The 57,671-nt window shown below is 65.7% G+C and carries 45 protein-coding genes and 1 pseudogene (1 of these 46 running past the window's edge); 21 read left to right on the top strand and 25 right to left on the bottom strand.

All coding sequences use genetic code 11. The features are described from left to right. The 5 genes from ACW177_RS12350 to ACW177_RS12330 all read right to left on the bottom strand — a co-directional run. Positions 1-112: the 5' portion of a hypothetical protein gene (locus ACW177_RS12350; RefSeq protein ID WP_492025988.1), read on the bottom strand. It extends 65 nt beyond the left edge of the window; only the first 112 of its 177 coding nucleotides appear in the window; the start codon lies at positions 110-112; the stop codon falls past the left edge of the window. Positions 113-155: 43 nt separating this feature from the next. Further along, positions 156-713, bottom strand: coding sequence for a DUF2244 domain-containing protein (locus ACW177_RS12345; RefSeq protein WP_492025987.1), 558 nt, complete (start codon positions 711-713; stop codon positions 156-158). A 133-nt stretch (positions 714-846) separates the two neighbouring features. Continuing rightward, positions 847-1,260, bottom strand: coding sequence for a DUF2946 family protein (locus ACW177_RS12340; protein WP_492025986.1), 414 nt, complete (start codon positions 1,258-1,260; stop codon positions 847-849). A gap of 31 nt (positions 1,261-1,291) precedes the next feature. After that, a complete protein-coding gene (locus ACW177_RS12335; protein WP_492025985.1) occupies positions 1,292-3,373 on the bottom strand; it encodes a TonB-dependent receptor in 2,082 nt (693 codons plus the stop codon). Positions 3,374-3,541: 168 nt separating this feature from the next. After that, a complete protein-coding gene (locus tag ACW177_RS12330; protein WP_492025984.1) occupies positions 3,542-3,970 on the bottom strand; it encodes a hypothetical protein in 429 nt (142 codons plus the stop codon). A 981-nt stretch (positions 3,971-4,951) separates the two neighbouring features. Between ACW177_RS12330 and ACW177_RS12325 the strand changes: the two genes are divergently transcribed. The 7 genes from ACW177_RS12325 (at position 4,952) to ACW177_RS12295 (ending at position 14,122) form a co-directional block, all read left to right on the top strand. Continuing rightward, positions 4,952-6,082, top strand: a complete 1,131-nt coding sequence (locus tag ACW177_RS12325; RefSeq protein WP_492025983.1) for a helix-turn-helix transcriptional regulator — start codon at positions 4,952-4,954, stop codon at positions 6,080-6,082. A gap of 42 nt (positions 6,083-6,124) precedes the next feature. Next, positions 6,125-7,708, top strand: a complete 1,584-nt coding sequence (locus ACW177_RS12320; RefSeq protein ID WP_492025982.1) for a serine hydrolase domain-containing protein — start codon at positions 6,125-6,127, stop codon at positions 7,706-7,708. Between the two features lie 215 nt (positions 7,709-7,923). Continuing rightward, positions 7,924-8,991 (top strand): serine hydrolase domain-containing protein, encoded by a 1,068-nt coding sequence (locus tag ACW177_RS12315; RefSeq protein WP_492025981.1) that lies wholly within the window; start codon positions 7,924-7,926, stop codon positions 8,989-8,991. Between the two features lie 106 nt (positions 8,992-9,097). Continuing rightward, positions 9,098-10,438 (top strand): S41 family peptidase, encoded by a 1,341-nt coding sequence (locus tag ACW177_RS12310; RefSeq protein ID WP_492025980.1) that lies wholly within the window; start codon positions 9,098-9,100, stop codon positions 10,436-10,438. A gap of 151 nt (positions 10,439-10,589) precedes the next feature. After that, complete coding sequence (locus ACW177_RS12305) at positions 10,590-11,750, top strand: serine hydrolase domain-containing protein (RefSeq protein ID WP_492025979.1); 1,161 nt, start codon at positions 10,590-10,592, stop codon at positions 11,748-11,750. A 225-nt stretch (positions 11,751-11,975) separates the two neighbouring features. Next, positions 11,976-12,947, top strand: a complete 972-nt coding sequence (locus ACW177_RS12300) for a serine hydrolase domain-containing protein (protein ID WP_492025978.1) — start codon at positions 11,976-11,978, stop codon at positions 12,945-12,947. A gap of 170 nt (positions 12,948-13,117) precedes the next feature. Then, entirely contained in the window at positions 13,118-14,122 is a 1,005-nt protein-coding gene (locus ACW177_RS12295) for a polysaccharide deacetylase family protein (protein ID WP_492025977.1), read from the top strand. Positions 14,123-14,284: 162 nt separating this feature from the next. Here the strand turns inward: ACW177_RS12295 and ACW177_RS12290 are convergent, their stop codons facing one another. Next, positions 14,285-15,736: a LytTR family DNA-binding domain-containing protein gene (locus ACW177_RS12290; protein WP_492025976.1), complete on the bottom strand. Its 1,452-nt coding sequence runs from the start codon at positions 15,734-15,736 to the stop codon at positions 14,285-14,287. Between the two features lie 130 nt (positions 15,737-15,866). Between ACW177_RS12290 and ACW177_RS12285 the strand changes: the two genes are divergently transcribed. Further along, on the top strand, positions 15,867-16,976 hold the full coding sequence (locus ACW177_RS12285) for a serine hydrolase domain-containing protein (RefSeq protein ID WP_492025975.1): 1,110 nt from the start codon (positions 15,867-15,869) through the stop codon (positions 16,974-16,976). A 602-nt stretch (positions 16,977-17,578) separates the two neighbouring features. Here ACW177_RS12285 and ACW177_RS12280 read toward each other — a convergent pair. From ACW177_RS12280 to ACW177_RS12265, 4 genes are all read right to left on the bottom strand, one after another. Further along, on the bottom strand, positions 17,579-19,615 hold the full coding sequence (locus tag ACW177_RS12280) for an alpha/beta hydrolase family protein (RefSeq protein ID WP_492025974.1): 2,037 nt from the start codon (positions 19,613-19,615) through the stop codon (positions 17,579-17,581). 58 nt (positions 19,616-19,673) lie between these two features. Beyond that, positions 19,674-22,790: a TonB-dependent receptor domain-containing protein gene (locus ACW177_RS12275; protein WP_492025973.1), complete on the bottom strand. Its 3,117-nt coding sequence runs from the start codon at positions 22,788-22,790 to the stop codon at positions 19,674-19,676. Positions 22,791-22,895: 105 nt separating this feature from the next. Continuing rightward, positions 22,896-23,843 carry a FecR family protein gene (locus ACW177_RS12270; protein ID WP_492025972.1) on the bottom strand — a complete coding sequence of 316 codons (948 nt, stop codon included), beginning with the start codon at positions 23,841-23,843 and terminating at the stop codon, positions 22,896-22,898. Continuing rightward, positions 23,837-24,310 (bottom strand): RNA polymerase sigma factor, encoded by a 474-nt coding sequence (locus ACW177_RS12265; protein ID WP_492025971.1) that lies wholly within the window; start codon positions 24,308-24,310, stop codon positions 23,837-23,839. Before ACW177_RS12265 ends, ACW177_RS12270 begins: the two co-directional genes overlap by 7 nt. 532 nt (positions 24,311-24,842) lie before the next feature. Here ACW177_RS12265 and ACW177_RS12260 point away from each other — a divergent pair. The 3 genes from ACW177_RS12260 to ACW177_RS12250 are packed head-to-tail and all read left to right on the top strand — an operon-like array spanning position 24,843 to position 28,841. Beyond that, a complete protein-coding gene (locus tag ACW177_RS12260) occupies positions 24,843-26,651 on the top strand; it encodes an alpha-amylase family glycosyl hydrolase (RefSeq protein WP_492025970.1) in 1,809 nt (602 codons plus the stop codon). Further along, a complete protein-coding gene (locus ACW177_RS12255) occupies positions 26,648-27,628 on the top strand; it encodes an ROK family protein (RefSeq protein WP_492025969.1) in 981 nt (326 codons plus the stop codon). Before ACW177_RS12260 ends, ACW177_RS12255 begins: the two co-directional genes overlap by 4 nt. Further along, on the top strand, positions 27,603-28,841 hold the full coding sequence (locus tag ACW177_RS12250; RefSeq protein ID WP_492025968.1) for an MFS transporter: 1,239 nt from the start codon (positions 27,603-27,605) through the stop codon (positions 28,839-28,841). Before ACW177_RS12255 ends, ACW177_RS12250 begins: the two co-directional genes overlap by 26 nt. 15 nt (positions 28,842-28,856) lie before the next feature. Here the strand turns inward: ACW177_RS12250 and ACW177_RS12245 are convergent, their stop codons facing one another. From ACW177_RS12245 to ACW177_RS12215, 7 genes and pseudogenes are all read right to left on the bottom strand, one after another. Further along, on the bottom strand, positions 28,857-29,630 hold the full coding sequence (locus ACW177_RS12245; protein ID WP_492028118.1) for a substrate-binding domain-containing protein: 774 nt from the start codon (positions 29,628-29,630) through the stop codon (positions 28,857-28,859). Positions 29,631-29,771: 141 nt separating this feature from the next. Next, a pseudogene (locus ACW177_RS12240) lies at positions 29,772-29,876 on the bottom strand (LacI family DNA-binding transcriptional regulator); the annotation flags it as partial. 53 nt (positions 29,877-29,929) lie between these two features. Beyond that, complete coding sequence (locus ACW177_RS12235; protein WP_492025967.1) at positions 29,930-31,015, bottom strand: alpha/beta hydrolase; 1,086 nt, start codon at positions 31,013-31,015, stop codon at positions 29,930-29,932. A gap of 16 nt (positions 31,016-31,031) precedes the next feature. Further along, positions 31,032-33,506 carry a TonB-dependent siderophore receptor gene (locus ACW177_RS12230; protein ID WP_492025966.1) on the bottom strand — a complete coding sequence of 825 codons (2,475 nt, stop codon included), beginning with the start codon at positions 33,504-33,506 and terminating at the stop codon, positions 31,032-31,034. A gap of 524 nt (positions 33,507-34,030) precedes the next feature. Further along, complete coding sequence (locus ACW177_RS12225; protein ID WP_492025965.1) at positions 34,031-36,496, bottom strand: ABC transporter permease; 2,466 nt, start codon at positions 36,494-36,496, stop codon at positions 34,031-34,033. A gap of 10 nt (positions 36,497-36,506) precedes the next feature. Continuing rightward, positions 36,507-37,190, bottom strand: coding sequence for an ABC transporter ATP-binding protein (locus ACW177_RS12220; RefSeq protein WP_492025964.1), 684 nt, complete (start codon positions 37,188-37,190; stop codon positions 36,507-36,509). Positions 37,191-37,217: 27 nt separating this feature from the next. Next, entirely contained in the window at positions 37,218-38,528 is a 1,311-nt protein-coding gene (locus ACW177_RS12215; protein WP_492025963.1) for an efflux RND transporter periplasmic adaptor subunit, read from the bottom strand. 108 nt (positions 38,529-38,636) lie between these two features. Here ACW177_RS12215 and ACW177_RS12210 point away from each other — a divergent pair, with 108 nt between their 5' ends. Beyond that, the gene (locus ACW177_RS12210) at positions 38,637-39,911 is read left to right on the top strand and encodes a sigma-54-dependent transcriptional regulator (RefSeq protein ID WP_492025962.1); all 1,275 of its coding nucleotides are present in this window, start codon (positions 38,637-38,639) and stop codon (positions 39,909-39,911) included. Between the two features lie 118 nt (positions 39,912-40,029). After that, on the top strand, positions 40,030-41,148 hold the full coding sequence (locus ACW177_RS12205) for a sensor histidine kinase (protein ID WP_492025961.1): 1,119 nt from the start codon (positions 40,030-40,032) through the stop codon (positions 41,146-41,148). A 509-nt stretch (positions 41,149-41,657) separates the two neighbouring features. Here the strand turns inward: ACW177_RS12205 and ACW177_RS12200 are convergent. After that, a complete protein-coding gene (locus ACW177_RS12200) occupies positions 41,658-42,035 on the bottom strand; it encodes a MerC domain-containing protein (protein WP_492025960.1) in 378 nt (125 codons plus the stop codon). A 116-nt stretch (positions 42,036-42,151) separates the two neighbouring features. On the opposite strand from ACW177_RS12200, the gene ACW177_RS12195 reads away from it, so the two are divergent. From ACW177_RS12195 to ACW177_RS12175, 5 genes are all read left to right on the top strand, one after another. Next, a complete protein-coding gene (locus ACW177_RS12195) occupies positions 42,152-42,781 on the top strand; it encodes an ABC transporter ATP-binding protein (protein WP_492025959.1) in 630 nt (209 codons plus the stop codon). Next, a complete protein-coding gene (locus ACW177_RS12190) occupies positions 42,778-43,995 on the top strand; it encodes an ABC transporter permease (protein WP_492025958.1) in 1,218 nt (405 codons plus the stop codon). Before ACW177_RS12195 ends, ACW177_RS12190 begins: the two co-directional genes overlap by 4 nt. Before the next feature lie 218 nt (positions 43,996-44,213). Continuing rightward, a complete protein-coding gene (locus ACW177_RS12185) occupies positions 44,214-44,750 on the top strand; it encodes a DUF3299 domain-containing protein (protein ID WP_492025957.1) in 537 nt (178 codons plus the stop codon). 158 nt (positions 44,751-44,908) lie between these two features. Then, the gene (locus ACW177_RS12180) at positions 44,909-47,296 is read left to right on the top strand and encodes a M1 family metallopeptidase (protein ID WP_492025956.1); all 2,388 of its coding nucleotides are present in this window, start codon (positions 44,909-44,911) and stop codon (positions 47,294-47,296) included. Then, on the top strand, positions 47,296-47,784 hold the full coding sequence (locus tag ACW177_RS12175; protein ID WP_492028117.1) for a DUF6702 family protein: 489 nt from the start codon (positions 47,296-47,298) through the stop codon (positions 47,782-47,784). Before ACW177_RS12180 ends, ACW177_RS12175 begins: the two co-directional genes overlap by 1 nt. An 82-nt stretch (positions 47,785-47,866) precedes the next feature. Here ACW177_RS12175 and ACW177_RS12170 read toward each other — a convergent pair whose 3' ends face one another. From ACW177_RS12170 to ACW177_RS12145, 6 genes are read right to left on the bottom strand one after another with little or no spacing between them, the layout of a single operon-like run. Then, positions 47,867-48,499: a methyltransferase family protein gene (locus ACW177_RS12170; protein ID WP_492025955.1), complete on the bottom strand. Its 633-nt coding sequence runs from the start codon at positions 48,497-48,499 to the stop codon at positions 47,867-47,869. Positions 48,500-48,510: 11 nt separating this feature from the next. After that, positions 48,511-49,158, bottom strand: coding sequence for a tetratricopeptide repeat protein (locus tag ACW177_RS12165; RefSeq protein ID WP_492025954.1), 648 nt, complete (start codon positions 49,156-49,158; stop codon positions 48,511-48,513). Positions 49,159-49,179: 21 nt separating this feature from the next. Then, the gene (locus ACW177_RS12160; RefSeq protein WP_492025953.1) at positions 49,180-49,932 is read right to left on the bottom strand and encodes an SDR family NAD(P)-dependent oxidoreductase; all 753 of its coding nucleotides are present in this window, start codon (positions 49,930-49,932) and stop codon (positions 49,180-49,182) included. After that, a complete protein-coding gene (locus tag ACW177_RS12155) occupies positions 49,922-50,599 on the bottom strand; it encodes an iron-containing redox enzyme family protein (protein ID WP_492025952.1) in 678 nt (225 codons plus the stop codon). The genes ACW177_RS12160 and ACW177_RS12155 overlap by 11 nt, the downstream gene beginning before the upstream one ends. Before the next feature lie 8 nt (positions 50,600-50,607). Then, positions 50,608-52,032, bottom strand: a complete 1,425-nt coding sequence (locus ACW177_RS12150) for an AMP-binding protein (RefSeq protein WP_492025951.1) — start codon at positions 52,030-52,032, stop codon at positions 50,608-50,610. Then, positions 52,029-52,715, bottom strand: coding sequence for a thermostable hemolysin (locus ACW177_RS12145; RefSeq protein ID WP_492025950.1), 687 nt, complete (start codon positions 52,713-52,715; stop codon positions 52,029-52,031). Before ACW177_RS12145 ends, ACW177_RS12150 begins: the two co-directional genes overlap by 4 nt. Positions 52,716-52,879: 164 nt before the next feature. Here ACW177_RS12145 and ACW177_RS12140 point away from each other — a divergent pair, with 164 nt between their 5' ends. The 3 genes from ACW177_RS12140 to ACW177_RS12130 all read left to right on the top strand — a co-directional run bounded on the left by ACW177_RS12140 (position 52,880) and on the right by ACW177_RS12130 (position 56,892). Beyond that, on the top strand, positions 52,880-53,401 hold the full coding sequence (locus ACW177_RS12140; protein WP_492025949.1) for an RNA polymerase sigma factor: 522 nt from the start codon (positions 52,880-52,882) through the stop codon (positions 53,399-53,401). Between the two features lie 85 nt (positions 53,402-53,486). Continuing rightward, positions 53,487-54,458 (top strand): FecR family protein, encoded by a 972-nt coding sequence (locus ACW177_RS12135; RefSeq protein WP_492025948.1) that lies wholly within the window; start codon positions 53,487-53,489, stop codon positions 54,456-54,458. Positions 54,459-54,534: 76 nt separating this feature from the next. Continuing rightward, positions 54,535-56,892 (top strand): TonB-dependent receptor, encoded by a 2,358-nt coding sequence (locus ACW177_RS12130; protein ID WP_492025947.1) that lies wholly within the window; start codon positions 54,535-54,537, stop codon positions 56,890-56,892. Here the strand turns inward: ACW177_RS12130 and ACW177_RS12125 are convergent, their stop codons facing one another. Continuing rightward, complete coding sequence (locus ACW177_RS12125) at positions 56,893-57,582, bottom strand: VIT1/CCC1 transporter family protein (RefSeq protein ID WP_492028116.1); 690 nt, start codon at positions 57,580-57,582, stop codon at positions 56,893-56,895. Positions 57,583-57,671 lie beyond the last annotated feature (89 nt).

The following is a 57,671-nucleotide window of genomic DNA, read 5'->3' as shown; positions in this document are numbered from 1 at the left end:
TCACCGTCTTAGGCTGGGCCTGAAGATCGCCCGGCAGGGGGATGGCGAAGGCGAGGGCGGCGGCGGCGAGGATGGAGGCGCCGATCAGGGCGAGGCGGGCGGCGAGGGGCATGGTCTGTCTCTTGTGTGGATAGGTGCGCGCGAACGCGTCACTGTCAGGAATGGCCGGGATCGCCGGCCCAGAGGGCCGGATCGACAGGGGCGGCGAGGGCGGTGCGGCTGGACCAGATCCGGGTGGGCGCGGTGGAGGCCGCGAGACCGCCCCGGCGGGCCAAGGCCAGGGCGGCCTCCAGGGCCTCTCGAAGGTCCTGGCTCTGCGCCGGGCCGAGCCAGCCGCCGATGCGATGGCTGCGCTGTGCGGCGTGGACGACGAACCCCGGCACGGCGCGGCGATCCCTGCAAATGGGGTCGATCTTCAACCAGGCGGTCGGCAACCGATCGACCGTGACCCGGCCGCCGATCCGGGTCGTGACCTCCAGCCTGTCGGCGAAGAGGTGGAGTTCTTCGGATCGTTCGCTCGCCCAGCGGCGATAGGCGCGGCTCGCTAGCGCCAGCGCGCTCAGCTCGACCAGGAACAAGACCGACACGATCGGCTCGCCCTGCACCATGAAGGGCAGACTGAGGGCGACGGCGACGAGTGCGAAGAGGATCAGGATGAGGTTGGTCGACCGCCCGTCGGTCTGATGGGGATGAATGACGGCATGCAGCAGCACTGGAGGCGCGACGTCATGGGGCGCGTCCGCGGCGAGCGGTGCGGCGGTCTCCCATGGACCGCGCGATGATAGATGGAGCACAGGGGCCTCCCTCGAATGACCGGACAAACCGGCGCGCGAGGCGGCCGGCGGCTCAGATCATCAGGATGGGCGGACCTCGAAGAGGCGGCGGCGGACCGCGTGGATTGCGCTGGTCGCGGTGGACGGCGACGGGGATCGCGACGGGGCTGACGATCCAGGGCGTCCGCGAGGGTGCGACGGGGGCGGCGTCGTCAGGCGCGATGGCGGCGACGCCGACGAAGGCGCAGACCGCCTCGGCCTTGCGGTCTTCAGGATGCTCGGGTTTGTCGATGGGCCGGCCGTCAGCATCGACGACGACGGTTTGCAGACCGCCCGACCCGCAAAGGACGAGTTCAACGCCGTCGCCCTGCGCTTCCAGCATATAGCCTGTCGGCAGCAGGGCGCGGAACGTCAGGGCGAACAGCAGGGCGCACAACGCGATCGCGAAGCCGAGGCCGTCCTCCTGTCTGTCGTTCCGTGCGCGCATGGCTGGATGTCAGGCTTTCGTCATCACCGGATCAGAAGCGGTAGCTCAGGCTGACCGAGGCGTTGCGGCCCTCGCCCGGCAGGATGTAGCGCGACACATGGACGTGGCTGCCGGCGAAATACGCCTCGTCCAGCAGGTTCTCGATGTTGAGCTGGAGTTCGAGCGGTCGGCCGTTAAGGCTGAAGTTGTAGGCTTGGACGGCGTCGACGCGGACGTAGCCGGGCAGGCGTGTCGCGTTCGCGCCGTCGGCGAACCGCTCGCCCTGGGCGTAGAGCCCCAGGCCTGTGCGCCACTGCGGCGTCCAGCGCATCTGGCCGAACAGGCTGCCGCTGTGGTCGGCCACATTGGGAATCTGCTTGCCCGGATAGAGGGCCCCATCCAGGTATCGGGCGTCGGTATAGGCGTAGGCGAGGTTGACGGAGAGGCGGTTGGTCACCTGTCCCGCCGCAGAGACTTCGACGCCCTTGGATCGCGCCTTGCCACCGACAAGGAAGCGGCCTGCGGCCGATGGGTCGCCTGAGATCATATTGTCATGGTCAAGCTGATAGAGGGCCACGTCGGCGCGCAGCCGTCCGCCGTCGTCGAACTTCCAGCCGATCTCATATTGCTCGGAATGCCGGAGCGGCACGGACTCGCCGCTGGCTTGCAGTACGGGCTGGAAGGCGCTGCCGCTGCTGTAGGAGGCGTGGAGCATCTGGCTGTTGGATAAGGCGTAGGTGACGCCCAGGCGCGGCGTGACGCGGGTCTCCGTCACGGGTTTGGCGACTCCGACCACGCCATAGGTCGAGTCCAGGTCCACGAACTGGGCCCCGACGACGAGACCCAGTCGCCCGATCTCCATCCGGTCTTGAAGGCTGAACAGGGTGCTTTGCGTATCCTGTTTAGTCAGTGTCCGCGTCAGAGTTCCGGTCGGGGCGGTGACCCGTCCATAAACCGGGGCAAACACATTGATCGGCGCATTGTTGACGGCCGGAACGCTTAGCGACGGCAGGTCGAGCGTCTCGGTATAGTACTCAGCGCCCGCATAGAGGTTGTGGGTCACGGGGCCGGTCGCGACCTCGGCGGTCCATGACAGTGCGACAGAGTCGATCTTGCGCCGGCCGTTCGGCTCGTAGGCGGTTACGCGGTTGTAGGTCCCTGTCGGCTGCCCCGCCGTGACCGAGAAGATCGAGTTGCGGATCGACACCGTGTGGCTGTCCATATGGGTGTAGTCCATGGCGACCCGGCCAAGCGGCAGCTTGTAATCGCCGTGAAGGCTGTAGACCCGGTTGTCCGTGCTTGAGTCGGCGAAGGGTTCGCTGAGCTGGCGGTCCAGGGGCACGTCCACGACACTGCCGTTGAGCGCGGGCAGGCCGAAGTCAGGGTTGTAGGTCTGGTTGGTCGCCTCGAAGTCGAGGCTTATCCGGTAACGGTCTGCGTCGGATTTCGACAGGCCCAGCTTCAGGCCATCCAGTTTATCCTTCACATGCCGCCACTCGTCCTCGGCGGAACTGACCAGGATTAGGCGCCCGGCGATACCATGCTCGCGCGACAGGACGCGGTTGAGGTCGATCCAGGTCTCGCGAGCGTTGTTCTGGCCGACGCGGGCATAGGCCATGCCGAAGTCGCTGAGTTGGGCCGACTTGGTCACCAGCTCCACCGTACCGCCCGGCTCCGAGCGGGTTGAGGCGGCGGCGCCCGGTCCGCGCAGGACATTGATCTGGTCCACGAACGCCGGGGTGAAGGCATAGTTCGACAGGCGCACCCCGTCGCGCAGGATCCGACTGCTCTGGGTGCCGCTGTCGGCGATCGAGCCGCGCAGGACCACGACCTGCGAATGGCTGCCGACGAAGCTGAGGTCGGCCTGAGCGCCGGGCACATTGCGCAGGGCGTCGAGCAGGGTCGTGCCCCCCTGTTCGAGCAGGGTGGTGGTCTGCACCGTCGAGATCGAGGCCGGCGTTTCGAGGAAGGTCGCGGGCGCGCCGAGCGCAAGGTCCGCGCCGGTCCGTTGTCCGGTGACGACCACCTCGTCGAGCGCCGCGGGGCTATCCGACGTTTGCCGGACGGCCTGGGCGAGGGCGGATGTCGTTGATGCGAGCAGAGCGCTGGCGAGAAGCAGAGTCTTGAACGTCATTGGGTGTCCTTGGACGGGACGTCGAAGCGGACCTGTCCTTTGTGTGTCACTGTGCGGCCTGGGCGCCGGGCATCGGGGGAGCGTTGCGCTCGCTGTCAGCAGCGCGAGCGGCGCCGCTGACAGCGAGCGACGTGAGGCGTGCTTAGAGCAGGGAACGGTCCGCGCCGTTCAGGCGATCGGCGGAGCCGTTGGCGGCGGCCGCACACCTGCGCGCAATGCAGGCGGCGGGGCGACGGAAGCGACCAGAGCCGGTTGCATCGCGATGATGCGCGATGGCGGCGCGGTAAGAGTCCCGGGCGGAGGCGGCGGCAGGGCCGTAAAGTTCGCCACAATGCAAGAGGCGCACTTCAGGCTGTCCATCGGCGTCGGTTTTTCGGGCCGGGGCGCGCCGTCAACGTCATAGACGACGATGATCTGATCGCCGGAGCACAGCATGACCGGCGACCCGGTGGCCGCTGAGGCGGCGACCGCCGTGGGCAACAAAGAACCGAGCATGATGGCGAAGACCGCGGCGAGGAACGCCAGCGATCGTCTCAGCGACCAATGCTCGATTGATAATGACGACACCCTTCCGCCATACTTGCCCTCGTGCGCCAAGGGAAGCCGCTTTGATCGTGACGCCTAGGTGCAAGCGGGCGGCAGGTGGGCTTCTCACTGGGGCGCGCAATCGCGGGGCAGGACAGTCTGGGTTAAGTGCGGCGAGACGAGTTGAATGTCCTCTTTATGACATTGCACGAAGGATTGCTGATGGCGCAGTGACGAAGTTGGGCAATAATTGGAGATGACGGTTTTTCTCAATTTGATCAGCAACATGTCGGTATGGATTTGTCGGTATTAGAAGCGGCTCTAAGATCCTGACCGCTATGCCTTGCAGAGCCCGCTTTGTCGTGGATCTACCGATAGACTGCGACATCACTCGGATTTTATCGGAGCCCAATTCTTCATTGTTTTCATAAGCCTCACTTCGGCGACGGTAATGATAACGGTATGGCTTGGAGGTCAAAGAAAAGGCGCTGATAAATCAGCGCCTTCTGGGTTTTTGAACAATCGAGTGGGAGTGAACAGGCGAGGTCGTGTCGCTATAAACGACATATATTTCAATGATTTGAAAACCTGACCGAATCTTCTCTACTCGATTGTCAATCAGTACAGGAACCAGGCGCAGGGTCCTGATCTTATTGATGTTTCCCAGCATGCAGGGTCGCGTTCATAGTAGCAGCCTGAGCATTTTGACGGTATTTCTGACGGTATATCCTGAACCGCGAAGGTAGCGTGAGCCCAGACTGCTCATGACTTTTGGGCGACGTCGGAAGGTCGGGCCTGACGTGCCAAGTGGCTGTCTGCCAGCCAGCGGACCTGGCTTGGGGTCGACGCCGGCCCCACTGTGATCTGCTCATTCGACCGCGGCCCGGCTTCTATGAGGAGACACGGCGATGGAGCTCAGAACGTCGACTTTGGTGATCCCGGGGCCCCATGATATCCCTCGACGGCGACCTTGGGCGGTACGGTCGAGGACCCGTCGCCGCCTCTGCTCGCCAGGCGGCGCCAGTCCTGGGCGATAGGCTCCGATCGACAACCGTGAGGCTGACTGACGTCGTGGGGTTATGGACGACACTTCTGGCTCTGGGGTCGCTGAACGCGGTCGGGCTGGCCGTACTGATCTGGCGCCAGAGGGGCTCCCAGACCGCCAATCGGCTGCTGGCTATACTCCTCGCCCTGGTCGCCCTGCGTCTGTGGATCTATGTTCTGGGCTTTGGCGGGGCCTACGACGCCTTTCCTTGGCTGACCTTCTTTCCGCTGGACGCCTCCGCGGCCTTCGCGCCGCTCTTCTGGCTTTACGGCCGGGCGATCAGCGGGCGTTTGCCCAGGCGCTGGCGCTGGCACCTGCTGCCGGCCGGCCTGCAGATCGCCTATCAGGGGCTGGCTTTCACCCTGCCGCTCTCGGACAAGTGGACCTGGTACACGACCGGGCATCTCCACATCGTGGCGCCGATCGCCGTCGTGGGCATCACGGCTGCGGCTGCAGTCTATCTGGCGGCGGCGTGGCGCGATCAGGTCGGCTATCGGGCCTGGCTCGACACTCGCTTCGCCAACCGGGAGCGCTGGCGACTGACATGGCTGCGCACGATGATTGTCGCTTTCGGCCTTGTCCTGGCTGCGGTCGCTCTGACCACCGGCTGGAGCCTCTTCGTCGCCCCCCTGAGCTATATGCAGCGCGCGCCGCTGATGCTCGCCTTCTGCGGGCTCGGATACCTGCTGGGATTGCTCGGTTGGCGTTACGGCGGAATGGACTATCCGGTCTGGAATCCGGAGGCTCCCGGTCCTGAACGGGTGGACTACGTTCGGCTCGCCGCCGAATGGACGCAGCGTATCGAGGACGCCGGCTGGTGGCGGGAGGAGGGCCTGACCCTGGGCGAGGTCGCGGCGCGGCTCGCTGTTTCGGAGCGAAGCCTGTCGCGCGCCCTCAACGACGGCGCGGGCCGTAGCTTCAACGCTACCATCAACGCCATGAGGGTCGCGGCGATCCAGCGCGCCCTCAGCCATCCGGACGAGACCCGCGAGCTGCTGACCCTGGCTCTGGATCATGGCTTCGCCTCGAAGGCGAGCTTCAACCGGGCCTTCCGCGAGGCGACCGGACGCACGCCGTCGGCCTGGCGTTTCACGATACGCCAATCGAACGCAAAGGCGGATTCCGAAGCGACGGCCTGACGGCGGCGGCGGCAGAAGCGCTCCACGCCGCCCGGAAACGCCATGCTTCTCGCTCTTGTTCTCGCCCTGTCCGCCGACCCCACAGGCCTCGATCCCCTGTTTGTCGGCGTCGATCGCCCCGATACGCCCGGATGCGCCGTCGATGTGCGCCGACATGGCGAAATCGTCGCTCAGCGCACCTACGGCATGGCGAACCTGGAACAGCCGACGCCCATCACGGTCGACACGGTGTTCGAGGCCGGCTCCGCCTCCAAACAGTTTACCGGCGCGGTGATCGCCATCCTGGCCGCTCAAGGCGCTCTGTCGCTCGACGACGGCATTCGCAAATGGCTGCCCGAGTTGCCGCCGCTCTATGAGCCGGTGACGGTGGATATGCTGCTGCACCACACGAGCGGTATCCGTGACTGGGGGGTGCTTGCGGAACTGACCGCCTGGCCCCGAGGGTCGAGAGCCTACACCATGGCCGACGCTGTCGCCCTGATCGCCCGGCAGGAGGCGCTCAACTTCACGCCCGGGACCGAATATCTCTACAGCAACTCCAACTATCTGCTGGCGGCCCGCATCGCCGAGCGCGCCTCCGGACGCCCGTTCGAGGTTCTGTCGCAGGATCTGCTTTTCACGCCACTGGGCATGACGCAGACCCGCTGGCGCAGCGACTTTCGAACCGTCGTGCCGGGCCGCGCCCAAGCCTATTCCAGACAGGGCGCAGGCTGGGTGCTCGACATGCCGTTCGAGGACGTTGTCGGGCCGGGCGGTCTGCTGACCACGGTCGGCGACCTCCAGCGCTGGAATGCGGTCCTTGACGCGCCGTCGGCGGCCCAGGCGACCTGGGTCAGGACGCTGACCCACCCCGGCCGGCTCACCGACGGAACACCGCTGACCTACGGCGCCGGTCTGGAGCTCGGCCCGGTCGACGGCCTGCCGGCGATCAGCCACGCGGGCTCGACGGCCGGCTACCGTTCATGGCTCGGACGTTTCCCCGGCGACGGCCTGTCGGTGGCTCTGCTCTGCAACGCGGGGACGATCAACACTGAAGACCTCGGACCTCAGGTCGCCGCCGCCTTCCTGCCCCCGCCGACGCCGGACGTGACCGCCACACCACCGGGTGGAGCCGTGGGCGCCGACGTCGCCGGCTTGTACAGCAATGCCGCGACGGACACCGCGACAAGGATCACCGACGCCGACGGGCGGGTTCGTATCGGAGGCACGCTGTTCGGTGCGGACGGCGAGGGGCGACTGATCGCCGACGACGGTCGCCGCGCTCAGGTTCTGCGCGCACCGGACGGCGCGGTGACGGGCCTTGTGGTCGAGCGGCGCGGGAATCCGCCGGTCCGCCTGATCCGCGTCGCCGCCGGGACGCCGGGGCGCGACAGCCTGCAGGCGTTTGTGGGGGACTACCGGAACGACGGCCTGGACGTGACGGATCGAATTCGGTTGGACGGTGATAGGCTCGCCTGGGTGGATGCGCGCGGCGCCGCCCAGCCGTTGGAGTCCGTCTACGCAGACGCGTTCCGCGCTCCAAACTCCGGTTGGATCCTGCGCTTTCGGCGTGACGACCAGGGTCGGATCGCCGGCTTCGACGCGACCCTGGCTCGAGCCCGCGCGGTGCGCTTTGCCCGCCAGTGACCGCCCGCAGAATCGCCAGGAGAGGCAGCCGCCAAATGACGGAAGCCCAGCGTGTCATTCGCCGGAAAGCGCCGACGTTCACCGAAGCGTATCCGCCGTTCACCGAAAGCCCATCGGCCTTGGGTCGAAAGCCTGCTTCGATCCTGGCCATGACCCATTCAGTTCTGACCCGCGGCTCCGTGCCCGCCGTAACCGGCCTCAATTCTGGAGGGCTCATGTTTGATCGTCGAACCGTTCTGGCGGGGGGCGCAGCGGCGATGATCGGGGGACCGGCGCTGGCGGCGACCGAGACGACCCGGATCGACGGCATCGTCGCGGCAGCGGGGTTCAACGGCGTCGTTCTCGTCGGACAGAACGGCCGCGCCGTGTTTCAAAAGCCCTATGGAATGGCTGACGCGGAGGCCGGGCGGGTCGCTTCGGTCCGGGACCGCTATGTCATCGCCTCCGTCTCCAAATGGCTGACAGTCATCGCGATCCTGAAACTGGTGGAGCAGGGGGTGATGAGTCTGGACGCGACGATCAGCGAAAGCCTGCCCGCGTTCCGCAAGGATGTTGGCGGACAGGTGCGGCTTCGGCACCTGCTGGCCAACAGGAGCGGTATTCCGAACCTCTACGGCCCGGCGGTGGAGGCCGATCCTGAACTGAGACGCTCGACCCTGAGCGCCGCCGACGCCGCCATCGCCTTTTGTTCAGGCGACCCGATCTTCCCGCCGGACGAACGCTTCGACTATGCGATCACCAACTGGATTCTGGTGGTCGCCATGGTTGAGGCGGCGACGGGCAGACCCTTCGAACGCGTCCTCGACGACCTGGTCATCACGCCGCTCGGTCTGACAGATACGGCCGTCGCCAGGTTCGATTTTGCCGATAGACCGGATACAGCCAAGGCCTATGGCGCCCTGTCGCCGGCGACGGTGAAAATGTCTCTACGGCCTGCTTTCCTGGCGGCAGCCGGAGGGCTGTGCAGCACCGCGACCGATCTGCTTCGCGCGGCGTCGGGCGTCTTCGAAGGGGAGATTCTGACTTCAGCCTCGCGCGTCGAAATGTTGAAGATCACGACGCCCGAACAGCATTACGCCTTGGGCGGGCGGGTGGCGCGTCTCGCCACCGCCGATGGCGTGCGTGTGGCGCCCTGGGAGACCGGGCGAACCGACGGCTATCGGTCTGTGGTCGCCCATGTGCTGGAGGATCGACGCACGGTCGTTCTGCTCAACAACACCGACCTGTCGCAGGCGGTCATGGACCAGATCGCGCTTCAGATCCTCAATGCTCGTTGGGCTTGATCGATGAGCGGAAGGGTCTCATTGCGTTCAGAGGTCCGCTCCCGCATGAAGCGGGGCAGAGCCTGTCGTGTCCTTGTTGTGAGTGGCTGACATGAGGGACTGGACCATGATGAGCGCGATCCTGGCGGCGGGTCTTGCCATACTTGCCGCGCCTTCCAATGCAGACGTCTCGACCGACGCGGGCGTTTGGCGAAGTCAAGGCTATGGCTATGCCCTTGATGCAACGGGCGAAGGGGTGCGCGTCTATGACGTGACGGCGTCGAGCTGTTTGCTGACCGGCGAGGCTCAAAACCTTGATGAACTCGGGAGTGTCGTTTCGGTCGACGCGGATCATTTCGTCCTTGCGGGCGACACTGCCTCGATCGGCTTTGAACGCATGGCCGACCTTCCGGCGGCCTGCCTCCCCCCTGCGCCTCCGACGCAGGACCCCCTGAGGAATTTCGATGTCCTTTGGGAGACGTTCAACGAGAATTATCCCTTCTTCGCCCTGCGGCAGGTGGATTGGGAGGCGGTGCGTGAGACCTATCGGCCGCAGATCGCCGCCCTGCCGGCTGATGCCGACCTCTGGCCGATCCTGACTGAAATCCTGGGGCGCTTCCAAGACGCCCATATCCGGTTGATCGATGGTGACCGGCGCTTCCAGGTTCGCCGGGCTGCCTCCGGTCCCGGCGCCGCCGCGCTACAGCAGGGTCTGACGGCCTATTTGAGCGAGTCCGACAGCCCGTTGCGGGGCCAGGTCACGCTGAGCGCGCATGACCGTCTTGCTTACGGCCTGACGCCGGAGGGCGTGGGCTACCTCGCCGTGATGACCATGGGCGGCTTCGCGAATGGCCCCGTGGGCTGGCCGGGCAATACGACATCGCAGGACGACGTCGCTGCGGCGCGCCTGACCCTTGACGCAGCCCTGACCCGCCTTTCGGACGCGCCCGGTCTGATCCTGGACCTGCGGTATAATCCCGGCGGTTCTGAATCGATATCGGCCCTGATCGCGGGCTGCTTCGCCGACGAGAAGCGCCTTGCCTACAGCCGCAAGGCGCGTGACGGCGAAGGCTTCGGCCCGGGCTTCGACACCTTCGTCGAGCCGGGCGACTGTCGTCATTTCTCAGGCCCCGTTGTGGTCCTGACCAGCGAGATGACGACCAGCGCCGCCGAGGCCCTGGTGATGCGGCTGAGAGTGCTCCCGCAAGTCACCGTGATGGGCCAGCCAACCCAGGGCGCCCATTCCGACGTTCTGGATCGCACCCTCCCGAACGGATGGCGTCTGGGACTCTCGAATGAAATCTACACCCTTGCGGATGGGCGGGTTTACGAAGGGAAGGGCATCCCGCCGGAGGTTGAAACGGCCGCGCCGGACGTCTCGGCGACACCAGACAGGCGTTACGGGGCCGATATCCAGAGCGCCGTCCGACTGATCCAGGGTGCGCCTGGCACGACGGCTGTCCAGTGATCACCCCGAAACCGGCAGAACCCAAGTCGAGCGCGGGCCGCGGCGATCCCGACGCCTCGGCTTCTGAGGCGGCTGGCCCGCTGGGCCATTTGCGCGACCTCGCCCGGAGCGTCCCGGCCGATCGAATCGACCAACAATCACAAGCGAACACATGATCAGCACACTTCGGTCGGCGACCATCCTCGCAATCGCGGCGTCAGCCTTGGCATATGCGTCTGTTGGTCGAGCGGAAGACTACCGGCCCGTGGTGTGCGCGAAGGCGGCGCCCTATCGCGGGGGGGCTCTCCATTCCGCACTCGATCCGCTCCCAGACGCGGTCGCCGAGCCGTTGGTCGGAACGCTTGACGATGCGACATCACAGCGGCTTCAAACGGCGCTGGACACGGCCTTCCAGGCGACCGGAGCCGAGGCGATGTCGGTCGCCGTCGGCCTTCCTGGACGTGGGGTCTGGGTCGCGCAGCGCGGCAGCGACAAGCCTCTGTTCTACTGGGCCAGCGTGGGCAAACAGGCGACCGCAGTGATCGTGCTGCAACTCGTACAAGAAGGGCGGCTGAGCCTGTCCGATCCGATCTCCAGATGGGTCAGCGGCGTTCCGAACGGCGACGCCATCACGATCGAGATGTTACTCAATCACACGAGCGGTCTGTTCAGCGCCAACGAGGATCTGCGGGTTCATCGGGCCAATCGTGTCCTTGATGCGAGCGCGGAACTTGAAGTCCTTCGGCGCCACGGCGCCATGTTCTGCCCCGGGGAACGGTGGCGATACTCTAACTCCGGCTACAGCCTTCTGGGGCAGGTCATAGAACAGGTCGATGGCCGCCCCCTCGCGGAAGCGCTGCGACGGCGCATCATCGATCCCCTGGGCTTGACGCAGATGCTGGCGCTGCGCGCGGACGCGGAAGTCGGCGAGGTGACGGCGCTCCATTCCGATACCTCCGAACCGGCGCTCGATATCCGCATCCCCGGCGCGGCGGGGCCCCTTGCTGCGTCCGCTCTCGACATGATCCGCCTTGAACAGGCCCTTCTTGACGGCCGCCTTCTGAACGCCTCAAGCCGGGCGCGGAGGGTTCGCGACCTCTATCCGATGTTTCAGCCGAACATGTTCTACGGCCTTGGCGTCATGGCCTTCGATGTGCCTGACCCGCAGGGGCGGAGCGTCTGGATCGGACATAGCGGCGGCGCGCCCGGCGTGAAGGCCGTGAGTGTTTATGTGCCTTCGCTCAACGCCTTCGTCGCCGTGGCCTTGTCGGGTGATGGATCGGCAGAGGCCACCGCCAACCTGCTTTTGAGGGCGATCCCGGATCCCGGCTGACCGGGGCACCGGAATGAATACGGCACACGCCGTCGAGGGAATTCTGGCAGGAGACCATAGTTGATGTCACATCAAATAGACATGAGACGGGCTGTTGAGGCACAGGAGCTGGGAGCGTCGGGGACGCGCCTCGGCGCGTCACGGCGCGGGGTTCTTGGCGGCATCGTCGCGACATCGCTTTTGACGCCCCGGCCGGCGTCCGCCTCCGGCTCGGACCAAACGTTGATGTCCCGGATTTCACTCGATGGTGCGCCGGGAATCGCTGTCGGGGCGGTCCGAAACGGCCGGGTCCTGGCAGCGGCCGGCGTAGGCAGCGCGGACGCCGCGGGGGCCATTCCGAATGCCCGTACAGTCTTTGAAATCGGCTCCCTGACCAAAACCTTCACCGCATCGCTCATCTTTCAGCTTCAGGAGGAAGGCCGGCTTCGGATCGAGGCGTCGATCGGCGCATATGTGCCCGATCTTCCCGAGGCCTGGCGAAGCCTTCAGCTATCCCAGCTGCTCAGCCATACGTCCGGATTGCCGGAGTATCTGAACCAGGACAATTTCCGCACCCTGATGCCGCTCGAGCTGACGCCGCGGCAGATCATCGCCCTGGCTTCGGACCGGCCCATGAGCTTCGGACCGGGCGAGCGGCACGAGTACAACAACACCGGTTTCATCCTGCTCGGCCTTGCGGCCGAGGCCGTGACCGGACGCGCTTACTGGGACCTGTTGCAGCAGCGCTTTTTCCGTCCCGCCGGCATGGCGTCGACGGGGCCGCGGGGTCGGGTGCGGTGCACGACCAACTGTGCGGCGGGGCATTTCTGGACCGAGGGCCGATACGACAATGATCCGCCGCGTAGCGCGGCCGGATCGACCTGGGCCGCCGGCGGCCTGCTTTCTACGACAGCGGACCTTAACCGGTGGTCGGTCGCCCTGGATCGAGGGAGACTTCTGAGCGCCGGTGTACGGCGAAACATGTGGCGCGAGGCCACTCTGACCGACGGCCAGCCTGCGGGGTGGGGTTATGGCTGGGAAGTCGAGACGGTCGGTGGAAAGACCATCGTCGCTCACGGTGGAGGAACAGCAGGCTTCTCGTGCTGGTACCGCCGGGATCTGTCCGAGCCGCTTTCGACCATTGTTCTGACCAACCAGAACGGACGCGCCGATCCCAGGGCGATGACCGAGCAGCTTGTGGCGGCCCTGAAGGCCTGAACCTCGTGAGGCCTGTACGAGATGAATGTCGTCGGTCCTGGCGAAAGCGCCTCTGTCCCATTGGGCTTGGCGGGGTCGTTGCGGCAACGCCGTCAAGTCGATCAGCGATCGCGGTGGAGAGCGTTTCTCGCCGGGTCAGAACATAGAGATTTGAACGTGGGCGACAGATCATGATCCGATTGGCTTTCGTCCTGGCTGTGGGCGCCGGGCTTCTGTCCGGGCCCACTTTTGCAAGGGGGCAGGACCCCGCCCACCAGCGTCGGTCGGTCGCAATCACCTTCGATGATCTGCCTTATGCCGGAGCCATCGGCGATGCGGAGGGCGCGCTGACGGCTGCCGAAGTCTTCCTTCTGAATGCGCGGGTGCGCGGTGTCCTGCAGCGCCACTCCGTGCCGGCGACGGCCTTTGTCGTTGAAGCCACGGCCGAGGCTTTGGGCGATCAGGCGCATCCGATTCTGCGGGACTGGACCAGCGGCGGGTTGTCGCTGGGGAACCACAGCTATTCCCACGCCGACACCAACGGGCTCGATCTCGCAGGCATCGAGCAGGAAGTCCTTCGCGGCGAAAGCTCGATACGGCCGCTCATGGAAGAAGCGGGCAAACCGCTTCGGTTCATGCGCTTCCCGATGAACCATACGGGGGACACCGAGGAGAAGCGGGCCGGGATCGAGGCCGTGCTTCAGCGTCTGGGGTATGTCGCCGCCGCTTCCACGATAGACACCTCCGACTACGTGTTTGAACGTGCCTATGGGGTTGCGCTCTTGCACAAGGACGTCACCTGCGCCGCTGCAATTCGTCAGGCGTACCTGCGACATTCAGCGGTTCAGATCGACTACTACGCCGATCTGAACGTCCAGGTGCTGGGCTATGAGCCCCCGGAGATCGCTCTTCTGCACCTCAACCGCATCAACGCCGATACCCTCGAAGATCTGTTGGGCTTGTACGCATCGAGAGGCTATCGCTTCGTCACGCTGGATGAAGCGCAAAGAGATCCAGTGTACGCCGGAGAAGAGACATTCGTCTCGCGCTACGGTCCGATGTGGGGATATCGCTGGGCCCGAGAGAGAAGGGTCCGCGTCAACGGCGCTGCAGAAGCCGAGCCGCCTGAGTGGCTGACCCGATATGCGGAAGGCGAGGCGGCCGCTTGCGATATTGCGAGGCCAGGCACGCACTGACGGCCCACGCCACCAAAGCGTGCTTCGCGGCCGCGTGTGTCGTTCACCGCTGACCGCCGCTTCTGGCGCGATGCGGGCGTTGCTGTGAACCCGACCGGAGCGAACGCATGAAGTTTGTGTCATCGGGGGATAGTTGCCCTCCAGTGAACGTTGCGCACTGGGCTAGGCTATCCGATCGTCATCAAGCGCCGCCCGATAGGCCCGGCCGACGGGCAGGCGGACGCCGCCCTTGAGTTCCACAGTAGGTCCCGATCTTCTTGATCGGTGGACGGCCGCAATCCAGGCCGGGTTGACGGCGTGGCTCCGGTGAATGCGGACCAAATGCGCCGACGCCAACTGCGTGATCGTGGAGAGGTTGGTCGTGGACAGGATTTCCCGACCATCCGTCAGGGTGACAAGGCTGTAATCGTCGGCTGCGCGGACGTGCAGCAAATCCTCTGCTCGGATAAGACGACGGGACGTCCCATCGGGAATGGACAAGGTCTCGTTCTGCCCGGAGGGAGGCTCTGGCGAGGGCGGGACGGCCACCGCGCGGCTACGAAGCAAAGCATAAGCCGCCAGTCCGCCGAACAGGGTCAGGAACAGCAGATAATAGCCTATGTCGAGGAAGTCGGGGACCCACGACAGGGCCAGGGCGAGGACGGAGACAGCCTGGGCTGCCTGTGCGTTCCTGACGCCGGACAGGGCGCCGAGTGTGACGGCGATCAGAGCAGCAGCGCAGCCGGCGCGGAAGGCCCACAGGGCCTTGGCGTCCCACCAGGGCGGGCCAAGCAGAGCGATTAGAAGGGCGAAGACCAGCGCCGCGGTCAGCCCCCAGCGCAGCCGGCGCTCCGGGACGAAGGCTTGCGCGAGGCGCCCGAGGGCGAAGGCGGCAAGCGCCGTCATACCGGCGACGGCGGCGAGCCGGGCCAGCTGCCACGGATAGCCGTATGTGAGGGCCAGCTTGGACGCTTCGGCCACGGCCTGGACCAGCACCGCGCCGGTCAGAAGGGTCAAGGTCACCGAGCCGGGCGGGTGGCGGGCGAGCCAAAGGCCCGCGGCGCCGAAGAAGGCCAGGGCCAACAGGCTGGTGAGCAGCAGGGTGGGCAGGTAGTGGCGCAGAGTGCCATGCAGCGGATCGCTGTACGGACCGATTGACAGGTCATGGATCGGCCGCCGCACAGGCGCCCAAAGGTGGTGGGCCGACAGCCGGACCTCGACACGGTTCGGGCCGGGCCGGACCCGGTCTTGCGGAATGTCGACAAGGGCGCTGAACCGACCGGCCGTCTCCTGGGCGCGGTCCGCCCCGACCTGCCCGTTGGTCCCGATCAGGGCGTCGTTCCAGCGCACCTCGGCGCTGGCGGTGGCGGCGATATGGAGGGCCAGGGGGGCGGTTCTGTCGTCGGGGCCGGCGACGAAGGTGGTGGTCAGGGTGGTGATCGGGGCGTCCAGCGCCAGGCTTGAAACGTCGACGGGGCGGCAGATGCCCGGAGCCGGGCACAGGCTCCACACCTGGGTCGGCGTTCGGGCGGGCGGGGGCGACAGCATGGCGGCGATCTGAGGACCGCACAGAGCGATCAGGCCCGCGATGGCCAGGGCCACGGCGATCAGGCGGCTGCGTTCACCGACGCCCATTGTCGTTCACCGAAACCCGGTTGGCGCGATCGCGGGTCCGCCCGAGATCAATGGCTGTCGGGAGCGAAGGGGCGACCACATGGCCGGTTCGTGCCGCCGCGGACCGACTTAGGCAAGTGAGGAATAGTCCATGATCGATGCATCGCTTCCCGCGCTGAACCGCCGGATGCTTCTGTGGGGCACCGGCGCCGGGGCCGTGACTGCGGCGGGGCTACTGCCGGGCGCGGCGCGAGCGGATGGGCGTGCGGAGGCCGTCGGCGCCGTGTTGGACGGCATGGTCCGGGACCACGGCTTCCAGGGCGTCGTGGCCCTGGGGCAAGGAGGGCGGATCAGGACAGCGCGCGCCGTCGGAATGGCGCAGATCGCGCAGGAGATTCCCATGCGCACGGACACGCCCTTGGGCATCGCCTCCATCTCCAAACGGCTGACGGCGGTGGCGGTCATGCGGTTGGTCGAGCGGGGAACCCTGTCACTCGACGCACCGATCACGACCTGGCTGACGGACTACAGGGCCGATGTCGGGGCGCGCCTCACAATCCGCCGACTGCTGTCGAACAGCAGCGGGGCGCCCAATCCGTTCCGCGCGGTGGTGGAGGCGGAGCCGTCGCTGCTGCAGCCCCCCTATATCGACACGGCCGAGGCGGTCCGTCGCTTCGCCACGGGAGACCTGGCGTTCGAGCCGGGGGCGCGGTTCGACTATGCGCTTTCGAACTGGGTCCTGATACTGGCGATCCTCGAGGCCGTGACCGGGCGGCCCTATCCGGACGCCATGCGGGGGCTGGTGTTCGACCCACTGCGAATGACGCAGACCACGCTCGTTGCGCCGCCCGACGCCACCTCCTACCGGCCCCTGTCGCCGCCGGTGGAGTGGACCAATCCCCGCCCGCCATTCCTCGCCGCCGCCGGGGGCTATTACAGCACCGCCGCCGACCTGCTGCGATTTGGGAGCCGGATCTACGATACGAATTTCCTGCATCCGGCATTGCGCGACGCCCTGACGACGATCGAGGTCGCGTCGGACGACTATGCGCTGGGCGGTCGGGTACGGACTTTGGCCATCGGCGGCGAGGATGTGCGGGCGGCCTGGGAAACCGGCAACACCAACGGCTACCGCTCGGTGCTGGGTCACCGGCTGGACGGGCGGGGCGCGGTCGTCGTCCTGAACAACAACGGGATATCCCAGCGAACGATGGACGCGTTCGCCGAGGCCCTGCTGCGAGCGGACGCCGGCCTCGCGTGACCAGAGTTTCACCGGCCGCGACAAACGGCAAAGCTATCGTGACGGTTCGTCAATCGTGGCAAAGCTTGGGAAGGGCGAACAGGATAGCGGCCTGACATCGGTGTTGGCTGCGGCATGCGAACTCAGCATTGGCTGCGCCTGTCGATAGACGGCGACATCACTCGAATTTTATCGAGGCCAAATCCTTCTTCATTTTCATAAGCCTCACTCCGGTGGCGGTAACGCTGACGGCATGGTTTGGCGATCCCGGAAAAGGTGCAGGTAAATCAATGCCTTCCGAGTCGTTGAACCATCGAGTGGGAGTGAGGGGTTGGAAAAATAACTGATATAAATCAGTGTATTATTTAGTTTTTGCGTGACGCAAGCCAGATGGTCGATTGGCTGTTCGGTCGTCTAAGTGGTCGAAAACTAACGCTCGAACTTCCCAAGTTTGAGCGGCAAGGGTTTCCAGCAGTTCATCGCTGACGGCGTTTTTGACGGTATACGCCGTAGGCTTTCGATTCCGTCAGGCGGGCTGAAGATCAGCTCCTCAGAAACCGTACCGTCCAATATATCTCCTACCCAGAGTATCCTTGGGAACGGCTGCGCGCTGAAGCGTCGGCTCAGTCGCCTGTCTTGTCCTGCTCTTCGTTCTCGGCGTGCGGGGGAGCGGCCCAGACGTAGTCCTGGTCCAGCACGCGCTTGCTGAACCAGTCCATCTGCACATTCACCTGGAACAGGCGGTGCCGCAGTTCTCGGAAATTGTGGGGTTCGCGTGGCGCCAGATAGAGTTCGGTCTCTACGCCCAGCGCCCTCAGCGCCCGGTTCAGCATCACTGACTGGGTCCAGGGCACGCGCTCATCCTCGGCTCCGGCCAGGATCAGGGTCGGGGTTTTGACCTTGTCCAGCTGGGATAGGGGAGAGTGGTTCGTATACAGATCACGTCGTGCATCCGAGCCGTAAGGCGGCGTCACGAACCACTCGCTGCGCTGCCAACGGGTGTCGGAGGTCAGGTACATCGACGCCCAGTCCACCGCGCCCGCGCCCGAAGCGGCGGCCTTGAAGCGGTCGGTGACGGTGATCAGACGGTTGGTCATGTGGCCGCCGGCGCTCCAACCCATCACACCCAGGCGATCGGGATTGACCATGCCCAGCGCGATCAGATGATCGACGCCCGAGAGCACGTCCTTGTCGGCGTAGCGGAAATAACCGCCGTTCATGCCCTGGAGGAAGGTGTCGCCGTAGCCTGTGCCGCCCCGGTAGTTGACGGTCAGGGTCATCGCGCCTCGGGCAGCCAGCAGCGGGTTGAAACGACTGTAGGCGAAGATGTTGAACACATCCGACGAGCGCGGACCTCCGTGGTTCTGGATGATCAGCGGGTAGCGATGACCCGGTTGGTAATCGAGCGGATAGGTCACCAGCCCTTCCAGCACCTGACCGTCGGGCGCGGTCCACTGGATCGCCTCCTGTTGCGGCAGGCGGAAACGGGTCGCGATGTCGTCATTGAGGTGGGTCACCTGCACCGGCGTCGGAGCGGCGGGGTCGAGCCGGAACACTTCGCCCGGCGAGACGGCCGAAGCCTTGAAATAGACCACGGTCCTGCCGTCGCGCGTCACGCTGACGTCGCCGGCGGCGTGATCGCCGCGGGCCAGCGGACGCACGGCCTCGCTCTCGACATCGATGGCGAACAGCTCACGCCGCACGCCCGTGGTGGCGGTGATGTAGATCTCGCGGCCGTCGGCCGACCATACCGCGTCCTCGATCTCGTAGGGCAGGCCGTGAGCCAGCTCGCGCGGCGCGCCGCCGGACAAGGGGACGACGAACAGGTTCGGATTGACCGTGCCGTAACGACCGTTCTCGGCTGTGGCCAGAAACAGGGCCGAGCCGCCGTCAGGCGACAGGCGCGGGGTGTTTTCCTCGAAATCGTTGTCGGTCAGCCGTCGGGCTGGGCCTTGTCCGGTCTTGATCCACAATTCGGCCTGGGGGCTGTCATCCCGCAGGTCGGAGACGGCGCGGCGATAGAGGATGGTTTCGGTGTCCGCCGACAGGTCATAGGCCGCGACCTCAAAGTCGCCTTCGATCACCGGTGCGACCCGGCCGTCCGCGACCGTGATCCGCCACAAACGGCCGCGCGACTGCGGGCTCTCGAAGGCCAGCATGTCGTCCTTTTCGCGCTTGCGCCGGGCCAACGGCTTGGGGTCGGGAGCGTTGGCCAGAAAGTAGATTGCGGAGCCGTCCGGCGACCAGTGCAGGTCCGATGGACTGGTGGGCAGCTTGCCCAGACGCCTGGGTTCGCCGCCGTCGATCGGAGACAGGTAGATCTGTCGGGCGCTGTCGCCGTCGCGTTTGGCGATGAAGGCGAAGCTTTCCCCGTCGGGGGACCAGGTTGCGCCCGAGGCCGGGCCTTCGATCATTCGTCGCGGGGCCGAGCCGTCGAGACCGATACGCCAGATGTCCTCCTGCACGAGGTTGGCGGTCCAGTCGGCACGACCGACGGCATAGAGAATGAAGCGTCCGTCGGGCGAGACCTTGGGATCAGACAGCTTTTCCAACCCGACCAGATCGGCGGCGGTCATGGCGCGCGGCATGGACCAGGCCTGGCCCGACACCGATGCGAACAGACATCCGGCGGCGACGGCCGCCAGTCGGGATAGGATCATCGAAGGCTCCGGAAGGATGTCTCGCCGACGCCCGAGAGCGCCGGCGAGAGCCGTCATGCTAGAAAGCGACCTGTATGCCCAGAGTATAGGCCCGACCGGTCACGCCGTAGACGGCGCTGTAGTTGTAGTCGTTGCCGGACTCCGTGCCGCTGGGCAGGAACGGGCCCTGAGTGTCGAACAGGTTCTTGATCGTGCCGAAGACGCGCAAGTCCTTGTTCTTCGGGTCCGGATAGAACTTCACCGCCAAGTCATGACGCCAGTAGGCGTCGACGTTCAGATACAGAGGGTCGGTGATGCCGGCTTCGGCGAAGGCCGCCGCCAGATCGTTGTCGTCCACCGCTTCACCGATGTAGGTCGTCGTCCATTTCACGTTCCAACGACGGTCGCGCCAGGTCAGGCTGCCCTTGGCCTCGTGCTCGGACGTGCCGACCTCGCCGAGGTCGTCCGCCAAGGTGGCGCCATCGACGCCCTGATAGCGGCTCTCCAGCTTCAGACGGCGGCTGTAGTTGAGCCGGACGGTGAAGTCGCCCGGCACCTTCCAGGCGTCCAGGTCGAAGCCGTACCGCGCCGCCACATCGACGCCGGAAGCCCGTAGATCGTCGAGGTTCTCTTCGAGGTTCAAGATCTTGGTGATCTGGCCCTCGGCGTCACGGGTGATGACATTGCAGAAGCGGTTGTCGGCGCCGCTGGTCGAGCCGTAGCACTCGGCCATCAGTTGGCTGTTCGACAGCGACGAGATCGCATCCGCCACCTTGATGTCATAGTAGTCGACGCTGAGGTCGAAGCCGCGCAGGAAGGTCGGCTGGAACACCAGACCGACGGTCAGGGTGTCGGCGGTCTCTTCCTTCAGATCGGTATTGCCGCCGTTGGGCGAGTTGACGCTGGTGACTTCCGAGGTGAAGACGCCGTCCGCCGCGATGGCCGCAGCGATGCCCGGATCGGCCCGGCAGTTCTGGGCCACCGTACCGGTCGTGCCGGCCGTGACGCCGCTGCAGATGTCGGTGATCGAGTCGTAGTCGTCGCGCGGCGGCGAATAGAGCTCGGTGGTGTCAGGTGCGCGCTGGGCGCGGCTCCAGACCGTGCGGAAACGAAGGCTTTCGACCGGAGCCCACTGAAGGCCGGCCCGATAGCTGAGAGTCGTGCCGACATTCTCGAGATTGTAGTGAGCGACGCGGAGGGCGCCGTCGATCTCGAGCTTGTAGATGAGGGGCAGGTCCTTCAACAGCGGGGCGGAGAATTCGGCGAAGGCTTCCTTCGCCTCGATCTCCCCGCTGTATTCGGGAATATAGGCGAGGCTGGCCAGGCCGCTTTGCGTCAATGCGTCGGTCGTGGTGCTGGTCTTGTCGCGGCGCAGTTCGAAACCAAACGCCGTCTCGACGGGGCCGGCCGGCAGTTGGAACAGTTCACCGGTCATGTGGCCTTCGACGGTGTCCTGTCGATTGTGCGGCTTGTACCAAAGGTTGGCGCGAATGTAGTTGGCGGCTTCCTCGCTGATCGAGCCGACGCCGAACAGGTTCAGAGGCACGCAGCCGTCGGCCCGCGCCGTAGCGTCCTTGCACTGGACCTCGCGGGTGGCGGCGTTCACTTCAGCGTCCAACGCATAATCGACGTTGGCCATGTTCAGGGCGTTCTCGCGAACCTGGTAGCCCTTGTATTCGCCATAGCCGTAGGTCAGGGCCCAGTCCCAGTCGCCGAACACCTTGCCTTCGGCGCCGAGCCAGCCGCGCAACGTGGTGCGGCGGTTATGGATCTGCAAGTTGCCCACCTCGGTCATCCGGCGACGGAAGCTGATCGATGAGGTCGATGACGAATAGATCTCCGAAGGCACATAGGGGTTGCTGCGGGCGATGTTGCCGATCGTGTATTCGTCGTTGACGCCATAGGTCGACGAATTGCTCAGTGTGGCGGCCGCACGCGTCGAGTCGGTCGTGACCCGGGACGCCTGGAACTGGCCCCAGACCTTGATGTCCGGAGTGACGTCGTAGGTGGCCTTGACGGCGGCGGACAAACGCTCCGCCGGCGTGATCAGGGTGCCGTCCGCGCGGGCTTCGTAGCCGTTGACCGCTGTGACGAAGTTCTTCTTCAGCCCCTCATCGTCATAGTAGAAGCTGCTGCTGCGGAAACGGCCGCCGGGCGTATAGGTCGACAGATCCGGCGACGACGCGGTGTTGGTGTCGGGGTCGTAGACCACCGACTGGGTGGCCCAGTCGCGGTCCGACGCATAGAGGGCTTCCTGCTTCTCGAAGGTCCCGCCGATCATCGCGAACAGTCGATCGTCCAGGAAGCGAGTGCCTCCGGCCAGCGAGAATTCAGTGGTTTCCCCGCCGCCGTCCTCCGTGAAGCCCTTCACGACCCGGGCCTTCACGCCGTCCATCTTGCCGGTGGTGATGATGTTGACCACGCCCGAGACGGCGTCCGAACCATAGACGGCCGACGCGCCGCCGGTGCTGATCTCGACGCGATCGACGAAGAACTCGGGGATCGAGCTGAGGCTCACCGTGTTCATGTTGCCGGCGTTGGAGACGGTGCGGTGCCCGTCGATCAAGGTCAGGGTGCGGTTCTGACCGAGCGAACGCAGGCTGACGGTCGAAAGGCCGTTGTCCTGAACCGCCGACTGGCTGGTCGACAGGTTGACGCCGATATCGACGCCGGGCAGGTCGGTCAGGGCTTCCGCGAGGTCGGTATAACCGCTTTCCAGCAACTCGTCGCGTTCGACTTCCACGACCGGCGACGGGCTGTCGAAGGTGGTCCGACGCAAGCGCGAACCGGTCACCACCACTTCTTCAATCTGAGTAGCAGAGCTTTGATCTACAGTCTCGAACGAGGCTGGCTGGACGGTGGCGGGGGGCGCTGAGCTCGGTGCGCGTACGATCAGCGCGCCCGAACCCTCCTCAACCACCTCAAGGCCCGCGGAACCGGCGAGCCGGCGCGCTGCTTCAAGCGGCGTGTAGCGACCAACGACGGCGGACGCTCGGCGACCCGCCACGTCTCTGGCCGAAAATAGAATGTTGGCGCCGGTCTCCTTGCCGAGTTCGCGCAAGGCGTTGTCCAGCGGCTGGGCCTGCACGTCCACGCTTACGGCCTGTCCCCAGGCGGCGCCGGCGACCAACAGCACGCCCATGGCGGCTGATCCAGCCAACATCCGGCTCAGTCGGCCGTCATTTCTCGTCGTCATGAAATTTTTATCCCCTCTTGGCCCGATACCCCCAGGCTCAACAGGTTTGACGACGGCGGTTGAGTTTTCCTCAGCAAGATTTTTTCTGAGGTTCGTCGAAGGCGCTCAAGCTCCGCGGCGCGGTTCGATCATCAGTACGCCGCCGTTGGTTCGAACCTCGAGGTCGAGCAGAGTCGCGACCGACCGGGCGAAGGCCTCGTTGTCGCCGGCCTTGTAGACGCCGCTGATCCGCAGGGTCTCCAGCGATGGATCCGACAACACGATGCGGCGACGACTATAGCGGTTCATCTCCGCCAAGGCCTCGGGGAGGGGGATGTCGTCGAATACGGCCTGGCCAAAACGCCAAGCCGTAGCCGACTGGACGTCGGCTATCTCGCGCAGTGCGGGTTTCTGCCGGTTCATCACCACTCTTTGACCGGCGACGGCGACGATGTGGCCGAACGACTGGTTCGTGTCCGTCACCAACACCTTCCCCTCGACGGCCACGACAGACACCGCGGAAGACAATACGGAGACGCCGAAGGCGTCGCTGCCTTCGGAGATGATCTCGCGCCCCTCGGCGTTCACCACGAAGGGCTTCGCTGAGGCGGTCGCCGAACGAAAGAAGGCTCGCCCCTTACTCAGGTTCACTCGGCGTTGTCGGGCATCGACTTGCACTGAAAGGCGACTGTCGGCGTCGAGCAGAACCGAGGCGCCGTCATCCAGATGAAGGGTGCGGGTCTCGCCGATGTCGGTGGCGTACACCTTCGGCGTGAGAGCCAGCCAACCCAGACCGACGGCTGAAACACCGGCGCCGGTCAGCATCGCGCGGCGGGCCAGGTGCGTGGGCCGCCGCCGAGCCATCAGGGCGACCTCGGGGTCATTCTTCAATGCGCCCGTCAATTCCCACGTCGCGGTCAGGGCGTCGAAGTTGGCGCGATGCTCTTCCGACCGCTCCAGCCAGGCCTGAAAACCGGCTTCGTCCGCCTTCCCGCGCGGTTCGACATGCAGACGCGCGAGCCAGGCGGCCGCTTCGCGGCGGACGGCTTCCAGATCGCGCGCACGCTTCACCACTTCTCGGTCCATCCTGTCAGGAAAAGGGTGGCCTTGGCCACGTGCTTCTCGACCGCGCTGACCGTGATGTCCAGGCGCTCGGCGATCTCCCGATACTTCAGACCTTCCAGCCGGTGAAGCAAAAAGACTTCTCGGGTGCGCGGGCTGAGCCGGGCCAAACCCTGTTTGAGACGCGCCAGACGCTCGCGCGCGCGCAGAACCTCGTCCTGCAACGGATAGGTGTCGATGAACGCGTTTTCGATGAGATCCAGAGCTTCCTGCGGACGACGAGCGCGCTGGCGGCGTTCGTCGATCGCGAGGTTCACCGCCGCCCGCGCCACGAACGCATCGGGATTGGCCAGGATGTTGTCGCGCCGATACTCCAGCATCCGCACCATGGCGGATTGCACGACATCCTCCGCGCCGACAGGATCGTAGGTGATACGTGCGATGCGGCGCACCAGTCCGCGCCAGCCTTCGTTCTTCAACTCTGCCGCCCCCCAGCATGCCCCGCAGGTATCTTTCCAAGGCTCGGTGCGTCGGTCAACGGCTCGTGATCACGGAACTGAGCAAGTGGCGCATAACTGTCACGTTGAGCAGGGTCGGGCCGCCCAGCCCCATTGTGCGGCAATAGACGGCTGCCTGTTCCTCTATCTCCTCGGCGATCAGCAGGGCCCAGTTCCAGGCCCGGCGCGACGACCACCTGGCCGTGGCTGGCCATCAGCGTCGCATAAGGCCCGCCGAGCGTATCGACGACGGCGTCGGCTAGGGCAGGGTGACGCCGGTGCCCCTCATCCTCCACGGCGAGAAGATCGATAAGTCGGCCGACAGGGTTGGCGCCGCCAGCCTAAGCAGATTTGCGGTGCCTGACCCCTTCTGAGCCGGTCCCCGCGACCTGGAGAACCCGACAGAAAACGGTTTCTTGCGTCATCTGCGAACAGCTGTTGCAATCGATTGCATAAGCCTATCTATTGCGACTAGCAGAGGTTGAGCCCTCGTTTTTGAGATCCGATTGGCGGTATGTCGAACAGCTTGCGTGATGTCGTCGCTATCGACGAAACCAACCCGCAATGGGTGGTGTTTCGGGACCGATTCGAGGGTCTTTACGGGGCTAGCCCGGAGGTGGAAGCGCGCTTGGCGGACCTGTCCCGCATCCTAGGAGATGCCCGACAGGCGAGTGCTATGGAGCCGCAGTATAGAGAGCAGTTTGAATGTCGCGCTTGGACGGCTGCTTCAGGCAATACGGTCTACACATTCTATGTTGATCGCTTCGCCAATGACCTGAAGGGTTTGATCGGCCGTCTCGATTATTTGCAGCAGCTTGGCGTCAGGTGGCTGCACCCGCTGCCGCTTCTGAAGGCGCGTCCGGGAGACAGCGATGGAGGTTTCGCGGTTGCGGATTTTCGAAATGTCGAGCCGAGCTTGGGGTCGATCGAGGACCTCGCTGTTCTTACGGCTGCGCTTCGAGAACGGGGAATGGGCCTGTTGCTTGATGTGGTGTGCAATCATACGGCCCGCGAACATGCGTGGGCGGTGGCTGCCCGCGCCGGCGATCCGGTCTATCGCGACTACTATCGAACCGTAGAAACGCTGGATGAGGTCGCCGTCTGGGAACGCGATTTGATCGATGTTTTTCCAAGCACGGCGCCGGGCAGTTTCACCCATGATCCCGAAATGGGGGGGTGGGTTTGGACCACCTTCTATCCGTTCCAATGGGATCTGAACTACGCCAATCCGGCGGTGTTCATTGAGATGTTGGAGGTCCTGCTGTTCCTGGCGAACAAGGGGGTCGAGGGCTTCCGGCTGGATAGTGCGCCCTTCCTCTGGAAGCGCGAGGGCACCTCGTGTCGCAATCAGCCAGAGGCGTACCGGATCGTCGAGGCCTGGCGCGCGGCGCTTTCGATCGCGACGCCGAACGTGGTGCTGCTGGCCGAGGCGATCGAAAGCATCGAGGATGTTCTGCCCTTCTTCGGAGAGAAATCGCCAGCCTGCGACCTGGCTTATAACAACGGTGTCATGACCGCCCTGTGGGGAGCCTTGGCGGACGAGGACGCAACAATCGCCCGCACCCTGATCGCCGCTGCGTCCATGAAGCCCGTTGGTGGCGCCTGGCTGAATTATGTGCGTTGCCATGACGACCTGATCTGGAATGCACTTTCAGCTTACGCGCCGGAACGGGATCTCAAACGCTGGTCCGACTTCTATTCGGGCAAGGGATTTTCCGCAGGGCGCGCGTTCCAGACAGCGCCGGGCGGCGTGCCCTCGACCAACGGCATGGCCTCTGCACTGGTTGGGTTGGGCCGTGCGGATGTGGGTCAGGATTTGGCGGAGCGTCGGTTGAGTTTGCTCTACGGCGTCGTCCACGGTTTGGATGGCTGGCCCCTCATCTACATGGGGGACGAACTCGCCATGGGGAATGACGAGAGCTTCGATCTGGACCCGGCTCGTCGCGATGAGGGCCGATGGCTTCATCGGCCGGTCATGAACTGGGAGCGGGCAGACGGTCGTGATGCGCTGGATCGTGTCGAAGGACGGACCTTCCAGGCGCTCCAGCGTTTCGGAGAACTGGCCCGATCGCTCGACGCCTTGGATATCAGGGGCGCGGCTCACCCGGTCGCCTTGGCTGAACGCGCGGTCCTGGGCTTCGAACGTAATGAGGGAACCCGGCGGATGATGGTTCTGGCCAATTTGTCGCCGCGCGCCGTGTCGGCTGTTCTGCCGTCGGGCTGGGCTCCGGGCGGCGTTGATCTGGTGACCGACGAGAATGTCGTTGGGCCGTCTGTCACGCTCGATCCGTACGCGGTCGTCTGGCTCGCGGACCGCACATGAGCCGTTTCGCGGCCATAGAACTGGGCGGGACGAAGGTCTTGGTCGCCGTTGGGACAGGGCCGGACGACCTGTCCGTTCCGTTCCGCATCCCCACGACAACGCCGGAAGCGACTGTCGCCGCCGTCGTCGAGGTTTTGCAGGCCGAATATGATGACGGCGCTTTTGATGCGATCGGGGTGGCCAGCTTCGGTCCGGTGCGTCTGGATCGTCACGCAGCGGACTGGGGACGCATTCTGTCGACGCCGAAGCCGGGATGGACGGGCGCCGATCTGGTCGGTCCCCTGGCGCATTTCGGCGTGCCGATCGCGGTCGATACCGACGTCTCTGGCGCGGGCCTGGCTGAAGGTCGATGGGGCGCCGCGCGAGGCTTGGGCGATTATGTCTATGTCACGGTCGGCACGGGTGTCGGTGTCGGCGTGATTAGCGGTGGACGACCGGTGCACGGCCTAATGCACCCCGAAGCGGGCCATATCCCGGTGTCGCGCGATCCGAAAAAGGATCCCTTCGCGGGCGCTTGCCCCTTCCACGGCGACTGTCTCGAAGGCCTCATTTCGGGCCCGGCGCTTGCCGCGCGCCTGGGCCGGCCGGGCGAGAGCATCGCCGCCGACGATTCGGTCTGGGACCTTATCGCCGACTATCTGGCCCAGCTTGCCGCCACCATGACCTACGTCACGTCCCCTCAGCGAATTGTGATCGGCGGCGGCGTCGGCGGCAATGCGGCTCTTCTCGCCCGGGTCCGGCCCGCATTGAAACAACGACTGGGCGGCTATCTGCCGGCGCTGGACGATGAGACGACACTCGCCGCCTATCTGGTCCCACCCGGTCTCGGCGACCGCTCCGGGGTGTTGGGCGCCGTGGCCCTGGCCAGCGATATCTTTGAACAATCGAGACCCCGCAAGACGGCGTCCGCTTTTGCGGCCGACCTGGGGGCCATGGAGGAGGACGAAACCCTTGACCCAGACCGCAACGCGCCCTGAACGCGCCCTCAATACCCGCCTGATCAAAGGCCTGACCTTCATGATGTTCATGATGTTCGCCATGACCACGGATTCGGTCGGCGTCATCATTCCCGAGGTCATCCGCGAGTTCGGCCTCGGCATGACGGCTGGCGGCGCCTTCCACTACGCTAGCATGAGCGGCATCGCCCTGGCGGGTCTGATGCTTGGTTTTCTCGCCGACCGGATGGGGCGAAAGCCGGCGATCATCCTGGGGCTTGGCCTGTTCGCGGGCGCGGCCTTCCTGTTCGCGGTCGGGCGTTCGTTCGAATTCTTCCTCGTGCTCCTCTTCGTCTCGGGCGCAGCCATCGGCGTGTTCAAGACCGCCGCCCTGGCGCTGATCGGGGACATCTCGACATCGACCACGTCGCATACGACCACGATGAACACCGTCGAGGGCTTCTTCGGCGTGGGCGCCATCATAGGCCCGGCCATCGTCGCCGCGCTGCTGGCCGGCGGCGCCTCGTGGAAATGGCTCTATGTCATCGCAGGCGTCCTCTCGATAGGCCTGATCCTGACCGCGCTGATGGTCCGCTATCCGACGGCTGTGAAGACGGCCGCTCCGCCGACGGATCTCAAAGCCACGCTCGCCATGATGCGCGATCCCTACGCGCTCTCCTTCAGCCTGGGGACCATGCTCTACGTCGGGGTCGAGACGGCGATCTACGTTTGGATGCCGACGCTCTTGGAGGGCTACGACGGTCCTGCCGTGTGGGTCGCGGTCTATGCCTTGTCGATCTTCTTCGTTCTGCGCGCAGCGGGCCGTTTCCTTGGGGCGTGGACGATCAACCGGTTTCGCTGGACGACAGTCCTGGTCGTTGCGAGCCTGGCCATCATGATCTGTTTCGCAGGCTCCATCGCGGGCGGTCGAAACGTGGCTGTGTGGTTGCTACCCTTTTCAGGCCTGTTCATGTCGGTGATCTATCCGACGCTGAACTCCAAGGGCATCAGCTGCTTCGCCAAGGTTCAGCATGGGGCGGTGGCAGGCGTGATCCTGTTCTTCACCTGCGTCAGCGCCGTTCTGTCGCCGCTGGCGATGGGCGCCGTCAGCGATCTATTCGGAGCGCCGATCTATGGCTTCGTTCTCGCGACGGTGCTGGCGGCCGTGCTGTTCTGCGCTCTGGCGGTAAATGCGCTGCTGGATCCCGCTAAGACGCGGCTCGCCCGGTTCGACGACAGCCAGTACGGGGGCTGAGGGGCGGAGCGCAGCTCAAGCCGGGGCGGAGTCCCGCACTATAAGGGCGGGCGGCAGGATGACGGATCCCGTCGTCTCTCCCGCCAATCGCCGCATCAGCAGATCGACCATGGCGACGGCGCCGGCTCCGATGTCCTGCCGGATCGTGGTCAGGGCCGGTGCGGCATGGATCGCGATCTCCAGGTCGTCATAACCGATGACCGCCACATCGTCCGGCACCGACAGGCCTCGCTCGGTCAGCGCCCGGATCGCGGCCATGGCGATGATGTCCGTGGCCGCCACGATCCCGTCTACACGAGCCCCGCTGTCCAGAAACTCTCCTATGGTCTCATAGGCCGTCTGGGGCGTCAGATGCACGGCCAACAGATGTTCTGGGGGCACGGCGCCAGACTTGCGATGGGCGGCAAGAAAGCCCTCGTAACGCTCGCCCAGTTCGGGCAGTTCGGGGTTGCCGAAGAAGGCTAGGTGTCGCCGTCCACGATTCAGCAGGTGCAGCGTCGCCAATTCGCCGCCCGCGCGGTTGTCCGTTCCGACTGTACATTGCACCCGGTTCGGAAAGGCTGCCCCCCAGATCACCAGCGGCGCATAGCGACGGGCCACCGCCTCGATCGTTTCGATCTGGTCCGACTGACCGATGATCAGGACGCCGTCGACCCGGCCCGAGTCCGTCATATTGGCCAGCCAGTCTTCGTTCGACGGAATGACCCGCGAGAGCAGGAGATCGTAGCCTCTCGTCGCCAACGCGTCCGCCAGATGCCCCAGAAGCGTGATGAAGAAGGGGTCTGACACCGGCTGACCGATCTCGTGGCCCAATGGCAGGATGACTGCGATCGCGTGGGTTCGGCCGGTCCTCAGATTTCGTCCCACGACATTGGGACGGTAGCCGTGTTCTCGCGCTAGCGCCGCAACGCGCTCGCGCGTTTCCTGACGGATCGCCGGGTTACCGGCCAAGGCTCGCGAAACCGTCGATGTCGACAAGCCCGCCAGCCGGGCCAAGTCGGCCAAGCTTCCGACGGTCTTTGATAATGTCTTCATAGCGCTAAATGATGAGTGGCGTCGTGAGCGTCAAGCGAGCACGACATCATAGATCATTTAGCAAGCACCCTGTCGAAGAAGGCGGCTGCCTCCGCATAAACTTCGCGAGATTCGGGCAGGTCCGGACGGCGCTCATAGTCGCCGTGCGAGATACCTTCGTAGACATTCAATTCTGCCGGGACGCCTGCCTGCCTCATCTTCCTGTGAACCCGAACGGTGTTGGACAGGAACAGGTCGCGGGTTCCGGTCGTCAGTAATGTCGGCGGAAACCCGGCCATGTCACCATTAACGGGTGAGAGTTCAGGATCACTCATATCGTGGCCGTTCGCATAGAGAACCGCCGCCGCCCCTAGTAGCCCGTCATAGGACACCAGAGCATTGTCGACATGGTCATTGCTGAAATAGCTGTCGCCGGTCTTGGTCAGGTCCGACCATGGGGTGCCGGCCCACAGACCGCCCGGCAACGGCAAGGCATCCCGCTTGGCGCGCAGCACCAGTGACAGGGTCATGGCCCCGCCGGTGGACGACCCGAACACCCCGATCCGGTCCGGCCGGTGCTGCGTCGCCAGAACGCGCCAAACCGCCTCAGCATCGTCGATAGCCGCCGGATAGGGGGCGTCGGGAGCCATCCGGTAGTCCACACTGACGACGCGGAACCCTTGCCCGGCTAACAGTATCGCATCGCGAAGGCCAGACATGCCGGGCGCGAAGACGTAAGCCCCGCCGTGGAAATTCAACAGCACCCGGTCCGCGTTGTTTGGCCCGACGGTCGCAGGCTCCACCCAGAAGACGTTTACGCCGCCAATGACATCCCGCCTCACCGTGACATGGTTCTCGGCCAGCAGAGCGGGCAAGGCGTTCTTTTCGACATCGGCGGCGAATGTCGCCACCAGCGCACGCCACTGATCCGGCGTCTGGGGAAACTGATCCCAGGTTGGATTGAAACCTGCGGCGATCAATCCCTGAAGTTCGGGACTGACTGTAGTCGGCACGGGCAGGGGTCTGGCCGGAACCACATAGCGTTGGGCCGAAGCCTGGATCGGGTCTTCGGCCGCTCCGGCGCGGGTATGGGCCATCGCCGGGGCTGTCGCCAGAAGGGCGGCGATGACGCAGATCGCTACTTCTCTGAAACGCATCATAACCGCCCTCATCGTCCTAGAAGTTGTACCTTAGCCCGACGCTGATGTTGCGCCCCGGTATGGTGCGGGCCGTGTTGATGCCGTCGCCCACCGTGCTGGTGTTCTGACCCACCTCGGTGATGGCGATGACGTCGAACAGGTTCTGGACCGAGACCGAAGCCTTCAGGGAAGGCGTCAGGGCATAGGACCCGAACAGGTTGGTGACAACATAGCCGGGCATCACGAGTTGATTGGCGTCAGAAGCGTAAGAATCGGAGCTGCCGACGAAGTTTGCCCCGATTTCGAACGGGCCCGTACTGATCGAGGGCGTCGCCTGGAAAATCCAGTCGGCCTGGCGATAGGGCACGTTTCCGGTCTGGGCCGAGTTTGCGCCGCTACGATCGATCTTGGCGTCCGTATAGGTCACTCCTCCGGTCAGGTGGAAGATGCCGTAGTTGATCCCGCCTTCCAGCTCGACACCATAGGACACGTAGTCGTTGTCGATGAAGGCCTGAACCGGGATAACCAGTTCGTTGGATTCCGACGTCGTGGCGTGGAAGGCCGTGGCGTTCACGAAAAACAGGTCGGTGCGGAACTTGACCCCGCCTTCCTGCTGTTCGACGAAATTCACCGCCACCTGCTCGGCGATCGAGCCATCGTCGCGCACGCCGCCGCCGAACAGGACGCGATCAGCATTGAACCGTGCGCCCCGGCTGACCCGACCGAACAGGGCCAAGTCGGGGGTGAGAGCATAGTTGGCTCCGAGCGACCATGTCAGATATTTTTCCTCGTAATCGACCGGCTTCTGGGCCTGCATATTGACCACGGGCACCGTCTGTTCGGGCACTTGAATCACGCCGTCCTGATTGACGTCGATGACGCTGGTCCCGCTGTTGGCGGCGTAATAACCCGATGCCGAAGAGATGTTGTAGCGCAGACCGCCGTCCAGGCTGAGATTGCCGATCTTCCACGACGCGGAGACGTAAGGTGCGTCAATGTCGTAGTCGACATTGTAATAGCGGATGCAGCAGTTGCCGAAGACGGGCTCGCCATAGGCGATAAGTCCGTTCTGCGTGATGGCCTGACCCGCAGCATTATAGACGTCCAACAGCGCGGATTTGTTGCCGTTGACCTCCTGCAGATAGCTGTTCCAGTGCCAGTCCATCTCAATGGCCTGATACGATTTGAAATAGCCGAATGTGATCGAGCCTGACCCGCGCCGACCCGCGTCATAATCCTTGGACAGGGTCAGGACATTGGTCGCGTTAGTGAAGTCGTCCAGTGTGACGTTGAACAATAGGGTGTTGCTGGCCAGACCATTGCCGTTGAGGGTCGATAGATCGGCGACAGTCTGGCCCGCTTTTGGCCCCGTGGCGTAACGCAGGGTCGCGCCCGGTCCGCCCAATTCGCTCAGAAAAGTAGCGGCCGTGGCGACGCGTGCCGGATAGTTCGCGGTGAAACTGCCGTAATTCTTGGCAACATTGAAGCGATCTTCCAACGTCCAGCCACCGCCCAGGTCGAACGACGCTTCGCCGCCGATTGCGCGCGATTGGGTACGATAGCCATCGGCGACGTCGGTCGTGATCCTTTCTCCGTTGTGATTGATCGCCAGATCGGACCGGAAATAGGGCGATTGCAATGTGCCGCTGAGGACGTCGAAACCCGCAAAGGAACTGTAGGTCGGATCGCTTTCCGTGCCAGAAACCTTGATGGGCCCCGGCACATAGACAGGAGCGCGGTCGTCGAGGAATTTGAAGTTCAGCCTTAGATAGCCGTTGTCCAGTTCACGAGTGACGTTTGCCTTGATCTGTCCGCCGTTCTCGGCCTTGTAGCCGACGTCCTTGACGCCTTCGCCATAGCGATAGAAGCCGCCGACGTGGAAACGCCAGTCGTCGCCGATGGGCGAACCATAATCGAAGTCCAGGCGCGAACGGTCGAAATCCACGCCCTGGGTGAAGCCCAAAGAGCCGCCCTTAACCGTGCCGGTCTTGCTGATGTAGTTGAAGATGGCGCCCGGCGCATTGCTGGTGAAGGTGGAGGCCGATCCACCCCGGACCACTTCCAGTCGACCCACATTGTAGTCGGGACGAACGAAGATATCGGCTGTCGCGAAGGCCACGTCGCCGAAGTTCAGGACCGGAAGGCCGTCCTCCTGAAACTGCACGAATTTGCCGCCGCCGCTGGCGACCGGCAGGCCACGCACGGCGATGTTGGCGTTGCCCTCGCCGCCGGATGCCTCGGCCCGGATGCCCGGAACGTTGCGTAATAGGTCGGCGGCCCCCAGAGGGGCCAGGCGCTCGATCTGCTGAGCGTCAACTGAACTGATCGATATGGACGTCGTGATGCGCCGCTCGGGCTTTGCGGTCCCTGTAACGAAGACTTCATCGACTGTCGAAGGCTCTTGCCCAGCAGCCGGGATCGTCTGCTCCGTCTGCTCCGTCTGGGCCCAGGCCCCTGTGGTCCCGAGAGCCGCCAGTAGCGCTCCCGCACAAACGATCGTCAGGCGTTTCATTGCTTCTTCCCCATATTCCCTCGAGCTTCTGATCGAGCCCGTGATATAGCATTGCTCCAAATGCAATCGATTGCAACAATCGATTGCAGAGGGGTTTTGTTTTTGGTGTTAGTCCCAGGACGTGTTCCTCATAGTTAGAAGACCACGGTGGCGGCGAAGGCTATGTCTGACAGGAAGACGGTCGGGCAGCGGTCGTATCAGTTGGCGGCGCGACGCGTTTTTTAGCCTGCTGAACATGGGCTCGATGCGGCGGATACGGCAGCCTTGACTCAGCGATCAGGCAATTGGGGAATCTACTTTGTCCACAGCGCCTTTGGGGCATCGTCGGCGCTTGCCGTCAGCGGCCGTCGCGGCCTCGGAGATGCCTGACGCCGTCGAAGGCGTATCGGTTTTCCGGGTCGATCTGGAGGGACGTCTCGAAATGCGAGATCGCCGCAGCCTTGTCGCCTTCGGCCGCCGAAATATCGGCAAGGCCGTCATGGCTGTAGGCCGATTGGACCCTCCGGTGGTTTGGCGGATCTTCCCTAGAGACTTCTCAAGGCCTTCGCCGGCTCGGATCGTGCTGTCGCCACGGCGTGGCCCAGCACGGTCAGGACGGCGATCAGGACCGCTCCGGCGACCGGCAGGATGAAGGCCAACGGGGACAGGCCGACGCGATCATCGAACCGCTCGAGCCAACGGCTCATCAGCAGGAAGGCCACCGGACAGGCGATGATCGCCGCTACGCCCACTGGCCTGAGGAACTCGCTGACGAGCAGACCCAGCACCTCGCTCGTGGAGGCGCCCAAGGTCTTGCGAATGCCGATCTCGCGCGTCCGTCGCGCCGTCACGAAGGCGGCCATACCGTAAAGACCGAGTGCGCCGATCAGGATGGCGACCCCCGCCCCGAGGCCGAAGAGGCGGCTGCGCTGGTCCTCGGGCTTGTAATAGGGCTCCAGCATCTGAGCCACGGTCTTGGCCTCGAAGGGGACGGTCGGCGCGGCGAGGCTCCAGGCGCGTTTCATGGCGGCGCGAACGGCGATTGGATCGCCATTGTAGCGCACGACGAGGACGCCTCCGGGAATGTCATCGCTGCGGTAGCGATAGAGAACTGGCGGAATCTGGTCACGCGGCGAACGGAACCGGACATCGCGCACGATCCCGATGACCGTCATGGGCTCGCCGCCGAACCGCACGGTCTGGCCCACAGCCGAGGTCGCGCTGGAGAAGCCGAGGATCGGAAGGGCGCTTTCGCTCAGCATGACGTTATGGCCGATGGCGCCAGTTTGCGGAGAATCTCCCTCTTCGGCTCTGGCGTCATCCAGCCTGTTCTCGGGATTGAACGGCCGGCCGGCGGCCAGGTCCACGCCATAGGTCTTGAAGTAGTCGGGGCCGATTTCCTCAATGACCACCGCCGGTTCCTCGCCGACATGACCTGGCCTAGAGACATTGGTCTGGGACACCGAACCGGTGGCGGGCGAACGGCTGGACACGGCGGTGGAGACCACCCCAGGGATACGCCGGTATTGATCCAGCAGACCGGTGCGGCGACCGTCCAACTCCGATCCCCAGAACCGTTCCAGGACCAGGATGCCCTCACGCCTAAAGCCGAGATCGGCGGTGCGCAGATGGTGGCTCTGGACCAGCATGACGAAGGTGCAGATGCTGAACACCAGGGCGACCGTGAACTGGACGACCACCAGGATGCTGCGAAGCTGCGATCCGGCGCGGCCGCCCCCAGGCGAGCGGGCCGAGGCCAGAACCCCGGCGGGCGCGAACCGCGAGAGGGCCAGGGCGGGCCAGGCTCCTGCGCCGACGCCGACAATCAGGGCCGTGGCGGCAACCATCAGCACCACGCCGTCGACACCGAGATACTGGAGCTTCAGCGTCGTCCCGCCATAGGCGTTGACCACCGGCAGGATAAGTTCGGTCAGGGCCAAGCCGAACAGGGCGGCGGCGGACGCCAGAACGACGGCCTCGACCAGGAACTGCAACGTCAGGACGCGTGACGTCGCCCCTAGCGCCTTGCGTACCGCCACCTCGCGTGCCCTCAGACCCGCCCGCGCGCTGGCCAGGTTGACATAGTTCAGGGCGGCGATGACCAGGGTCATCAGCCCAACGACCCCCAGCACCGCCACATCGGTCGCATTGGCGGATCGTTCCGCATTCGGATCGCGCGCGTCGGCGAAATGGATGTCCGTAAGGGGCGTCAGGCTATATTTGAGGGTCTCGTTGATCGGGGACGGCAGGGCGTCCGGCGGAATGCGCCGTGTTACGAAGTTCGCCAGATCGGCGCCGACCGCCCGGGCCTGGTCCGCCTTGGGGATCCGGAAATAGGCCGAGGTGTTGAAACTGCCCCAGCGGTCGAAGGTGTTGGTGGCCTCGTCGATGTCGAAATCAGCCCGATTGATCAGGAATAGCATATTCAGGTCGAGCGAGCTGTCGGCCGGAAGATCCTTTATCACCGCCGTGACCCGATAGGCCCGTTCCTGGCCCCGCACCAGGCGCACGACCGATCGACCCAGGGCGGGACCCTCGGGGAACAGACGCTTGGCGACCGTCTGGCTCAGCACCACCGAACCGGGGTCGTCCAGGGCGTAGGCCTTGTCGCCCTCAATCAGGGGCAGGTCGAACACCTTGAAGAAGTCGGTGTCGACAAGGGCCATGCTCTCTTCCATGATAGGCCCTCCCGCCTTGATCCTAGCTCCGCTCCCCATCACCCGCGTAGCGGCGGCGATCTGGGGATAGTCCTCCTTGATCAGGCCGACAGCGACGCTTTGGACATTGCCGGAAAAGCTCGGCTCTGCGCCGGGCCAGCGGGTGACCGCGCTGAGTCGATAGATCTGGTCGGCATTGGGCGTCCAGCGATCAAATCCCATTTCGAAGCGCACTGTCAGCAACAGGATCAGGAAGACGGCGATCCCGACCGCCAGTCCGCCGACATTGAGCGCGGTGTAGAGCCGGTGACGGCTCAGCGATCGGTAGAGGGTCTTCAGGTAGTGGCCGATCATGGCGTTCTCCTCAAAACGCGCGACGGACGCCGGCGACGATGCGCCCGTCCAGCATATCGACGATGCGGCCGGCCTCATCGGCTTGGGCCGCAGAATGGGTCACCATGACGATGGTCGCGCCTTCGGCGTTCAACCCCTTAAGAATCTCCATGACCTGGGCGCCGTTCTCGCTGTCGAGGTTGCCGGTCGGTTCGTCAGCCAGGATCAGGTCGGGCTGGCCGACGATCGCACGGGCGATCGCCGCGCGTTGCTGCTGACCCCCAGAGAGCTGGTGTGGATAATGGCCTGCCCTGTGCGCGATGCCGACCCGGTCCATAGCCGAGGCGATCCGGCTTTTGCGCTCCGGAGCCGCCATCTTGCGGCGATAGATGAGGCCCAGTTCGATGTTTTCGGCGACGGTCAGTTCGTCGATGAGGTTGAAGCTCTGGAATATGAAGCCCAGGTGTCGCGCGCGAAGGGCCGCCAGCGCCGCTTCCTCGGCCTGGGCCACATCCTCGCCCTTGAACAGATAGCGCCCGCCGGTCGGTTTATCGATCAGGCCGATGATATTCAGGAGCGTGGACTTGCCGCAGCCCGAGGGGCCCATGACGGCGACGAACTCGCCCTTCTCGACGTTCAGTTCGATGTCGCGCAGCGCGGCGGTCTCAACCTCATCGGATCGATACAGACGCTGGATTCCGGCCAGAGTGATCATGAAACTTCCTTCGTCGAGGAGAAATAGTCAGCGGAGAACGAGGCGCGGTCGCGCGTCGAAGGCGGCGTAGGAGGAGGCGACAATGCGGTCGTGGGCGGCGAGGCCTTGGAGAACCTCAACCTGGGTCGGACTGCGCCGTCCCAGACGGATGGCCCGTTTGGTCGCCCGGCGACCGTCGGTTTCGAGCACATAGACAAAGGCGCCGCCGGACCCTTCAAGCCAGGCGCCCGTCGGGAGAACGAGCGCCGGACGGCTCTCGCCAAGAGTGATGCGCAGATCGAGGGTTTGGCCCCGACGCAGGTTCGGCGGGGTACCCCCCCGGAACACCAGTTCGGCGGTGAACCGGCCGTTAGAGACCTGGGGCAGAACCCGTGAAACCGTCAGCGGCCAGATCCTGCCTTCAAGGGTTGCTGTCGCGCCCTGGCCTGCACTGACGCGCGCGAGATAGAATTCGTCCACCTCGGCGACGAGCTTGTAGGCGTCTTCTGAATCGATCTGGCCGACCACGGTCCCTGCAGTCAGCGGCTGGCCGGGCTGGAGGTCGAATGCGGTCAGGCGACCGGCGACGGGCGCGCGAATGGTTAAGGCGTCCAGACTGGCGCGGACGGCCGAGAGATTGGATTGTAGCTGGCTGGATGAGGCGATGACGCCCTCGAGTTGGCGTTGCGCCAACTGGTTCTCGGACGGCTCGGCTCGCCTAAGGCTCTGTAACCGGTTGCGATGGTAGTCGGCCAGAGCCTGCGACTCCGCCAGACCGGCGTTGGAGACGATGCCCTTGGCGTGCAGGCTTGAGCGGATGCCCAGTTCGCGCTCGGCGTTAAGCAGATTGAAGGCGGTTTCGCTGATCGCCTGTTCCCGATCCAACCGGCTGCGCGAAATCTGGAGCTGTTGGCCCCGAGCGTCGCCGAGTTGACCGGCGATCTGGGCCTCGCTCGCCGTCACCTCCATGCGCAGCCGCGGGTTGGACAGGGTCGCCAGGGGCTGGCCGGCGGTCAGTCGGGCGCCGTCCTCGACCTGAACGTTTTGGACTTGTCCCCCCTCAATCGCGACGATCTGAACTGTGCGCAGAGGCGCTGCGACGGCGCGGACGGGAAGGGCGTCCTCGAAGATCGCCTGTTGCGCGGTCGCGGTGGCGAGGTCGGCCTCGTTCACCACCAGCTCGCCGTTTCCAGGCAGGGTGCGCCAGATCAGCACCGCGATCACGGTCACGAAGGCGGCCGTCGCTACGCCCATGATGACGCGGCTTGACTTGAATCGCTTGCGAGGCAGGCGACGATCCATGGCGCCCGCCGGCGGCGTGGCAAGCGGGAGATCGGAAGACGGGTCGGTCTGGCTCATGCGACGAAGTTTATCGCGGCGCCTGATATCGACCTAAAGCGCCGCCGCGCTTGATCTTTTGGTCGCCGCGATCTTACGTGTGTTCATTTTCGAACACCGAAAGCCTGTATGTCCGCGATCACTACGCCCCCCACCGACGCGCCGGCGGGCCGGGTGCTTTTCATCGACGACGACGACGATGTGTTGACCGCCGGGACGCTCGTTCTCCGGCGTCAGGGCTTGGAGGTCGCGATGATCCGGAGTCCAGAGGCGATCTGGTCCGCGCTGGCCGAAGCGCCCGTCGACGCCATCCTGCTTGACCTGAATTTCCGACCGGGTGCCCGGTCCGGCGAGGAGGGGCTGGAGGCCCTGCGCCGGATCGTGGCGCTGGATCCGGATGCGGTCGTCCTTGTCGTCACAGGCCATAGCGGGGTCGGGATCGCCGTCGCGGCCATGCGCGCCGGAGCCGGCGATTTCATTATGAAGCCATGGAGCAACGCGCGGCTGATTACGGCCGTCACCGATGCCGTAGCCCTGAGACGCCGGCGGCGGGCGCAAGGGCGTGAGCCATCCGGCGCCCTGTCGGAGGCGCTGATCATCGGCGCGTCTCCTGCAGCGGACCGACTGCGCGCTCGCGTCGGCAGGTTGGCCGCGACGGAAAGCTCGGTCCTGATCACCGGCGAGTCCGGCGCCGGAAAGACGCTCGCGGCCCAGGCGATCCACGCCGCCTCGACCCAGCGGGACCGGCCTCTCGTGTCGCTGGACCTCGCGGCGCTCTCGCCGGAGGAACAGATGGCGCGTGTGCAGGCGGTCGCCGAAGGCGTCCTGCTACTCAAATCGGCCGAAGCGCTGGCTCCCCAGGTCTTCGGCCTTCTTGCCGGCGTGATCGAGGCCCCTTCGCCGGTCCGTATCCTCGCCACGACGACCCGGACGGAGGCGCTTTCGCACTGGCCCGATCGCTTGAGGTTCAGTCTTGCAGGGACCCAGCTTCAGGTTCCGGCTCTACGCCTGCGACGCGGCGACATCCTCGAACTGGCCCGACACTTCATTCGGCGAGCCGCTGCAGGGGCCGGCCGTCTGCCCCGGCCGGTTTCACCGGATGCCGAGGCCTGGCTGACCGGCGCCGACTGGCCGGGCAATGTTCGCGAACTCAGGGCGGTTGTCGAACAGGCGGTTTTCCTGGGAGAAGGCGATGTGCTCGACCTCTCAGATCTGAAGCCCTCCGGCGACCCGACGTCGACGCGCTTCGTCGAGCCCGGCGACGATCTCAATCTGGATCGTCAGGAACGCCGGCTGGTCGAGGCGGCGCTGAAGCGTCACGGATTCAACGTCAGCCACGCCGCCCGCGATCTGGGCCTGACCCGGGCCGCCCTTTATCGCCGGATGGAAAAACATGGCCTCTAGACAACGGCTTGACGCGACCGTCGCCTTCCTTGGGGCCTTTGTTCTGGGAATCGGTTTCTGGGCCGCTATTGATCGAAGCCTGTGGGCGACGGCGGCGGCCTTGGGCGTGTTGGCGATTATGGCGGCTCTCCCCGCGCTTGGGCGTCTCGCCCGTATCTGGTCACCGACGGGCGCGGGCGCCGCCTCGGGAGTCGATCTTGATGAGCGACGGTCCGTCGAGGCACGGCGCCGTTGGCTGGCTTATGCGCTTGACCTTGTCCCGACCGCCCTGGTCAGCCGTTCCCCTGACGGTCGCCTGCTAGCGCTCAACCGGGCGTCTCGGGCCCTGTTCGTCACGGATGGCCCGATCCTGGGCGCGCCCGACGAGCTGTTACGCGTGGCCGGCGGCCCGTTGATGGCCGACGCTACGCCGCTGATGCTGGGGCGGCCCCGTCCCCGGGCCTATGCGGCCTCGCTCGCCGACATCGTGCAGGAGGATGGCCCGGCGAGGTTGATCGCCCTCGCCGACATCGAAGAGCAGCTCCGCGCGCGCGAGACCGCGACCCTTCGGGAGACGCTCGACGTCCTTTCTCACGAGATCATGAACTCCCTGACGCCGGTGACGTCCCTGGCCCAGACTGCGCAATTGCTGCTCGCAGACGGCGACAGGGAAGGGGCCGGGGACGCGCTGGCCGTCCTTGAGCGCCGGTCCGCCGGCTTGCTCCGGTTCGTCGAATCCTATCGGGCGCTCGCCAGACTTCCGCTGCCGGTGCTGCGCCCGGTGACGATTGCGCCTTTGATGGCGGACGTCCAACGCCTTTTCGAGAGACACGATGCAGGAGACGGCGTCACGCTGGAACTGTCGCGGATGCCTGACGCGACCGTGCTGGCCGACCCTGACCTCTTGGTGCAGGCCGTAATCAATCTCCTGCTTAACGCAGCGCAGGCTGTCGCCTCGAGCCCCGGCGCCGCCGAAGCGCCGCGCGTTCGCCTGTCGGTCGGCGTCGAAAAGGGCGTGGTTCGGTTCGAGGTGTCGGACAACGGCCCTGGCCTCGGCGGCCTAGATCCGGAGACAATCCTAAAACCCTTCTTCACCAGTCGGCCCAGCGGCGCCGGCATCGGCCTCAGCCTCGTGTCCCAGATCATCGCCGGCCATAATAGCCGCCTAGATTTTGGACCGTCCGACATAGGTGAAACCGGGCTGCAGGTGAGCTTCTCACTGGGGCGCGCAATACCGGGGCAGGACAGTCTGGGGTAAGTGCGGCGAGACAAGTTGAACGTCGTCTTATGACGCTGCGCTAAGGACCGCTCATGGCGTACTGACGACGTTGGGCGATCATTGAGATGATAGTGTTGCCTCAATACGATTGCCAACATGTCGGTATAGGGCCGTCGGTATTTAAAGCGGCGCTGAGATCGCGATGGCTGCGCCTTACAGAACCAGAATTGTCGTGCGTTTGCAGATGGACATCGACATCACTCAGAATTTACCCGAGCCAAATTCGTTAATTTTTCAAAAGCCTAGCCTGGGTGGCGGTCGTGGCTGGCTAAAAAGTGAATTCTGACGAGCCCCTTCGAAGCCTTTCGGAGGGGCTTGGTTTTGTGATGCCGATTATTCGACGGTATCGCACGCCGTTGCCGCGCGGCTTTGGACCCGTACCGTCAAGGTCCGGCTTGTCGGCGGCAAGGCGGTGGAGCCGGTCGTGGGAGCGGTGAACGGCAATATGATCGAGTGCGTCAGCATCGAAATGCGCGCCGCCGGCCTGTCTAGTGCCCGTGGGACTGCCGCCGCCAGTTGATCAGATGGGCCGTCGCGAGCGCCAGCCCTCCGGCGACGGTCAAGGCGGTTTCCCAGTCATGGTCCGGATAGCCGGCGGCGCCCGCGACCAGAAGACCGAGCCCTATGACGGCCAGGCCTATGATCACGGCGGAAAGGGATTTCGCCTTGGGGCGCGTCAGGGTCCACAGCGAGACCGGTGCGGCCACGGCGACGAAGGCCCAATGCACCCATTCCGCCTCAGTCCAGGCGCCCAGCAACGGCAAGAGGCCGGCGGCAAGCGGAAGGACCAGGCAGTGGGCCAGGCACAGGCCTGACAGGCTGATGGCGACGGCGTCGCCGGTGCGGGCAGGGGCATGTGCGGTCAAAACCGGGTTCCTTCGTCTGACAATCCGGATATGTTACTCTATAACGTCTGCTGCAACCCCGTGAGGCGCGTTTTGATCCGATTTTTCTCCGGTGAATTATGAGGGCGGATGACTGCTTGCGCCTGGAGGGGCTGGTCGTCGGCCGGCGGTTGCGCGCGGTCGCGCGGGTTCCCGACTTCGCCCTCGGCGCCGGCGAGGGCGCGCTGCTGCTGGGCCGTTCCGGCGCGGGAAAATCCACGGCCCTGGTCACCCTGGCGGGTCTGATTGCGCCGATATCGGGCGCCGTGATCTTGCGCCAGGAGAGGCTCGCCTCGGGGAGCAAGGCCCCGCCGACGGTCGGACTGATCTTTCAGGACGTCCATCTTCTGTCGGGTCTCTCAGTGCTGGAGAACATCCTGCTCGCGCCCTTCGTCAGAGGATTGCCGCAAGACATCGGGGAAGCGCGTCGCGCGCTGGCCGCCGTGGGCCTCGCCAGTCTCGCGGACCGCCGGGCCGAAACCCTGAGCCGGGGCGAGGCCCAACGTGTGGCGATCGCGCGCGCCCTGTTCATCCGTCCCGCCCTGATCCTGGCCGACGAGCCGACCGCGAGCCTTGACGACGACAACGCCGAGACCGTCGCCGACCTGTTGCAAGATGCGGCCCAGCGGACGGGAGCGGCGCTTGTGATCGCCACCCACGATCAAAGGCTCAAACGGAGGATCGCCAACCACCAGGTCCTGCTCCCGGTCGAGGCGGTGGCGGCATGACCCTCCCTCGACTTGTCTGGGCCTTCATCCGCCGACGTCCGGCCTCCTGGGTGTTTCACGTCCTCCTGCTCGCCGTGGCCGTGGCGATTACGGTTTCGGTCCTGTTGGTGCGCCAGGCTGCGGACGCCCGGCTGACGCGCGACCTCGCCGGCGTCGATCTGGTCGTCGGTGCGTCGGGCAGTCCGTTGCAACTGGTGACCTCGGCGGTGTTTCAGGCTGACGTTCCGACCGGCAATATTCCCTGGGTGGTGGCCGAACAGATCGAGCGGGACCCGCTGGTCCGCCGCGCCGTGCCCCTGTCGATGGGCGACAGTCTCGGCGCCTACCGGATCGTCGGAACGACCCGGGACTATGCGGCCCTCCAGGATCTCAGGCTTGACGACGGCCGGTGGTGGGGCGGGGAAATGGAGGCCGTGCTCGGGGCGACCGTGGCCCGGCGCATGGGGCTGGCGGTCGGGGATTCCTTCGTCGGTGCGCATGGCCTGGAGGGCGGCGATCAGGAACACGCCGACCACCCCTATCGCGTCGTCGGCGTCCTGCGTCCAAGCGGTGCGGTGGCGGACCGCCTCGTGCTGACCGACCTGTCCAGCGTCTGGAGCCTGCATGAGGCGGAGCCCGCCGAGGTCGCTGAGGGCGGGGCCCACGATCATGACCACGCCTCCGGGCCGGAAACGCACCGCGAGGTGACCGCCGTGCTGGTCCAGTATCAGAGCGCCCTCGGGGCTGTGATCCTGCCGCCCCGGCTCAAGCGGCTCGCCGGGGTGCAGACGGCCTCTCCGCCGCGCGAGGCCCAGCGGCTGAACGCCATGATCGGGGACGGCGCGGCCATGATGACGCGGCTTGGCGGCCTGTTGCTGGCCCTGGCTGCAGGGGGATTTGTCCTGGCTCTGACCACTGCGGTGCGCGCCAGACGCCGGGAGCTGGCCCTGCTCAAGGCGCTGGGCGCCTCGTCGGCGCGGCTGGCGGGCGTGGTTCTGCTGGAGGGCGGCGCCCTGGGCCTCGCCGGCGGTCTTGCGGGCCTGGTTCTGGGGCGTGGTCTGGCTTGGGGCGTCGCGCAGTCGAACGCGGCCCCCTTCAGCCTGACTCTGCCGTCGATGGGCGGCCTCGACGCGGTCGTCATTCTGGCCTCGGTCGCGCTGGGGCTGATCGGCTCGACGCCCGGAGTCTGGCTGGCGATCCGGACCGATCCAGTTGACGAACTTCAGGGGCGATGAGGATGCGGATTTCACCACTCGCCCTTTCGCTTGCGGTTTGCGGGCTCTCGGCTTGCGACAGAGCGCCCGCGCCAAACGCCTCGCCAGACGCCGCGGCACCTGCCGCTGTCACCGCCGCAGAGTCTGCGGCGATTGACGCCGCCGCCGGGACTCCGGGCGGAGCGGGTCAGGGACCGGAGGCCGGCTCGATCCGCGCGTCGGGCCAGACGGGCGCCGGGTTGGATGAGGACGCCGAATGGGCGGCGCTGGAGGCGGAAATCGCCGCACTTCCCCCGATCCGGACCGGGCCGATGGCGTCCGTCGGCGCGGAGGCGGGCGGTCCGCCGGTCGATGGAGAATTGGCGTCGGAACGCCGGACGCAACTGGACCTGCCTCGCGCGGACGGGCCCCTCTGGCGGACGTTGCGCCAGACCCGGATTTCCATCGATGAGCGGACCCAACTGTATCGTGCAGCACACCCGGCCAGCGTTCGCGCCATCGCCGGTCAGACCGTAACCGTGCGGGGCTATATGCTTCCGCTGGAGTCCACGGATCGCACCGCCCATTTCCTGATCTCACCCTATACCCCGGTGTGCTTCTTCCATCCCCCGGCCGAACCCAATGAGGTCATCGAGGTCCGGCTCAGCCGCCCCATCGAGGCCGGCTACCACCTCGTCGAAGTGACCGGGACGCTTGAACTGGCGGACAATGGCGAGAAGGGGCTGTTCTTCGTCATCAACGGCGGGCGGGGGCGGATCGTCGAACGGGTGGAATAGGGCCCGGAGCACCACGGATCCAGGCGGCGTTTCGCGCCATGATCACAGCATGATAGGGCCTGCCGCTTGCACGCCATCGGGGGCGACGGCCGTGAAAGACTTGCGAGCGGCTTCCGAGGCGTTATAGCGTAACGGCTGGTGGGGTGGGGTAAGAGACAATGAGATTTGCGCTTTTCGGCCTTGCGGCCGCTTTGCTGGCTTCCGGCGCTCAGGCGCAGGTCAGCGTCGGCGCGGTAGACCAGTCCAAGGGCGGCTTCGAGGACAAGTTCCGCCAGTTCGAGGGCGAAGATTGGCCTACGCCGACCGATTATCGCAATGCGTCGGGCGCGCCCGGCCATCGCTATTGGCAACAGCAGGTCGATTACGACATCGACGTCGTCCTGGATGAAGCCAACCGCACCCTGAACGCGACCCAGGCGGTGACCTACCGGAACAACGCCCCGGATTCTCTCGGCTATCTGTGGCTGCTGCTCGACCAGCAGAACTATCGCCGCGATTCGATGGCCGAGCGGAGCCGGACCTACACCAACTCCGATACGGTCAGTGTCAACGAGGTGCTGCGCGTTCAACGTTTTCAGGAATGGGAGGGGGGCTTCAACGATCTGACGGTCGTCGGACCGGACGGCCAGCCTCTGCCTTTCACCATCGTCGATTCCATGATGCGGGTCGAACTGCCGCGGCCGCTTGCGACCGGCGAGAGCTTCACTTTCGGAATGGGCTATTCCCTGCCTCTGCCGGAGACCAAGGTCGTCGGCGGACGCAGCGGCTATGAGTGTTTCACCGAGCCCGGCGAAGACGGAAACTGCCTGTTCTTGGCCGCGCAGTGGTTCCCCCGCCTGGCGGTCTATTCAGACTATGAAGGCTGGCATAACCAGGCCTTTCTCGGCGCGGGCGAGTTCACCCTCGAGTTCGGCGACTACCAGGTCTCGATCACCGCTCCCGCCGACCACATCGTCGCCTCGACCGGCGTCCTGACCAATCCCGAGATATTGAGCGCCGAGCAACGCACGCGTCTGGAGCGGGCGCGCATCGCCGACGCCCCCGTCTATATCGTCACGCCCGCCGAAGCCGCAGCGGCGGAAGGCCGGCCGGCCCGGTCCGGCGTCCGCACCTGGAACTTCCGCGCCGACAACGTCCGCGATTTCGCCTTCGCCTCCAGCCGCAAATTCATCTGGGATGCGATGGGGGTCAAACAGGACAGCGCCGAACATCCCGTCGTCATGGCCATGTCCTTCTATCCGAAAGAGGGACGACCGCTGTGGGACGCCTATTCGACCCGCGCCATCGCCCACACCATCGACGTCTATAACCAGTTCGCCTTCACCTATCCCTATCCGACGGCCCAGTCGGTCAACGGGCCGGTGGGCGGGATGGAATATCCGATGATCACCTTCAACGGACCGCGTCCGGTAAAGGATGACAAGGGACGGCTGACCTATACCGAACGCGCCAAGAACGGGCTGATCGGCGTGGTCATCCACGAGGTCGGCCACATCTATTTCCCGATGACCGTCAACTCGGACGAGCGTCAATGGACTTGGATGGACGAGGGGCTGAACAGCTTCCTTCAGTTTCAGGCTGAGAAACTCTGGGACGCCGATTTCCCGTCGCGCGGAGAGCCCAAGGACATCGTCGAATATATGGTCAGCCAGGACCAGATGCCGGTCATGACCCAGTCCGACGCCATCAACCAGTTCGGCCCCAACGCCTACGCCAAGCCCGCCACGGCTCTGGTGATCCTGCGCGAGACGGTTTTGGGACGCGAACTGTTTGATCGGGCGTTCCGGGAATACGCCCAGCGCTGGCGCTTCAAACGACCGACGCCCTATGACTTCTTCCGTTCGATGGAGGAGGGCTCGGGCGTCGATCTCGACTGGTTCTGGCGCGGCTGGTTCTATTCGACCGATCACGTCGATGTGGCGTTGGAGGGCGTGACGGCGGCGAAGCTGGAATCGACCGATCCCGAAGTTCGCAATGAGGCGGCGCGCGCGCGGTTCGAAAGCCAGCCCGGTTCGCTGACGGCGCAACGAAACGCCGGCATCGAGACCGTAATCGAGCGCGACCCAGCCACGCGTGACTTCTATAACGAAACCGACCGGTTCACGACCACGGCCCAACAGAGGCGTGATGCAACTTCGGCGGCCGAAAAGGCCAAGCCGGAGCGACGTCGGGCCCAGGCCTTTGAGGACAACATCTACCGCTTCACCTTCAAAAACATCGGCGGCCTGGTCTCGCCGGTGATCGTGAAACTGACCTGGTCGGACGGAACAGACGAAACCATCCGCATCCCCGCCGAGATCTGGCGGCGGAACCCCAATCAGGTCGTCTGGCAGTACGTCTCGTCGAAGACCTTGGCGGGCGCCGAGATCGATCCGCTCTGGGAGACGGCGGACGCCAACCGGGGCAACAACAGCTATCCGCAGCGCATCGACGAGCGTTCGCTGAGCCTTTCGCCTGAACCTCCGCCGGGCGAGAACCGGATGCGCGACAGCGATGTGGAGGTCAGCCCGGACTCCACCGCCGCTCGCGTCGTGAGCGGGTCGTGATGCGCAGGATCCTGCTCATAGGCGCCGCAATCGCTGCGATCGCCTCTCCGGCCGCGGCGCACAAGGGCCATGGCGGGCTGACGGTGATCGAGATCGGTCGCGACGGCGTCGTGACCGTCCAGCACAGGTTCGCCGCGCACGATGTGGAGCCGGCCCTGGAGACTATTGCGCCCCAAGCCCAGCCCTCCCTCGACGACCCGCAAGCCCTTGCCGCGCTGGAAACCCATCTGGGCCAGCGTTTTCGCCTGTTGATCGATGACGAGGTCGTCGCCGTGACCCACGCCGACACGCAACTGGCCGGCGACAATGTGTGGGTCGAATACGCAGGCCACACCGACGACCGCTATGTCCAGGCCGTCACCGTCGACCTCGACTTCTTCCCGGGCGTTCACGAGGAGCAGCAGCAGCAGGTCAATGTGCGGGTGGACGGCGTAACCCGAACTGTTGTGTTCCGACCGGGATCAACCGCCCAGACGGTCCGGTTCTAGCCCCGCGTTCTTTGCGGTCGAAGCGCTCTGGCGCGTGGCCGGCCCGATGCGGCTTTTTCCGCATCGATGAGCGGCGGACGACCTAGAAAAGTCCGATCCGGAACCCGATCAGGCCAATCGATTGCAGGTGTTCGATCCCTTCCATGACGGGAATGGCCGCCAGGAAGGTCAGGCCGTCGCGCAGGGTGCGCATGAAGAAGGCGGGCCGGATCGACAGTTCCTCGGCATCTCGCCAGAGGGCGGGGTTGGGCCAGAAGCGTGGGGTGCGGGCGCGATAGGCGGCGTAGGGCGCGCCGAAATGTTCCGCCAGCCACGCCTCTTCGCGGCCGACGGTGCGCAGGAAGACGAGGAAGGTCGCTACGGCGAATATGGAGCCGATCACCAGACTTCCGGTCTGGGCGCCGACGCCGAAGGCGCCGATGAAGCTGAACACATAGAGCGGATTGCGGGTGATGGAGTAGGGGCCGCGATCAACGATCTCAGCCTTTTTTCGCCCGCCAATATAGAGCGAGCACCAAGCGCGGCCGACGATGGCGATGACGATCAGGGCCAGTCCCAAGGCCTCGACGCCTTCATGCCATTCGCCATCGAAGGCGGCGACGGAGCGCACGCTGGCGGTCAGGAGAAGAAGGGCCGAGAGCGCCAGGCCGACGAACCATTTTCGACGCCGCTGGACGATGTCGAGCGACAGGGCGACAGGGGGATGGGGGACCATTCCGGCGCCGCTCAATGGTGCTGCTGGGCGCGAGCGAGCAAGGCGCGGGCTTCTGCCTTGCGACCGCGGTCGGCGGCGGCGCGGCCGGGACGCGCCGGCGCATCAATGGCTTTCTGCAGATAGCGGGCGGCGCCGTCCCAGTCGTGCTCGCGCACCAGCAGGTCGCCCATGAAGAAGTTGGCGTCGATGTCGTTGGGCGCCATGGCCAGACCGCGTTGGAGATAGTCGCGGGCGCGCTGGCGATTGCCGAATCCGATCGGAGCGCCGGGAACCTGGGCGTAGAGCGAGCCCAGGCTGACATAGACGGCGCCGTTCAGCGCGCGGGGATTGATGCGCTCGGCCTGCTCTAATTGAGACCGGGCGTCCCGCACCAGACCCAAGGCGCCGATGCCGCCTTTCAGGCCGGCCTCCGAGGCGGTGATGATGGCGTCCCACACCAGGGGTTCAGCGCGGTCGGCGCACTGGGCGACGACGGCGTCGGCCTGGGTCTTCAGGCGCGCCATCTCGGCGGCGCGGGTTTCTTTGGGCGTCTCGAAGTTCACATGATCCCAGGATTGCTGAAGGCCGCGCACGCGGTCGTCGCAGGCGTCGGCATGGGCGACGGACGCCGCAGTCAGGGGCGCGGCCATCAGGGCCAGGGCGAGCAGGGGGCGTTTCATGGCGTTTCTCTCCTTAGTTCTTCAGCCGGCGAACAGGGCGCGGGCCTTCAGGTCGTTGGACTTCAGGGCGCCGTCGATCAGGCCGGGCGCCAGGGCGTTCAACCGGACGAACAGGCTTTCGGGGAAGCCGAGGTAGACGTCGCGGCGGTCGGCGCGAACAGCGGCGACGATGCGTGCTGCGATCCGGTCGGGATCGTCCACGGCCATGCCGGTCAGGCGGGCGTATTCATCGACCTTGGCCGAGTTGAACGGCGTCGCCACGGCGCGGGGCGCGACATAGGTGACGCCGACCCCCGTTCCCGTCAGTTCGCGACGCAGCGATTGGCTGAGCGCCCGCATCCCCGCCTTGGCGCTGGAATAGGTGGCGAAGTGGGCGAAGTTGATGGAGCCGAAGATGGAGCCGACATTGGCGATCTGACCGCGTCCTCGTGACTTCATGCCGGGCAGGACGGCCTGGGCCAGACGCGCGGGCGCCACCAGATTGACCATATAGCTGGCCAGCAGGTGCTCGGGCGTCTGCTGCTCCAGCGGACCGAAATGCTGAATACCGGCGATGTTGATCAGGATGTCCCAGGACCGGGCGCCGGCCTGTTCGGCGACGGCCTCGAGGCCCTGCGGGGTCGACAGGTCGCCCACCAGGGTCGGATGACCCGCCACGGGCGCGCGGGCGACGATGACGACACGGCCGCCTTCGCCTGAGATCTGTTGCACCACCCGGCGGCCCAGGGCGCCCGAGCCGCCGGTGATCAGAATGTCTCGATCCTTAAACCGCATCGACCGTCTCCCGCGCCGTAAAGTGGGGGATCGAGGCGAACACGCCCCCGAACAGGCCGAACATGATCTTGGCCATATGGACGATGGCGGCGCGGTCCTGAGGGTCCGAAATCCCGTCGAGCAGTTGCTTCAGGAACAGGATGTGGTCCTGGTCCAGGGCGCCGTGGGAGACGAGGTAGGTGAAGGCCGCGGGCGGCAGGCCCAGGCTTTGCTGAACCGCCTCCGCCCCGACGCTGGCCAGCTGGATGCTGGTCCCCTCCAGCACATAGACCATGCCGAAGAAGGCCATCGGATTGATCCGCTGGATGGTGTCATAGGCATAGGCGACCATCAGCTCGGTCGCGACATTGGGGCCGTCCCGCACCGTCTGATCGGGATCGCCGCCGGCGGCGCGGATGTCGTTCAGGATCCACTGCTCGTGGCCGGTTTCCTCGGCGATATAGTCGTCGAGCGCGGTCTTGAAGACGGCGTGGTCGTCGTCCATCCGCGCGCGGGCCGCCTGCATCAGCGGGACCGTGTGGCTCACGTGGTGATAGGCCTGGGCCAGATAGGCGACATAGGTGTCGCGGCTGATCCGGCCGGCCAGGCCGTCGCGGATCTGGGGAATGGCGGCGAAGGCGGCGCGTTCGGGGGTGGTGGCGGCGACCAGGTCATCGAAAAAGGACATACGAACTCTCAGGCGGCTTCGGAGTGGCAGGGGGCGTAGGCGCGACGCAGGATCTCTCGACGCGGACGACCGTTGGCGGTGACCTGGCCGGCGGCTGGATCGAAAGGCGGGACCAGACGCCAGTCGCCGACGTGGGCGTAGTGCGGCAGACGCGCATTGGCGCGGGTCACGGCGGCCTCGACCTGGACCGGATCGGCGCCGGGCATCGGTACGATCAAGGCCGACAGGGCGGCCTGCGCCTCGCCCATCACCATGGCCTGCAGGATCTGGGGTTCGGCCAGCAGCTCGCTCTCGACCCATTCGGGCGCGACGTTGCGGCCGAAGGCGGTGATCAGGGTGTTGGCCTTGCGGCCCTCGATCCTGAGCCGGCCGTCGGCGTCGAAGCGGCCGATGTCGCCGGTGCCAAGCACCTCGGGCGCGGCCTCTCCCCCGACGTAGCCGAGGAAGGGACGCGGCGAGATCAGGATTTCCCCGTCATCGGCCAGGGCGACCTTCAGATGGGGCAGGGGCCGGCCCACGGCGCCGGGATGGGCGTCGTCGGGGGTGTTCAACGCAACGACCGAGGCGCATTCGCTAAGACCATAGCCTTCGACCACGGGCAGGCCGGTGGTTGCTGCCGCGTTCAATAGGGCGGGCGATACGCGCGCGCCGCCCACCGCGATCATCTCCAGCCGGTGATCCAGCCGCATCGCGCCCTGGGCCGCGATCAGACCGCGCAGCAGTTCGGGCACGAGGATCAGGGTGGTCGCGCCGGTCTGGACCACGGTGGTCAGCAGGCGCGCGAAGTCAGGCCGGAAGGCCTCGCCCATGCCGGCTTCGACCAGGCTGGCGGCATGATAGCGCCCGCCCGCCAGCAAGGTGGCGTAGAGGCCGGCGACATTCTCGAGCAGCACCGCGAGCGGCAGGACCGGCAGGTGCAGCCCGGCGCGATCCTGGCCCAGCACCGAGACCAGGGAGGCGGCCACCGCCTCCATCTGGCCTTGCGACAGGCACACGCCCTTGGGCGCGCCGGTCGAGCCGGAGGTATAGGTGATCTTGGCCGTGCGGGGGTGCAGGGCGCGCGCAGGCAGACCGGTCGGCGCCAGGCGCACATGCGTGTCCGCCACCGCCACGTCCTCTGACCCGCCGGGCGTGATCAAAAGGCCGGCGCCGGCGTCCGCCAGGGCGTGATCGCACTGGGCGACCGTGAAGAAGGGCGGGATCGGCACGCTGGGGCGCTGGGTCAGCGCAAGGGCCAGATCGACGATCACCCAGGCAGGCCCGTTGTCCAGCAGCACGCCGACGGGCGAGTCGTCGTCGGCGAGGGTTGCGGCCAATCGGCCGACTTCGGCCAGGAGTTCGGCGGCGGTCAGAATGCCGCCGCTCCAACTGACGACGACATCGTCCGGCGTCGAGCGGGCGCGATGCGACAGGGCGTCCAGAACGGCGCTCATGAGCGATCCTCGTAGTGAAGACGGGTGCGGACCGCGCGCCCGACCGGGTCGGTTTCGGAGAAATGGTCGAGGGGCGCGGTCGCGGCGTCGATCGACCCGGCCAGCACGACGGGGTCGGTCTGGTAGTAGGCGCCCCAACTGCCGCCGCCGTCCTCCAGCCTTCGAGGATCGGCCCGGGCGAGTTGGAGAGCGCCCAACCCGGCCTTCTGGAAGATGCGTCGCAGTTCGTCGGTGGCGGTGGCGACGGCGAACCTCAGCCCCGCCGTTTGCAGGTGATGCGCCATGGCCGCGAACAGAAAGACCGTCGCGCCGCGTCCGCTGGAGGCCAGGCTGCCGATCTCGACCACCTGGGCGCGGTCAACGACGGCGCCGACCGCCTGGCCCAGCACCGCCTCGACCGGACCGTCCAGATACTGTTCGAGATAAAGGGACGCTTCCGCCGCATGACGAAAGCCGACGGCGGCGTAGATGACGCCCGTCTCGTCCTGCACGCTCATCAGGGTTGGGAAGTGGGTCTGGATCTGACCGCCGTAGGCCTTGGCGTAGGCGGCCTCGATGAACTGCTCGACGCGGCGTCGTTCTTGTCTGCACGGGTCATCGAACCGGATGATGCGCGACGACAGGTTCCGGCGTGATCGGCGCAGGGCCGGATCGGTGTCTTGGGGCGAGCGGAGTGGAAACATGCGGGCCTCGGACCAAAGGGTCTATGGGCCAGAGACGACGCCGCGCGGCGGGCCCCACAAAAAAATCTTCCGAGGCCGCAAACGCGGTTGCCGCAGGCGGCGCAGCGACCCACGATGCGCCGGTGAACTCTCCCCCTGGCCCCTCGCAGAACGACCCGAGCCCGATGGCTCGGCAGGGGCTGGCGGAGGCCTGGTTAGAGGCCCGCCCGGCGCTGATCCGGTTTTTGACGGCGCGCACCGGATCGTCCGCCACGGCCGAGGACCTGGCGCAGGATGTCTGGCTGCGGCTCCAGTCGATGACGGAGGAGGCGGCGGCCGAGGTGCGTCACCCGCAGGCCTTCCTCTATCGGATGGCGGCCAACCTGGCCTTGGACGCCTCCAAGGCCGAACGCCGCGCAGGCGTGCGCGATCTGGAATGGCGACGCGCCTGCGTCGCCGACGACGCCGGCGACGCTGAGGATGCGCCGTCGGCAGAAGACGCTGTCTGGGCGCGGCTGAAGCTGGAGAAGGTCGTCGCCGCCATCGACCGGATGCCGCCCAAGGCCGCCGAGGCCTTCCGCCTGCACAAGATGGCCGGGCTGAGCCAGGCCGAGGTGGCCGAGCGGATGGGCGTGTCGCGCAGCGCCGTCGAGAAATACATTTCGGCCTCCCTGAAAGAGCTGCTGCTCAGGGTGGGCTGGCCGTGAAGACGCGATTTCGCCATTTTTCATTGAGGGTGCGGCGCGGCCGCGTCGTCTCTCCCTCGAAGCCCCTTCGGGCCCGGACCGGATCATGACCCAGGACGCCGTCATCAAGGACGAGGAGATCGCCGCCCAGGCCGCCGCCTGGGTCGTGCGTCTGCGCGCCGACGACGTGACGGTCGAGGACTTCGACGCGGCGACGAACTGGCTGGACCAGGATCCCGCTCATCGGCGCGCTTTCGACGAAGCCGAGGGTCTGTGGGCGGCGACGGATCACCTGGTGCAGGCCCAGGCCGCGCCCGTGGTCGATCTGGCGGCCCATCGCGAGCGTCGCAAGGGTATAGACCGCCGTTGGATGGTCGCCGCCCCGGCGATGGCGGCTGCGCTTGCCGCGGCCGTGTTCCTGGTCCCCATGATGCAGTCGGCGCCGATCGTCGTCTATCGCACCGCGCCCGGCGAAACCCGCACGGTGTACCTGGAAGACGGATCGCGGCTTCAGATCAATGGCGGATCGACTCTGTCGGTGAAGATGGAGCGGGGGCGCCGATTGGTTCACATGGATCAGGCCGAGGCGGTGTTCGATGTCGCGCACGACGCCCGGCGGCCCTTCCTGATCGATGTCGGCGAAAGCCAGGTGCGGGTGGTCGGCACGGCCTTCAACATCCGCCGTTCGGCCCAGGATACCGAAGTCTCGGTGCTGCGCGGAATCGTGGAGGTCAGCGATGTGGACAAGCCCGCCCGCAGGGTCCGTCTCACGGTAGGTCAGGCGGTCAGACGCGCCGACGCCGACGACCGGATGACCGTGGAGCCGGTCGATGTCCGCACCGCCGCCGCCTGGACGCAGGGCCGGCGCGCCTATGATGATCGACCGCTGAGCGAGGTCGCCGCCGATCTCAGCCGGGCCTTCGCCACGCCGGTGACGGTGGCGCCGGACGCGGCGAATCTTCGTTTCTCGGGCGTTCTGCTGCTGGATGACGAGGCCGCGGTGATCGACCGGCTCGAGCGTTTCCTGCCGATCAAGGCGACTCGCGGGCCGCAGGGGGTTCGTCTAGAACGACGGTGAACCCCGCTTCGGACGTCGCCCCTTGGTAAGAGCAAGTTTCAGCGCCCTCGTCTTCGTTTTTGGAGCGACGGCGCCTATGGCTGCCCAGGCCCAGGCCCAGGCCCAGGCCCAGGCGCTGGATCGTTCGCGAGTGGCGGTGTCGGTCGCGCCGCAGCCGCTGCGGACCGCTCTGCTCGACTTCGGGCTTCAAGCGGGCGTCAGCATCGACGTGTCAGGAACCGAGCGGTGCGGCCCAAGCCGAGGGGCTCGCGGGCGTCTGTCGGTCAATGCCGCCCTGTCCCGGCTGACGCTGGGCACGCACTGCGTCGCCAGCCCTGTCGGCGTCGGCGCCTGGCGGATCGTCCGCCTGACGCCTTCCGTCCCTGTCATAGCGAGGCCCATGCCGGAGGCGCCCCAATCCGCCCCGACGATGCTGGACGAGGTGGTGGTGACGGCCACGCGGACCGACAATCTGCTGTTGTCGCGGGCGCCTTACGGCCTGTCCTCGCTGGATGGCGTGATGCTGGAGCAGGCGGGTGCGACCGATCTCAATGACGTGTCCGCCCGCGTCGCCGGCCTGACGGTGACGAACCTGGGACCGGGGCGGGACAAGGTGTTTATTCGCGGCATGGCGGACGGCCCCGTGGCGGGGCAGGCGCAGAGCCTCGTCGGCCTTTATCTCGACGACGTCCGTCTGACCTATGACGCGCCCGACCCGGCGTTGAGGCTGGCCGATATCGAACGGGTCGAAGTGTTGCGAGGGCCGCAGGGCGCGTTGTACGGCGCGGGCTCAATGGGCGGGGTGGTGCAGGTGGTGACCCGCGCGCCGGACCTCGGCGGCTTCTACGGTCGCGCCAGGGTCGAAGGGGCCCTGACATCCGGCGGTTCGCCCAGCGACGCGGTCGAACTGATGATCAATGCGCCGGTGGTTCAAGACCGTCTCGCCGTGAGGCTGGTCGGCTATGACGAGACCGTCGGCGGTTATGTCGATGATCTGGCCTTGGGTATCCAAAACGGCGGCGTCCAGAACGGGGGCGGCATGCATCGCCAGGGCTTGAGAGCGGCGGCTCTGTGGCGCGTCAATCCGGCCTGGACCCTGCGGGCGGGCTTTTTGGCCCAGACCATCGATATCGACGACAGCCAGTATGCGACCGTGGGGAGCGACGCCCCCTACGCCCGGCGTCGCAGCCTGACCGAACCCAGTCGCAACGATTTCGACGGGGTCTGGGCGTCGGTGGACGGGGACCTGGGCTGGGCGCGTCTGCGTGCGTCCTCGAGCGTTCAGTCGCACGGCCTCGACGCCCGTTACGACGCGACCCCTTCAGCGGCCCTGTTCGGCCTGATCGGTACGGCGGCTCTGGATCAATCCGATGACCTGTCGGCCGCCGTGCACGAGATCCGTCTGAACGGTGATCGCGGCGCGCGGCTGAGCTGGAGCGCAGGACTGTTCTTCTCGGAATACACCCATAACCGCACCGTCGCCGTGTCGGACGGGCGGGGCGGGGCGGCGGTCCTGATCCAGCATCGCCGCGATCACGTGGACGAGGCCGCCCTGTTCGGCGACGCGGTCTATGGTTTGGGCGACCACATCAGGATCACCGCCGGCGCCCGGCTGTTTCGCATCGGCGTCGAGCATCGCAGCGAGACCGAGGGGACGCTGGAGACGTTCTCGGGCGACGAAGCCCTGGTCGACGTCGTTCCGCGTCTGGTGCTGGAGTATGATCAAGGGCCCTTCGTCTTCTACGCCTTGGCGACGGAAGGTTATCGCGGACCGGGCTTCAACGCCGGAACCCTCGGCGCCGGCGATCAGCAGCCTGCGCGGAGGGTGCGGCCCGACAAGATGGTCGCCGGGGAGCTGGGCGCGCGCTTCCGTCTTCTGGACGGGCGGCTGCGGGGGCGCGCCGCCGTCTTCGTTGCGGACTGGAGCGACATTCAGTCCGACCGCTTCGATGACCGTGGCCTGCCCTTCACCGCCAATCTCGGGGACGGCCGTAATCGGGGGATTGAGGGCGAGATGGAGTGGCGCGTCGGGGCCTGGACCCTGGACGGCCACGCGGTGGTCAATGATCCCGAACTGACGTGGCCCGATCCGGGTTTCGCCCTGGGAGACGACACCCGCCTGCCGGCCGTCGCGGACTTCAGCGTTCAGGGCGGCTTGGTCCATGAGGCCCGGCTGGCGCGCGCGACGGTGCGCTCTGAGCTGCGCCTGGGCTATGTCGGTCCCACCGATATCGCCCTGTCGCCGACATCGACCGGCGCATCGGCCGGGTATCTGAGCAGCGAAGTCGGCGTCAACGCCGAGATCGGCCGCTGGGGTGTTCGGGCGTCTATCGACAATCTGTTCAATCGCAGCGACGACACCTTCGCTTTCGGCAATCCCTTCTACGCATCGGGCGATGTCAGCACGCCGCTGCGACCGGTCACCGGACGTCTGGCGCTGACCGCGCGGTTCTGATCAGGCCGCCACGCCGAACAGGCGTCCCACCCCGGCTGTGATGGCCATGGCCAGAGCGCCCCAGAAGACTACGCGAACCACCGAGCGTCCGACCGGCGCACCCCCGGCCCTGGCCCCCAAGGCGCCCAGCACGGCCAAGCCGATCAGCGCCGACCCTGCGACCCACAGGCCCAACCCCGCCATCGGGGCGACGGCCGCAACGATCAGGGGCAACGCCGCGCCGGCCGAGAAGGTCACGGCCGAAGTCAGCGCCGCCTGGATCGGCCGCGCCGTGGTGATCTCGGAAATACCCAATTCGTCACGCGCATGGGCGCCGAGAGCGTCATGGGTCATCATCTGTCGCGCCACCTCGGTCGCCAGGTGCGGGGCCACGCCGCGCGCGATATAAATCCCGGCCAGCTCTCGCAATTCCGCCTCATGATCGCCGGCCAGTTCGGTGGCCTCGCGCGCCAGATCGGCCTTTTCCGTGTCGGACTGCGAACTGACCGAGACATATTCACCGGCCGCCATCGACATGGCCCCGGCTGCGAGCCCCGCGACCCCCGCGACCAGAATGCCGCCATGACTGGCGGCGGCGGCCGCCACCCCGACCACGAGGCTGGCGGTCGACACCAGCCCGTCGTTGGCCCCGAGCACCGCCGCCCTCAGCCAGCCGATACGATCAACCCTGTGGGTTTCCCTGTGCGCCATCATTGTCGTCTCCACCCCACAATGGGCGCGCGCCTGCGAAGCAAAGCAAGCGGTTGATCCCGGAGTGGCGCCCATATCGGTGAGATGTC

It is taken from the genome of Brevundimonas sp. AVps23W, from assembly GCF_058681395.1.
Note: the sequence above shows the minus strand (reverse complement) of the source record. Positions and strands in the feature narration are given on the sequence as shown.

Coding starts and splice junctions, on each gene's coding strand:
- ACW177_RS12225 (WP_492025965.1), bottom strand. CDS start 36,496: ATGATCGGCCACTACCTGAAGACCCTCTACCGATCGCTGAGCCGTCAC.
- ACW177_RS12305 (WP_492025979.1), top strand. CDS start 10,590: ATGATCAGCACACTTCGGTCGGCGACCATCCTCGCAATCGCGGCGTCA.
- ACW177_RS12175 (WP_492028117.1), top strand. CDS start 47,296: ATGCGCAGGATCCTGCTCATAGGCGCCGCAATCGCTGCGATCGCCTCT.
- ACW177_RS12150 (WP_492025951.1), bottom strand. CDS start 52,032: ATGAGCGCCGTTCTGGACGCCCTGTCGCATCGCGCCCGCTCGACGCCG.
- ACW177_RS12260 (WP_492025970.1), top strand. CDS start 24,843: ATGTCGAACAGCTTGCGTGATGTCGTCGCTATCGACGAAACCAACCCG.
- ACW177_RS12220 (WP_492025964.1), bottom strand. CDS start 37,190: ATGATCACTCTGGCCGGAATCCAGCGTCTGTATCGATCCGATGAGGTT.
- ACW177_RS12290 (WP_492025976.1), bottom strand. CDS start 15,736: ATGGGCGTCGGTGAACGCAGCCGCCTGATCGCCGTGGCCCTGGCCATC.
- ACW177_RS12340 (WP_492025986.1), bottom strand. CDS start 1,260: ATGCGCGCACGGAACGACAGACAGGAGGACGGCCTCGGCTTCGCGATC.
- ACW177_RS12320 (WP_492025982.1), top strand. CDS start 6,125: ATGCTTCTCGCTCTTGTTCTCGCCCTGTCCGCCGACCCCACAGGCCTC.
- ACW177_RS12315 (WP_492025981.1), top strand. CDS start 7,924: ATGTTTGATCGTCGAACCGTTCTGGCGGGGGGCGCAGCGGCGATGATC.
- ACW177_RS12135 (WP_492025948.1), top strand. CDS start 53,487: ATGACCCAGGACGCCGTCATCAAGGACGAGGAGATCGCCGCCCAGGCC.
- ACW177_RS12140 (WP_492025949.1), top strand. CDS start 52,880: ATGGCTCGGCAGGGGCTGGCGGAGGCCTGGTTAGAGGCCCGCCCGGCG.
- ACW177_RS12310 (WP_492025980.1), top strand. CDS start 9,098: ATGATGAGCGCGATCCTGGCGGCGGGTCTTGCCATACTTGCCGCGCCT.
- ACW177_RS12300 (WP_492025978.1), top strand. CDS start 11,976: ATGTCCCGGATTTCACTCGATGGTGCGCCGGGAATCGCTGTCGGGGCG.
- ACW177_RS12170 (WP_492025955.1), bottom strand. CDS start 48,499: ATGGTCCCCCATCCCCCTGTCGCCCTGTCGCTCGACATCGTCCAGCGG.
- ACW177_RS12235 (WP_492025967.1), bottom strand. CDS start 31,015: ATGATGCGTTTCAGAGAAGTAGCGATCTGCGTCATCGCCGCCCTTCTG.
- ACW177_RS12210 (WP_492025962.1), top strand. CDS start 38,637: ATGTCCGCGATCACTACGCCCCCCACCGACGCGCCGGCGGGCCGGGTG.
- ACW177_RS12160 (WP_492025953.1), bottom strand. CDS start 49,932: ATGCGGTTTAAGGATCGAGACATTCTGATCACCGGCGGCTCGGGCGCC.
- ACW177_RS12280 (WP_492025974.1), bottom strand. CDS start 19,615: ATGATCCTATCCCGACTGGCGGCCGTCGCCGCCGGATGTCTGTTCGCA.
- ACW177_RS12285 (WP_492025975.1), top strand. CDS start 15,867: ATGATCGATGCATCGCTTCCCGCGCTGAACCGCCGGATGCTTCTGTGG.
- ACW177_RS12125 (WP_492028116.1), bottom strand. CDS start 57,582: ATGGCGCACAGGGAAACCCACAGGGTTGATCGTATCGGCTGGCTGAGG.
- ACW177_RS12255 (WP_492025969.1), top strand. CDS start 26,648: ATGAGCCGTTTCGCGGCCATAGAACTGGGCGGGACGAAGGTCTTGGTC.
- ACW177_RS12165 (WP_492025954.1), bottom strand. CDS start 49,158: ATGAAACGCCCCCTGCTCGCCCTGGCCCTGATGGCCGCGCCCCTGACT.
- ACW177_RS12155 (WP_492025952.1), bottom strand. CDS start 50,599: ATGTCCTTTTTCGATGACCTGGTCGCCGCCACCACCCCCGAACGCGCC.
- ACW177_RS12335 (WP_492025985.1), bottom strand. CDS start 3,373: ATGACGTTCAAGACTCTGCTTCTCGCCAGCGCTCTGCTCGCATCAACG.
- ACW177_RS12130 (WP_492025947.1), top strand. CDS start 54,535: ATGGCTGCCCAGGCCCAGGCCCAGGCCCAGGCCCAGGCGCTGGATCGT.
- ACW177_RS12190 (WP_492025958.1), top strand. CDS start 42,778: ATGACCCTCCCTCGACTTGTCTGGGCCTTCATCCGCCGACGTCCGGCC.
- ACW177_RS12230 (WP_492025966.1), bottom strand. CDS start 33,506: ATGAAACGCCTGACGATCGTTTGTGCGGGAGCGCTACTGGCGGCTCTC.
- ACW177_RS12275 (WP_492025973.1), bottom strand. CDS start 22,790: ATGACGACGAGAAATGACGGCCGACTGAGCCGGATGTTGGCTGGATCA.
- ACW177_RS12180 (WP_492025956.1), top strand. CDS start 44,909: ATGAGATTTGCGCTTTTCGGCCTTGCGGCCGCTTTGCTGGCTTCCGGC.
- ACW177_RS12205 (WP_492025961.1), top strand. CDS start 40,030: ATGGCGGCTCTCCCCGCGCTTGGGCGTCTCGCCCGTATCTGGTCACCG.
- ACW177_RS12215 (WP_492025963.1), bottom strand. CDS start 38,528: ATGAGCCAGACCGACCCGTCTTCCGATCTCCCGCTTGCCACGCCGCCG.
- ACW177_RS12145 (WP_492025950.1), bottom strand. CDS start 52,715: ATGTTTCCACTCCGCTCGCCCCAAGACACCGATCCGGCCCTGCGCCGA.
- ACW177_RS12295 (WP_492025977.1), top strand. CDS start 13,118: ATGATCCGATTGGCTTTCGTCCTGGCTGTGGGCGCCGGGCTTCTGTCC.